Below are 57,671 nucleotides of genomic sequence, written 5' to 3'. Positions count from 1 at the left end.
TGTGCCGGCAGGCCCGGCGCTCGACGAGCTTTTCTGATACTCGACCGGCTCCGAAAACCGGTCTAAGGTCAGCCTCTGTCTGACGGAGCCAGGAGGCGGTCATGAACTGGGAGGAATTTCGGCGCTGGTCGGAAAAGGCGGCGGATTGGGGTGCGGACTATCGCGCATCGCTCCGCGACCGGCCTGTGCGGGCCCAGACGGCGCCGGGCGAAATCGCCGCGCATATCGCCGGCTCTCCACCCGAAACCGGCGAGGCGATGGAGGATATCTTCAAGGATTTTGAGGATATCCTCGTTCCCGGTATGACGCACTGGCAGCATCCGCGCTTCTTCGCCTATTTCCCCGCCAATGCCGCCCCGGTCTCGGTCATTGCCGAATATCTCGTCAGCGCGATCGCTGCCCAATGCATGCTCTGGCAGACCTCGCCATCCGCCACCGAGTTGGAAACCAAGGTGGTCGATTGGCTGCGCCAAGCCCTCGGCCTCCCCGACAGTTTCACAGGCGTCATCCAGGATTCCGCCTCCACGGCGACGCTGGCGGCCGTGTTGGTCATGCGCGAAAGGGCGCTTGGCTGGCAGGGCAACAGCCAAGGCCTCGCGGCGAACAAAGCGGTGCGGATCTATTGCACCGATCAGGTCCACACGTCGATCGATCGCGCCATCTGGATATCCGGCGTCGGGTCGGAGAACTTGGTCCGCATTCCCTCCGGCGGCCCGAACAGCGCGATGGACACGCAGGCATTGGCGGCGGCGATCGAGCGCGATCGCGCGGCGGGCCTGCTGCCGGCCGGCGTGATTCCCTGCGTCGGCGGCACCAGCATCGGCGGCTGCGACGATATCGCTGCGGTCGTCGACGTCGCTCACCGTTATGGGCTTTATGTGCATGTCGACGCTGCCTGGGCCGGTTCGGCGATGATCTGCCCGGAATTCCGGACGCTGTGGCAGGGTGTCGAGCAAGCCGATTCCGTCGTCTTCAATCCGCATAAGTGGCTTGGCGCCCAGTTCGATTGCTCAGTCCAGTTCATCCGCGAACCGGAATCCCTGGTGCGTACGCTGGCAATCCATCCGGAATTTCTGCGCACCCATGGCCATGATGGCATTACCAATTATTCGGAATGGTCGGTGCCGCTCGGTCGCCGCTTCCGTGCTCTGAAACTCTGGTTCCTGCTGCGCTATCATGGCCTCGAAGGGTTGCGGACGATGATCCGCAATCATGTCTCCTGGTCGCAGAATCTGGCTAAGCGTCTGGCCGCCGAGCTGGATTTCGAGATCGTCACCCAACCATTCCTGTCGCTGTTCTCCTTCGATCACAAGGCGCCTGCCGGCATGGATCAAGAAGAGCACACGCAACGCCTGATCGCGGCGATCAACAATGACGGCCGCATCTATCTGACGCAGACCCGTGTCGGCGGTCGATTGGTCATCCGTTTCCAGGCCGGCCAGTTCGAGGCGACGACGGAGGACATCGATACGGCCTTCGACGTCATCGTCGAAATCGCTAGATCGCTGCCTACAAGCTAGGGGCGCTGTTTTTCCAGCGGAGAGCCATACTAGGCTCTCCGAAATCGATGGGTGACACTGGTGAATAATTCGTTCATATACGGTGAAACCAATCTCGTCTTTGAAAATGCAGGGAAGGAAGACCCATGAAATTGTTGCGTGTTGGCGAAGCCGGCAAGGAAAAGCCGGCGCTTCTGGATAGCGACGGCAAGATCCGCGATCTCTCCGCTCATGTCGCCGATATCGGCGGCGAGGCGATTTCGCCCGCCGGTCTGGCGAAGATCGCCGCCCTCGATCCGAAGAGCCTGCCGGAACTGGCCGAAGGCCGTATCGGCGCCTGCGTCGCCGGCACCGGCAAGTTTATCTGCATCGGCCTGAACTTCTCCGACCATGCCGCCGAAACCGGCGCCACCGTACCGCCGGAGCCGATCATCTTCATGAAGGCCACCTCCGCCATCGTCGGCCCGAACGACAACGTGCTGATCCCGCGTGGCTCGGAAAAGACCGATTGGGAAGTCGAACTCGGCGTCGTCATCGGCAAGACGGCGAAATATGTCAACGAAGCCGATGCGCTGGATTATGTCGCCGGTTACTGCGTCTCCCACGATGTCTCCGAACGCGCCTTCCAGACCGAGCGTTCGGGACAGTGGACCAAGGGCAAGTCCTGCGACACCTTCGGCCCGATCGGCCCCTGGCTCGTCACCAAGGATGAAGTCGCCGATCCGCAGAAGCTCGGCATGTGGCTGAAGGTCAACGGCAAGACGATGCAGAACGGCTCGACCAAGACCATGGTCTATGGCGTTGCCTATCTCGTCTCCTATCTCAGCCAGTTCATGTCGCTGCATCCGGGCGACGTCATCTCCACCGGCACGCCTCCGGGCGTCGGCATGGGCATGAAGCCACCGCAATATCTGAAGCCCGGCGACGTCGTCGAACTCGGCATGGAAGGTCTCGGCGCGCAGCGCCAAACCTTCCTGGCCGACGCTTGATGAACGTGCACGATCAGGAACTTTAACGTTTTGAGACCATTATTGATGCCGGAGACGTAATTCTCCGGCATTTTTGCGTGCGCAAGATTCCGAAAGGGTTATGTTGCCCTGCAACAAAAGCTGCTAGTCTCGATAAAAGAGTTTTTCATGGATGAGGGTCGCGCTGGGGGAGCGTTCTTCGTCTGATCACCTCGAAAGGTAATGATTTTATGTTTTATCAGCTCTATGAACTCAATCATGCCGCCCTCGCACCTTTCCGCGCCGCTGCCGACATGATGCGCCTGGCCTATGCCAATCCCCTCAATCCGCTGTCCCATACGATGCTCGGCCGTACGGTGACCGCAAGTCTCGAAGTCTTCGAGCGCACCACCCGGCGCTATGGCAAGCCGGAATTCGGTCTGCATGAAACCTCGATCGGGGGTAAGCAGGTTTCGGTCCACGAAAAGATCGTCTGGAACAAGCCCTTCTGCAATCTGATCCATTTTGAGCGCAGCCTGCCGGCCGGCCATGGCAGCGATCCGCGTATCCTGATCGTCGCGCCGATGTCGGGTCACTATGCGACGCTGCTGCGCGGCACCGTGGAAGCGCTGCTGCCGAGCGCCGATATCTACATCACCGACTGGATCGATGCCCGTATGGTGCCGATGACCGAGGGCACCTTCGATCTGGAAGACTACATCGATTACGTCATCGAGATGCTGCATCATCTCGGGCCGGACACCCATGTCATTGCCGTCTGTCAGCCCTCCGTGCCGGTTCTGGCCGCAGCCGCGGTGATGGAAGCGGCCGGCGATCCGCTGTCGCCTTCGTCGATGACGCTGATGGGCGGCCCGATCGACACGCGCATCAATCCGACAGCCGTGAACCAGCTCGCCAAGGACAGGCCGCTCGAATGGTTCGCCGACAATGTCGTCATGAACGTGCCCTGGCCGCAGCCGGGCTTCATGCGCCCGGTCTATCCCGGCTTCCTGCAGCTCTCCGGCTTCATGTCAATGAACCTCGACCGGCACATGATTGCACATAAGGACTTCTTCATGCACCTCGTCAAGAACGACGGCGAGCCGGAGAAACACCGCGATTTCTACGACGAATATCTGGCAGTCATGGATTTGACGGCGGAATTCTACCTGCAAACCGTCGATCAGGTGTTCATAAAGCATGCGCTGCCGAAGGGCGAGCTGGCGCATCGCGGCCAGCGCGTCGATCCGACGGCGATCCGCAATGTGGCACTGCTGACGGTAGAAGGCGAAAACGACGACATTTCCGGCGTCGGCCAGACCAAGGCGGCGCAGACCATCTGCACCAATATCCCTGAGGATATGCGGATGCACTATCTGCAGCCGGATGTCGGACACTACGGCGTCTTCAACGGCTCGCGTTTCCGTCGCGAAATCGCGCCGCGCATCGTCGCTTTCACCCGGGAACACAGCCGCACCGGAAAGCCGGTCGTCAAACGTGTGATCAAGGGCGGAAAATCCGCCTGAAATTGCAAAGAATTAGCTTTTGTTGAATTATTGGGCCGGATTCAAAGGCTTGTCCGATTTTCCGGCTAAAAGGCATTGAAGGCTCACGAAGAGGTTACCATCTCGATTCCAGCGGTTCGGCATGTGGCCGGGCCGCTCTACTGCGAGGATACCTCACGATGAACCACCAGTCAGCATTGCTTCGCCCGGATTGGACTCCGGCTACCATTGCCCTGATGATACTTGGCTTCGTGGTCTTCTGGCCTCTGGGTCTCGCCATGCTTGCCTATATTCTCTTCGGCGAACGCCTGAGAGATTTCAAACGGGATGTGAACCAGAGGGCCGACGGCATGTTTGCCGGCTGCGGCCGCCACCGCGGTCGTTATCGCCAGCATTTCTCCACCGGCAATGTCGCCTTCGACGATTGGCGGCGGGCAGAGCTGGAGCGCCTCGAAGAGGAGCGCCGCAAACTCGATGAAATGCGCGCCGAGTTCGACACCTATGTCCGCGAACTCCGACGCGCCAAGGATCAGGAAGAGTTCGACCGTTTCATGCGCGACCGCAACAACGTCAAGCGCAATGATGAGAACGGCCCGGCTTCCGAATTTAAGACGCCGTAATTGCAACAGCTTTTCCAGTCAGAACCGGCATCCGGCGATGCCGGTTTTTCTTTGCCAGAAACCCACGCGAATCGTATAAAACTGCTTTCATGTTTCCGCTTTCGTCCAGATCCCGCCGACCTGTTCCCAAGCCGCCCGCGCCGGAAACGCGCACGTTGGACGTGGCCGGTAGGCTGATGCCACTGACGATCCGCCAGCATGAACGGGCGACGCGGATCACGCTTAGGATCGAGCCCGGTGGGCGGGCGCTGAAGATGACCATTCCGCGCGGCCTGGCGGCCCGTGAGGTCAATGCCTTCCTCGACCGGCATCAGGGCTGGTTGCTGACCAAGCTTGCGAAATTCTCCACACAGGGAAATCTTCAGAGCGGCAGCGAAATCCTCCTGCGCGGCATCCGTCATCGGATCGAGCACACCGGCAGCCTGCGCGGCCTGACCGAGGCGGTCATCGCCGACGGCGTGCCGGTGCTGCGCGTCAGCGGCCTGCCGGAACATGCCACCCGCCGCATCGCGACCTTCCTCAAGAAGGAGGCCCGTGCCGATCTGGAAAAGCTGGTGGCGGTGCATGCGAAAGCGATCCGCGCGACCGTCTCCTCCATCAGTATGAAGGATACCCGCAGCCGCTGGGGTTCCTGCTCCTCGGGGGGAAATCTGAGCTTCTCCTGGCGCATCGTCATGGCGCCGCCGCTGGTGATCGACTATCTCGCTGCACATGAAGTTGCGCACTTACGGGAAATGAACCACGGCCCGCGCTTCTGGGCGCTCTGCCGCAAGCTCTGCCCGGACATGGACGAAGCCAAGGCCTGGCTGAAGCGTCATGGCAGCCAGCTACACGCCATCGACTTCGATTGAGTAGCACGCCCGAACTTACCGAAGGCGCCTGAATTTCCGCACGCGACGACGTTGTCTCTCGCGCTAAGGTTCATTCAGGCATGGCAACGCGGATGGGACGTGTTCCGATCGGGGCGCCGGTCGCGCGGTCGATGGTGACGGGATCGATTTCGGTACCGGCCTCAGCGTCAAAGAAGCGTGTCACATCGCCACCAACAGACCGATGCTTCCGCCCCCATGCCCCAATCGCAAATAGCACCGGCAGGAAGTCTTGGCCCGCGACCGTCAGCACATACTCATCGCGCGGCGGTCGTTCCGAGTAGCGCCGTTTCTCCAATAGCCCGTGTTCCGTAAGCGCGGAGAGGCGAGCGGTCAGCATTGTCGGCGCAATACCCAGGCTCTTGCGGAATTCGTCGAAGCGAGTGAGCCCCGCATGGGCATCCCGCATGATCAGCATGGTCCACGCATCGCCCACCAATGCAAGGCTACGGGCGATCAGACATGGTTGGTTTGAAAGATTCTTCATGTCGATATCTTTTTGATAGTGACTAACTACTGATTTGATAGTAATCCAGCGTTCATCAATGTTCCACGATAAAATAAAGGCAGAGCTTGATGAGCAAGACAGAAAACGGCGTCGCCCTGGTCACGGGCGCTTCCTCCGGTATCGGGTTGGTGACTGCACGCGCGTTGCGACGCGCTGGATACCGGGTATTCGGAACCAGCCGTAAGCCCATGCCGGATACTCCGGACGGCGTTGCGATGCTGGTATGCGACGTTACCAACGATGGTTCGGTGCAAAGGACGGTCGATGAGATATTGGCCCGCGCCGGTCGGATCGATCTTCTTGTCAACAATGCCGGCATCGGATTGCTCGGCGCGGCAGAGGAATCCTCCGAGGCGCAGGCGAAGGCTCTGTTCGACGTGAACTTTTTCGGCGTCCTGCGGATGACCAATGCAATACTTCCGGTGATGAGACGTCAGCGAAAGGGCAGGATCATCAATATGAGTTCCATCCTTGGGCTGATCCCCGCTCCCTACAACGCACTCTATGCATCGACCAAGCACGCGGTCGAGGGCTATTCCGAATCCCTTGACCACGAAGTCCGCACGCAGGGAATCCGCGTCGTGCTCGTGGAGCCCGGCGTCACCCGCACGTCCTTCGAAGAGAACCTGACGCGACCGGATCATCCGCTTCCGGTATACGACACAGCGCGCACCAATGCGGAGGATCTGATGCGCAACGTTATTGGGACGGGCGATGCGCCGGAAGTGGTTGCCGATATGGTGCTCAAAGCCGCTAACGCCGCATCGCCGAAGAGGCGCTACACCGCAGGAAAGGCAGCGGGGCAGGTCCGCTTCATACGCCGCTTCCTGCCGGAGTCCTTCGTCGACAAGAACCTTCGCAAGTTCAGCAGGCTTCCCGACTGATAGCGCTGCACGGCAATTGGTGGGCCTGATTGAGCCCGGACCTTAGTCCGCAGGCCCTCCATGCCCGAGAAGATGCGCTGCCGACCGCCAGGCGTGATGTGCGATCCGGTCGAGCCGTCTGACGGTATCGATCCGCGTGAAGGCTTCGGTGGCGACCAGCTTTCCCGGTGCGACGGAGGCAAGCGTTGCGGCGCGATGGTCCCGTTTCAAAGCGTTGAGCTCTCTTGCGGCCTCCTCTGCTTCAGAGAGCGCCGTGATCACCTCGGGCGAAATGCTCCAGCCAATGGGCGCGGCTTGCGCGCTGAGGGCGGATTCGGCGGTGATCGAGTGCCCGACCGTCTGTGCCGCGCGCATGACCCGTGCGCACAGCACAGCGGCATGACGATCAAGGGTGGCTTCGGCCGGCAGATCGGGAAATTCGCCCTCTGCCAAAACGTCTACAAGGCGCGAGGCGTGATCGAGCGCGTGCAGCGTGCTCGTCATGCGCAGCCGTTCGGCCTCCGTCTCGGGCGGCTCCTTCAATTCGGAGAGGAAATCCCGCACTTCCCGAAGCGCGACACCTGCCGGAGTGCCCTGCGCCGCGGGGCCTGCTTTGGCACCCGAAAGTGCCGCGGAAACCGAAGCGGCGCTTGTTGCGAGCATATCCGCCAGGACACGCCGCACGGTCTCGACCGCGATCACCGGACTGGCGAGCACGCTCGGATCGAGCGCGCGCTGCAGCCCTGTCTGCTTTGTGGGTAGCAGGCGCTCGACGATGCGGGCGAACCATTGCGTAGCCGGCAGGAGCGCCGCGACGCCGACCACATTGTAGGCTGTATGATAGGCGGCAAGCAGCGTCATTCCGTCGACCGACGTGGAGAAGCCGTTCATCAGCGCGGCTGTGAACGGAAAGGCGACGATCGCGATCAACGCTGCGATGATCTTGAACAGCACATAGGCAAGGGCGAGACGCTTGGCTGTCGTACTGGCACCGAGCGCCGCCAATGCGGAACTCGTCGCCGTCCCGATATTTTGACCGATGATAAGCGCTGCGCCCTGCTCCAAGCTGACCGCTCCGGCGTAGAAAGCCGCAATGGTGACGGCGATTGCCGCCGTCGAGGATTGCATGACCGCAGTCATCGCCAAGCCGATGACGATGAGCGCCATCAGCCCGACGAACCCCGCGCCCCAGCCAACCCCCGGTGCGCCGAGCACTGCGGGCAGGTCGGAGGGATGCAGGCTCTCCGCAAGACCTCCCATGCCCTGCTGCAGCGTCGTCAGCCCATAAAGCACCAGCGCGAAACCCGCCAGCGCGCTGCCCGCCGCCGCGATCCGCCCGCCGCCCAGTAGCTTGGCAAGTGCGCCGATAAAGATCATCGGCAGCGCATAGGTCGAAAGCGAGACGCGCACGCCGATCAGCGCCACCAGCCAGCCCGTTCCCGTCGTGCCGACATTGGCGCCGAAAACGATCCCAAGCCCCTGCGGAAAGGTCAATAGGCCGGCATTGACGAGGCCGATCGTCGTCATCGTCACCGCACTCGACGACTGCACGAGAAGCGTGACGATCGCACCCCAGAAAGCACCCGAGAGTGGCGTGGCCGCCGCAGTGCCCAAGGCAACGCGCAAAGCGGAGCCTGCCAGCGCCTTTAGGCCGTCGGTCATGACGGTCATGCCGAGCAGAAACAGCCCGACCCCGCCGAGAATGGCGACTGCTGTCGACATGCACGTTCGTCCGCTGCGCTGTGGTCTTGCCTCATGGGAGTCATAGCACCAATCGCTCTGGTTGCCGATAGTCTCCCGCTGCATCGGCGCTCATCGTTCGAAATGGGCAGGCGCTGCCGTCGCCTCCGTGCAGCGTGGTACCAGTGGCGTTCGAACGGCTGGGAGCAGCTATATTGCTGGTCAAAGGCCCATTGATGAGCTTCGCTGCCGAGCTGCGTAAAATTCCGCGTTCGTTGCCTTTAGGCTCGACTCTTTTGCAATTTCATGTCACTCCGCTGCCATGAACCCCGATATCAAAATTTGTGGCCTGAAGACGCCGGAAGCGGTAGATCGCGCTCTTGAGCGCGGCGCCACCCATATCGGCTTCATCTTCTTTGAAAAGAGCCCGCGCTATGTGGAGCCGGATGTGGCCGGCCAGTTGGCGGAACGCGCGCGCGGCAAGGCAAAGATCGTCGCCGTGACGGTCAATCCCAGCAATGACGATTTGGATGAGATCATCTCGCTGGTGCGTCCGGATATGCTGCAGCTCCATGGCAATGAAAGCCCGGAGCGTGTGCTGACGATCAAAGCGGTCTATAATGTGCCGGTCATGAAGGCCATGGCGGTGCGCACCGCCGACGATCTGAAGCGGGTGGAATCCTATATCGGCATTGCCGACCGCTTCCTGTTCGATGCCAAGCCGCCCGCCGGCTCCGAGCTGCCGGGCGGAAACGGCATGTCCTTCGATTGGAGCCTGATGAGCTGGCTCGACGATCGGGTGGATTACATGCTGTCGGGCGGCGTCAACAAGGACAATGTCGCTCAGGCCTTAGCATCCACCAAGGCTACGGGCATCGATCTTTCCTCCGCCCTTGAAAGTGCGCCGGGCGTGAAGGATCTGAACAAGATCGACCAGTTTTTCGACGCTTTTGCAGAAGCATGTCTGCCGGAACCGGCAGCAGGGAGTAGAGAGTGAACCAGACGCCAAAACTGAATTCCTTCCGCGCCGGCCCCGATGAGGACGGCCGTTTCGGCATTTATGGCGGCCGTTTCGTGGCCGAAACGTTGATGCCGCTAATCCTGGATCTGCAGGAGGAATGGAACAAGGCGAAGAATGACCCTGCGTTCCAGGCGGAGCTGAAATCGCTCGGCGCCCATTATATTGGCCGCCCGAGCCCGCTCTATTTCGCTGAACGGCTGACGGCCGAGCTTGGCGGCGCCAAGATCTATTTCAAGCGCGAAGAGCTGAACCATACCGGCTCGCACAAGATCAACAATTGCATCGGCCAGATCCTGCTCGCCAAGCGCATGGGCAAGACCCGCATCATCGCCGAAACCGGTGCCGGCCAGCATGGCGTTGCGTCTGCGACAGTCGCCGCCCGCTTCGGTTTCCCCTGCGTTGTCTACATGGGCGCGACCGACGTCGAGCGTCAGGCGCCGAACGTTTTCCGCATGAAGCTGCTCGGCGCGGAGGTGATTCCGGTCACCGCCGGCAGCGGCACGCTGAAGGACGCCATGAACGAGGCCCTTCGCGACTGGGTCACCAATGTCGACGACACCTATTACCTGATCGGCACGGCCGCCGGCCCGCATCCCTATCCGGAAATGGTCCGCGACTTCCAGTCGGTGATCGGCACGGAAGCCAAGCAGCAAATGCTGGAGGCCGAGGGCCGCCTGCCGGATCTCGTCGTCGCTGCCGTTGGCGGCGGTTCGAACGCGATCGGCATCTTCCATCCCTTCCTCGATGACGAGGACGTCAAGATCGTCGGCGTCGAAGCCGGCGGCAAGGGCCTGCAAGGTGACGAGCATTGCGCTTCGATCACCGCCGGTTCGCCCGGCGTGCTGCATGGCAATCGCACCTATCTTCTGCAGGATGGCGACGGCCAGATCAAAGAGGGACATTCGATCTCGGCCGGCCTCGACTATCCCGGCATCGGCCCGGAGCATTCCTGGCTGAACGATATCGGCCGCGTCGAATATGTGCCGATCATGGACCACGAGGCGCTGGAAGCCTTCCAGACCCTGACGCGCCTCGAAGGCATCATCCCGGCGCTGGAGCCGAGCCACGCGCTCGCCGAAGTCATCAAGCGCGCGCCGAAGATGGGCAAGGACGAGATCATCCTGATGAATCTCTCCGGCCGCGGCGACAAGGACATCTTCACCGTCGGCAAGATTCTGGGAATGTGAGTTAGACACCATGACCGCACGTATGGACAAACGCTTTGCCGCTCTGAAGGCTGAAGGCCGCCCGGCACTCGTCACCTATTTCATGGGTGGCGATCCCGATTACGAGACCTCGCTCGGCATCATGAAGGCGCTGCCGAAAGCCGGTGCCGACGTCATCGAACTCGGCATGCCCTTCTCCGACCCCATGGCCGATGGCCCGGCGATCCAGCTTGCCGGCCAGCGCGCCCTCAAGGCCGGGCAGACGCTGAAGAAGACGCTGCAGCTCGCCGCCGATTTCCGCAAGACGGATGGCGATACGCCGATCGTGATGATGGGCTACTACAATCCGATCTATATCTACGGCGTCGAGACATTCCTCGACGACGCGCTAGCCGCCGGGATCGACGGCCTGATCGTCGTCGATCTGCCGCCGGAAATGGATGACGAGCTCTGCATCCCGGCGATCCGCAAGGGCATCAATTTCATTCGTCTCGCGACGCCGACCACCGACGACAAGCGCCTGCCGACCGTGCTGAACAATACGTCCGGCTTCGTCTACTACGTCTCGATGAACGGCATCACCGGCTCTGCTTTGCCGGACCCGTCGCTGGTCTCCGGCGCCGTCAAGCGCATCAAACAGCATACCGACCTGCCGGTCTGCGTCGGCTTCGGCGTCAAGACGGCCGAGCACGCCAAGCTGATCGGCGCTTCCGCCGATGGCGTTGTCGTGGGCACGGCCATCGTCAACCAGATCGCCACCAGCCTGACCAAGGATGGCAAGGCGACCGCTGACACCATCCAGGCCGTCGCGACGCTGGTGCGCGGTCTCTCGACGGGAACGCGTTCGGCGCGCCTTGTTGCTGCCGAATAGTTTTCCCACATAGGCGGAAGCTTCGACCGGAACAGGTTGAAGAAACGGCCTATGCCCATATCGGTTAATTCAGTCGATCAGGAGTTTTCGAATTGAACTGGATCACGAATTACGTCCGCCCGCGGATCAATTCCATGCTGGGCCGCCGCGAAGTGCCGGAAAATCTCTGGATCAAGTGCCCGGAGACCGGCGAGATGGTCTTCCACAAGGATCTGGAAGACAATAAGTGGGTCATTCCCGCTTCCGGTTTTCATATGAAGATGCCGGCCAAGGCTCGCCTTGCCGATCTCTTCGACAATGGTGAATATGAAGCGCTGTCGCAGCCGAAGGTCGCGCAGGACCCGCTGAAGTTCCGCGATTCCAAGAAATATACCGACCGCCTGAAGGACAGCCGCGTCAAGACCGAGCAGGAAGACACGATTCTTGCCGGCGTCGGCAAGGTTCAAGGCCTGAAGCTCGTCGCTGTCGTGCATGAGTTCAATTTCATGGGCGGTTCGCTCGGCATCGCTGCAGGCGAAGCGATCGTCAAGGCGTTCGAACGCGCCATTTCCGAAAAGTGCCCGCTGGTGATGTTCCCTGCATCGGGCGGTGCGCGCATGCAGGAAGGCATTTTGTCCCTGATGCAGTTGCCGCGCACGACGGTCGCCGTCGACATGCTGAAGGAAGCCGGTCAGCCCTATATCGTCGTGCTGACCAATCCGACGACCGGCGGCGTCACGGCCTCCTACGCCATGCTCGGCGATGTCCATCTTGCGGAACCGGGTGCGGAAATCTGCTTTGCCGGCAAGCGCGTCATCGAACAGACGATTCGCGAAAAGCTGCCAGAAGGCTTCCAGACCTCGGAATATCTGCTTGAGCACGGTATGGTCGACATGGTCGTCAAGCGCCATGATATCCCCGACACCCTGGCAACGCTGCTGAGGATACTGACCAAGAAGCCGGCGAATGACGTATCTGCCAAGGACCTGAACGGCGCAGCACTGCCGATGGTGGCGAGAGCCTGACCTAAAACGGAATGGCCGAAAGGCGGAGGGTGCGGGATGACGGCTATGGATCAATCCGCAATGAGCGAGGCGGCACGGGAAATCGACAAGCTGATGGGGCTGCATCCCAAAGGCTTCGATCTCTCGCTGGACAGAGTCACCCGGCTGCTCGACATTCTTGGCAATCCGCAAAAAAAGTTGCCGCCGGTGATCCATGTCGCCGGCACCAACGGTAAGGGTTCGGTGACGGCCTTCTGCCGCGCGCTTCTCGAGGCCGGCGGCCTGAGCGTGCATGTCCATACCTCGCCGCATCTCGTCAATTGGCATGAGCGTTATCGCATCGGCGTCAAGGGCGGCCGCGGCAAGCTCGTCGACGACGCGGTCTTCGCCGATGTGCTGCGGCGGATTGCCGACGCCAATGCCGGCGAGAAGATCACGGTCTTCGAAATCCTGACCGCGGCCACTTTCATGCTGTTTTCCGAGCATCCGGCAGATGTCGCGATTATCGAAGTCGGCCTCGGCGGCCGTTTCGACGCCACCAACGTTATTTCCGACCCGGCCGCTTCGGTCATCATGCCGATCTCGCTCGATCACCAGCCCTATCTTGGCGACCGCGTCGAGCTGATCGCCGCCGAGAAGGCGGGGATCATGAAACCTGGTCGTCCGGTCGTCATCGGCCATCAGGAGTATGATGCCGCCCTGGACGTGCTGATATCGACGGCCGAGCGGCTGCGCTGCCCGACCGCGGTTTTCGGCCAGGATTTTTCCGCCCATGAGGAATATGGCCGGCTGGTCTATCAGGACGAGTTCGGGCTCGCCGACCTGCCGCTGCCGCGCCTGCTGGGCCGGCATCAATATGCCAATGCCGCCGCCGCCATCCGCGCCGTCAAGGCCGCGGGCTTCATCGTTACCGAGGTGATGATGGAAAAGGCGATGATGTCGATCGAATGGTCGGGTCGTCTGCAGCGGTTGACGGAGGGCAATTTGCTGCCGCACGCGCCGCAAGGCGCGGAAATCTGGGTCGATGGCGGTCACAATCCCGGCGCCGGCGAGGTCATTGCCGAAGCCATGGCCAATTTCGAAGAGCGTCAGCCGCGGCCGCTATTCCTGATCACCGGCATGATCAACACCAAGGATCCCGTCGGTTATTTCAAGGCGTTCACCGGCTTGGCGGAAAAGGTCTATTGCGTACCGATCCGCGGCAGCGAGTCGATGATCGACCCGGTGGTTCTGGCGGGCTCGGCCTACGATGCCGGCTTGGTGGCCGAGCCGATGTCGAGCGTCGGTCAGGCGCTGGATGCAATCAGAGAGCTGGCCATGCCCGATTTGCCGGCGCCGCGCATTCTGATCGGCGGCTCGCTCTATCTCGTCGGCGATGTCCTTGCCGATAACGGCACACCGCCAAAATGATTCCGGTGAGGTGGTCATCAACCACCCGCCCTCGTGCTTCGAGACGAGCGCTGCGGGCCTCCTCGGCATGAGGGCTGACCTTTTCGCCCAGCCGCACTAGGGCTCATCATTCATCTCTGCGTTGCCGTTGCGACGAGCCCGCTCCATCCTCACCCTGAGGTGCGAAGCCTCGAAGGGCGAGGATGGTCTGTGTTCTCCGACCAACAAAAAGCCCGCACGAAGCGGGCTTTTTCATTCTCTCAGTCGATACCGATCAAGCGGCGCTGGAAATCCAGCTCTGCAGGGCGGTCTTGGGAGCGGCGCCAACCTTGATGTCGGCAACTTCGCCGGCCTTGAACATGGCAAGCGTCGGGATCGAGCGAACGCCGAACTGGGCAGCCAGTTCCGGGTTTTCATCGATGTTGAGCTTGGCGACCTTCACCTTGCCTTCGAACTGTACAGCGAGCTCTTCGAGAGCAGGCGCGATCATCTTGCACGGACCGCACCATTCGGCCCAGAAATCAACGACGACAGGCTCTGCGGACTGCAGGACTTCGGCAGCGAAGTTGGAGGTATCGACTTTAACGGTAGCCATAGGCTGCTCCTTACCAGGATTTGCGGGTTGCTAGATATGTGATGGTGCGGTGCCCAAATTTCAATATTTGGTATTTCACTTTGTTTTGAGCTCCGCAAGCGCCAATGCGAGCGCTTCTTGGGAGAGCGTATGGATCGAGGCGTTCTCGGTATAGACAAGCACGCAATCGATGCGTTTGCCGGGATAAAGCGGCGAAAGGATCTCGCGATAGATGGCAAGCTGTGCGCGGTGGGCGAAGGGAATCTCTTCGGCGACACGCGGCGGCACGCGATTCGTTTTGTAGTCGAGGATGACCACACGGTCGTCGAGTGCGGTCAGCCGGTCGATGCGGCCGGAGACGGCGTAGTTCTGATCGGCGAGCGTCAGCGTGCCCATGATCGAGACTTCGGCCTGGGCATGGGCGCTGAAAACGCCCTGCAGCTCTGGGTGCGACAGCAGCGCCATCACCGAGCCGATCAGCGCTTCGCGTTCGGCCTGCGGCCAGAAGCGCGCGGCTCGCTCGGCATAGCGCCGCGCGGCATCGGCGCGACCCGCCGGCGCGATCTCCGGCAAAGTCTGCAGCATGCGGTGAATGAAACGCCCCTTCTCCAAGGAGCGATCCGATTTGGCCTTCTCGGTGAACAAGGGTGAGGCGACAAGCAGATTGTCGGCCTCGTCGTCGATGATGGTGCCGGCACCGGAAGGGCTGAGCGGTCTGGGCAGGTTTCGCTGCGCCGGCAGCGGCCGGCACAGTCCCGCCGGCAACGCTCCTCGGTCCACAGCCGCTTCCACCTGTTCCATATGCTCGAAACTGCGCTCGACTTGGGTGACCCGCCAGCTCAATCCCTGCCATTCGCCGTCCGGTCCGGAGAAGGTGACAGGGGTGCAGCGCTCGCCATCCTGGCGCAGCGTCCGGGAAATCATAGCATGCCATGTATCGGCGTTTTCGCGGATGCCGCGATAACCGCAGACGATCAGCCGATCGGCAGCCCGGGTCATGCCGACATAGAGCAGGCGGCGATATTCCTCCTCCGCTAGCGCTTGCAGCCTCGTCGCATCGGCCTGTGTCAGCGAGTTGGCGAGCGCGCTGACCGGCACCCAGACGGGCAGCGGGATTTCGCCCTTGCCGGTCTCGATCAGCCGCAGCTTGGGCAGATGCGTATGGGTAAAGGCTTTGCCGCCGCCATCGACGAGGAAGACGATCGGCGCTTCCAGGCCTTTGGAGGCATGCACCGTCATGATGCGCACCTCGTTGCGGCCCTTATCCTGCTCACGCTTCACGGTCGGCGCTTCCAGCTCCAGCGTCGAGATGAAGGATTGCAAGCCCGGCAGGCCGGAGGTTTCGTGGTCCAGTGTGAAGGTCAGGAATTCATCGAGGATGTCGCTGACTTCGGTGCCGAGCCGCGCCAAGAACTGCCGCCGGCCACCGAAGCTGCCGAGAACGCGCGCGTAGAAGTCATGCACGGACAGGCTTTTAGACAGTGCCAAGAAGGTTTTCAGCCGGTCGACCGCATGGCGGAAGCGCTCATTGCCGTCGTCGGCGAATCTCTGCAGATGGCTCCAGACGCTTTCATCATCGCCACGATAGGCCGCGACCGCGAAAACATCGTCTTCGCCGAGATCGAACAGAGGGCTTTTCAAAAGTGCCGCCAGCGAAAGATCGTCTTCCGGCAGCAGCAGGAAACGGCCAAGCGCCAAAAGGTCCTGGATAGCAATGTGGCTGGTCAGCACCAGACGGTCGGCACCGGCGACGGGGATATTGTTGCGCCGCTTCAATGCTCGGGTCAGCGCGTTGACGAAGCTGTCGCGCTTGCGCACCAGCACAAGGATATCGCCGGCCTCGATGAAGCGGGCCTTTCCCTTCTCGATGATCGTCTCGCGGCCAATGATGTTGCCGATCGTCTGAGCCATTCGCCGCGCCAGGATCGCCGCCGGCGCACTTTCCGGCGCCGAATCGAAGGGAGCCGTCCAGTCTTCTTCCTTCGCCAGTGGCTCCGGCGCAATCATCTCCCAGAGATCGACGGCGCCAGGATGACCGATGCGGCTGGAGCGGTGCACGACCGGCTCGGCGGCGGCGCTGAGGCCGCGGGCGTTCTCGGGCGCCGTGAAGACATGGTCGACGGCAGCCAGCACATCGGCGGTCGAACGGAAGGAGAGCGGCAGGCGGATCGATGAAAACTGCTGGCCGCTGCTATCCACGCGCCTCCGCGTGCGATCGCTTTCCTCGGAGAACCGCTCGGGCCGCGCGCCCTGGAAGGAATAGATCGACTGCTTTTCGTCACCGACTGCGAAGATGGTCCTGAGGGTCGGGCGCGCGCTTTCGCCGGAGAAGAAGTCTTCTGCCAGCGATTGGATGACGCTCCACTGGATAGGACTAGTGTCCTGCGCCTCGTCGACGAGGATATGGTCTATGCCCTGGTCCAGCTTGTAGTGGATCCAGGGGCCGACATCTTTCTTGGTCAGGAGATCGGCGGTGCGGGTGATCAGGTCTTCGAAATCGAGCTGGCTGCGCCGCTTCTTCAATTCCTCATAGTCGCGGTTCAGCCGGTCGGCGAGTGTGAGCGCTGCCCGTGTGGCGCGATACATTCGCATCAGCTTCAGCCGGTCGCGACAGGCGACGACATGGGCGCGGGCGGCGGCAACGGCGTCGGCCAGCTCAGGCGCATCCGCCAGCATCGCCTTGACGAAAAACTGGCTATCCGACTTCGGTTCGCCCTTGGCGGTCAGCATGACCTTTTCGAGGATCTCCGCGCGGGCGATCGGGTTTGCCTCGCGTTTGGCAAGGCGTAGCCCGTAGGCGATATCCTGAGCTTTAGCCCCGCCCTTCAGATCGGCAAGGCTGAGATAAAGCTCCAGCGTCGAGCCGGAAAGGCCGGGCAGCGGCCAATATTGCTCCGCGATCCCGGCTTCCGTATCCTCAGGAGAAAGACCGAGCCGGGCGAGCAACGCAGCCTCGACGCCGCCCTTTCGTTCGGCTTCCGCCGTGAAGCGCCTGATAGCGTTGCGGTTGGCGACGATCTCGCCAAGCAATGTCTCCAAGCCTGATTCATCACCGAGATCAAGCACATAGGCGAAGGCCTCGGCAAGCTCGGCATTCGGATGTTGCGGCGTTGCCGTCAGCAGCGATCGACGGGCATCATCCAGCAGGGTTGCCGCGGCCCGATCGTCGAGAACGGAGAAATGGCCGGCGACATTGGCTTCCAGCGGGAATTGATGCAGCAGCGCCTCGCAGAAGGCGTGAATCGTCTGGATTTTCAGACCGCCCGGCGTCTCCAATGCCTTGGCAAAGAGGCGGCGTGCCTCGGCAAGCTTCAAGAGACCCGGTTCCGCACCTTCGATCTCGGCGATCCGCGCCTTCAGCTCTTCGTCCGGCAACGTTGCCCAGGCGGCCAGCCGATCGAAGACGCGGTTCGACATTTCGGAAGCGGCGGCCTTGGTGTAGGTGAGGCAGAGAATGGCCGACGGCCGCGCGCCGGCAAGCAACAGGCGGATGACGCGCTGCGTCAGGACATGCGTCTTGCCGGAACCGGCATTGGCCGAGACCCAGGCGGATCGTTCCGGATCGGAGGCAATGGATTGCTGCACCGTCGTCCAGCCGATCCAGACGCCGGGATCGTCGCTGTCGGGCAGGGCGGCCAGCTCGCCGTTGGAAAGCTCATTCATCGCCGCCTCCCTCCTGCTCGGTCTCCGCCGTCGACCATTCGGAGACGCGGGCGAGGTGATCGTAGTCGCCGCCATATTCGAATTGCTGGGCAGGGATCAGCCGTGACGAGAAGCCCTTTTCGCCGGATTGTAGCAGGGTGACGAATTTGACGAGCTGGTCCATCGACTCCTCGGCCAGATCCATAGCCGACTTTGTTTCCGTCTTGCCGCCGCGGCCGGAAAGTTCGTTGTTGACCTGATCGACCTTGAAGCGGTCGCCAGGCCTCAGCCGGACATAGAGCAGGTTTTCCGGAACGAGCGGGCCGACATTGCGGAAAGCGCCAGCCTTGAGGGCATAGGCTTCCAGCGCCAATTGCGGATCGAGCAGCGCGCGGGCCTGCGCCGGGGAGGGATTATAGCCGGTCTTGTAGTCGATGATATCGGCGGCTTTGCTGCCTTTGAAATCGATGCGGTCGGCAACGCCGGTCAGGCGAATGCCGATCGGCTCGATCTCGACGCCGGCCGGCACTTCCGTTGCCGTCGTGCGGATCTCCGGTCGCCGTTCCGTTTCCCAGGCGAGGAAGGCGCGGGCCACTTCGCGGAAACGCGGCCGCCAGACGCTGTCGATATGAACAGGCAGTTGTTCGGCATCGAAAAGCTCGGCGACGATACGATCCATAGCCAGCGAGGCATCCGGTGTTCCCGCGATATGACCCTCACGGATAAAGCGATCGATGATCTTGTGATAGAGCGTGCCGCGCTCCGCCGGGCCGGGATCGCGGTTGAAGGGAGCGATCGGGTCGAGCCGCAGGACGCGTCGGGCGTAGATCGCATAGGGATCGCGGCGAAGGCGGCCAACCTCGCTGAAGGAATAGCTTTTCGGCTGCAGCTCGGCCGGCGGTTTCGGAGAGGGCCTTGCCGCCGGGGCCTGGTTTTCGCCCTCGTCGATCATGCCGGCCCAGTGGCGGTATTGATCTCCGCGCGCCTTCAATTCTCCGGCAAATGTCTTGCCGCCCAGCGCCATCAGCCGCTGCAGCCATCGCGACGCCACCGTCGGGGTCGAGCCCTGTCGCAGTGCACGCGAATAGATCAGGTCGCGCGTCCCGTTCGCCATTTCAAAATCGTGGGCGAGCTGACCGATGCGGCGCTCCGGCGGCTCCAGGCCGATCTCGGTCTTCATCGTGCGGGAGATGAAGGGATTGTTGGCGGTCTGGCCCGGCCAGGAGCCCTCGTTGAGCCCGCCGAGAATCAGCGTATCGACGCTTTGCAGGCGCGCTTCCAGCGTACCGAAGATGAATAGGCGAGGATGGCTCAGCGCCCGCGGCTTGACTGCCTGACCGGCGGAGAGCGCAGCCATGATATCGATCCACTGCGGCCCATCCGCTTCGAGCTGGCCGTCGGTGTCCATGACCTCCTTCAGTAAGCTCGCCAGCGTATCGCCGGCCTCACCGGACCAGAGTCCGGCCAGATTGCCACGCTCATCAGCGGCAACGGCCTCAAGGGCGCGTCCCGTCCGGTCGGCCCATTCGGACAGCGTGGGAAGTCCGGCGGATGAGGGCGATAGCGCGGAAGCCAGCGGCTCGCATGCCATAGTGATCTTTCGAGCCAACGCGTGTGCGTGCCCTACGGCTTCCGAGGACAGGGATTTGCGCCACTGCGGCGGATGACGGTCCATCGCCTGTTCGGTGAGCTGCCGGTCGAGCAGGGACTCCAGCGTGCCGATATCGACATCGGCGATGCCGCCTCTCAAGGCGAGGATTTCCAGCGCATCGACGCCAAGCTGCAACGCATCCGGGCCAAGGCCGAAACGGGCGAGGGGATGCTTGATGAGCGAGACGATAGCAACGGGATCGCCCGGGCGAAGCGTCGCCTCCAGCAGCAATTGCAGCAGCGCCCCTTGCGGCGTGGCGGCAAGCGGCGTGCCGGCCGAATCGTCGGCGGTGATGCCGAAGCGGGCGAGCTCCGCCGTCACCCGCCGCGCGAGGTTGCGGTCCGGTGTGATCAATGCCGCTTGGCTCTCGCCGCCGTTGCGCCCCGGTTTCTCCAGCGCGAGCCGCAAGGCGATGGCGATTGCCGTGGCCTCCTCGCGCTCGTTCGTAGCCTCGATCAGCGCGACCTCGGCGAAGGCTCGTGCAATAGCGTCCGGCGCCAGTGTTTTTTGCCATGCACCCCAGCCGCTGGTCGCTTTCGCCGGCGCCAACGCGCGCGACAGGACCTCGGCGCGCATTTGCATGCTCTCCGGCGCTTCGGCGACGGTTTCCACGTCGCTTCGTTCCACGCGCAGCCGCTTCAACAGCAGCGACAGGCCATATTGCGAATGGCTGCGCGTTGTCGGATCGACCCTTCCGCTGGTGCTCGTCTCCGGGGCCACAAGCCGCCAATCCTCTTCCGGCATCGTGAGATCGAGGCCCGGCAGCACGATGACGCCCTGCGGCAGCGAGGCGACGGCGGCAATCAGCTCTGCCGTTGCCGGCACGGAACCGGTGGAACCGGCGATGATGATCGGTCCGGCATGCTGCACCGTGGCGAGCCGCTGCGCTTCGGCACGCAGGATGGCATTGCGGTGCCGGGCGGGCGAGGATTTGCCCAGTTCTTCCAGCCGTGCCGGCCAGAAGGCGCTGGCGATCTGCAGGAATTCGGCCGTCAGTTGCCACCAAAGCGCATGGTCTTCGGCGCTGAGATTGCCAAGATCGGCCCAGTCGCGATCCTCGGTCTCGATGGAATCGATAAGTTCGGCCAGATTGCGTGCCAACCAGATGGCATCCGCCGGGCTTGCCGGAGCGACGAGCGGCGAATCCGAATGAATGTCACGGACGATCTGCGGCAGCCTGTTACGCCAGGCAAGGATCAGCCGCGCCAGTTCCAGGAGCCGCGCGGTATTGGCGAGCGGCTGCGCCAGATCGGCGGTGGCGGGCAGTGCCTCTTCGAAATAGCCGCTATCGTCGTCGGTCTCGCCGAGCGGGCGGATCACCGGCAGGATCGCGGAGCGACCGCCGAGCAGATCGACGAATTCCGAACGCAGCACGCGCGCGGCACGCCTTGTCGGCAGGAAGATGGTGACCTTGGCAAGCGATAGCGGATCGCCGGGATCGTGGCGAAAGTGCTCGGTCAGCCGGCCGTCGCAGAGCGCGCTGGCAAGGGTCCTCAGAAAGGGCAGGCCTGCCGGGATCGTCAGAATACGTTGCCGGTGCCCGCCCGTCATCCGTCACGCAAACGCCCGGAAAGTCCGGATCGTTTCCTCCGCCTCGCCGATCGCCTCCGGCGTGCCGACGGTCAGCCAATGGCCGTCGAGCATCGTGCCGTAAAGCCGGCCCTTGGCGATCGCCTTGTCGAAATAGATGTTGATGTTGAAGGCATCATTGGGCGCATCATCAAGAAGGGATGGGTTCATGACAAAGGCACCGGCATAGACGACGCCGTTGTGCTGGGCGTCGCGATAGCGTGTGAGGCGACCGTCGTCAGCTATGCTGAAGTCATTCTTGCCGTTATGCCCTGTGGTTCTTTCCAGCTCGACGCACAGCATAGCCATGTCCATACGCTTCTCGTCGTAGAATCCGGCTAATTGTTCGAGGTTCGTTGGGTGACCGGGCTTCTCACCGATCCAGAACAAGTCGGCATTCATGACGAAAACCCGATCGCGGTCTAGCAGCTTCAGTCCTTTGACGATGCCGCCGCCATTGTTCATCAGAGCTTCCCGCTCGTCGGATATCAGGATTTCAAGGCCGCGATAGCTGCGCAGATGCGCCTCCATCTGGTCCGCATGGTGATGGACGTTCACGACGGCTCGCTCCACGCCGGCTTCGGCCAGCGCATCCAGCGCATAATCGATCATCGGCTTACCCGCGATCTTTACCAGCGGCTTCGGAATGGTGTCGGTCACTGGCCGCATGCGGGTTCCAAGCCCCGCCGCCAATACTATGGCTTGTCTGATAGTCATCTCGTCTCGAATTTGTGATTCGCTCAGCTTTCTTCCTTTAGCACATCGGAGGAAAACCGTCGCCGCTCTCGGGCAGCTAGACGCCGCCTATGCCAGTCCTTGCACACCATTCGCGCAAGGGAACGAGCGTTTCGTGTTCGAAAGCGATGGCGAGATAGGCGAGCGTGCGCGGCATATGCTTCATGTAGCCGGGCTTGCTGTCGCGCTGCAGCAGCCGCACCCAGAGGCCGGCGAGCTTGCAATTGCGCTGCGCCGACATGATCGCCCAGCTCTTCAAAAACTTCGCTTCGTCGAAACCGCCTTGGGCATGCCGGAGCGATAGATAATCCGCCATCAACTGATCGTGCAGATCGCGTTCGATGGTAACGCGCGCATCCTGAACGATGGAGGCGAGGTCGTAGGCGGTCGGCCCGATCATCGCGTCCTGGAAATCGATGAGGCCGATTCGCTGGATGTCTTTTTCCTTGGCTCGCCAGATGATGTTCGGCGAGTGGAAATCGCGCAGCAGCAGGTTCTTTTCCGTATCGTCCAGTTCATCGATCAGGCCGTTCCAGATCGCCAGGTAGTCCGCCCGTTCCTCATCGCTCGCCGGCGCGCCGCGTTTCCAGGGCAGATGCCAGTCGATGAGCAGCCGCGCTTCCATCGTCATGGCCGTCCGGTCGAAATCCGGAATATGATGGACATGATCCGGCGTGACCGGGATATCCTGCGGGATATCAAGGCTATGCAGATGCGCCAGGCAGGCGACGCTTGCCCGATAGCGTTCGGCAATCGGCTTGCCTTCTGCGTTAAGCACGCCATCGGTGCCGAGATCCTCGATCAACAGAATGCCCTGGTCGTAGTCGGCCGCGAAGATCTCCGGCGCTGCAAAGCCGTTTTCGCGCAGCACATTGGCGATCGCCACGAACGGATAGGCGTCCCAGGCGAGATGCGCGACCTTCGGATAGGACTTTCCGGCAAGCACGGGCGGTCCCTCTGGCAGTCGCGGCCAATCCATCAGGATCACGCGCTTGCCGCCGCCATGCGGATGGATGGACTCATAGGCGCGCAGCGAAGCGTCGCCCGTCAGGAAACGGCGCTCGGCGCCGGCATAGCCATGTGCATCGAGGAAAGCGCGGATCGCCAGAACGCGCTGGATGCGGGCGAATTGCTTGGCCGGCGCCGTGATCGTCGCTCGACGGCCTTCGCCCTCATGTTCGAGTCTGAGATCGATACGTTCTTTCGGCAGTTCGCCTTCGGCCATCTCCGGCCATTCCACCAGGCAGACGCCGGTCTGCAGCGCCTCGTCGAAGCCGAGTTCGTCGAGTTCGCTCGGGTCGCCTAAGCGATAGAGATCGAAATGCGAGACCGGGATGCGCAGCTCGTAGGATTGCACGAGCGTGAAGGTCGGGCTTGGCACGTCCAGCTCGGCATCGTCAGCCATGGCGCGCAGGAGGGCACGCGCCAGCGACGATTTGCCGGCGCCGAGATCACCCGACAGCGCCAGGCAATCGCCGGCCTTGAGCGCCAGCGCCAGATCCTCGCCCAAGCGAGTGGTTGCCGCGTCGTCTGCCAGGAAAAGGGAGATGCTGGTGTTCGCTGCTGTCATTCTGCTGCGACGGAGTGCGGCAATTCGGCGGAGGGAATCCGGCAGGTGACCGTGGTTCCCTTGCCCGGCTGGCTTTCGATCGAGACCTGGCCGTCATGCAGGCTGACGAAGCTTTCGACGATGGAGAGACCGAGGCCGGCGCCACTGCGCTTGCCGCCCTTGCCGCTGGAGGCAAAGCGGTTGAACACCGTGCGCATGATCTCTTCCGGAATGCCCGGACCCTTATCGGCGACCGAGAAGACGAAATCCGTGCCTTCGCGCGCGCATCTGAGCTCGATCGTCGAGCCTTCCGGCGCGAAATTGGCGGCATTGGTCAGCAGCTTGAGCAATATCTGCTTCAGCCGCTGCTGATCCGCCACAACGGAACCGAGGTGGGCGGGCACGGTGATTTCCAGCGTGACGCCGCTTTCCTGCAGCCGATCGGCGATCTGCATCGATACTTCGTCGAGCAGGTCGTCCAATCCAATCTCGGAATAGTTCAGCCGCATGATGCCGGCATCGACGGTCGCAAGATCGAGAATGTCGTTGACCAGCGTCAGCAGCACCGAGGACGAGGTGGAGATATGATCGATATACTCCGCCTGCCGGTCGTTCAGCGACCCGATGCCCGGCGTCTTCAACAGATCGGTAAAGCCGATGATGTTGGTCAGCGGCGAGCGCAGCTCGTAGGAAACATGCTGGACGAAATCGTTCTTCAGCTCGTCGGCCTTCAGCAGCGCCTCGTTCTTTTCCGTCAGTGCCCGCTCTGCCCGTACGCTGTCCGTCTTGTTGACGAAGGTCAGCATGGTCTGGGCGTTCGGCAGCGGAATGACCGCATAGTCGAGGACGAGGTTGGAATAGAGCTCCAGCGTGCCTTGCGACGACGGGCGTTCGTCGTCGAAGCTGGTGATTTGCTCCGCAAAGCGCTTCCAGCCGTCCGGCCGGTCGTAGGAGGGCGCGCAGGCCTCGGCCAGCGCCTGGATATGCGTGTCCGGCTTGGCCTGGGCCTCGGTGATGTTCCACAAGATGCGGAATGCCGGATTGGAGAGGCGGATGCGGCCATCGGGACCAAAGACGGCAACGCCTTCGGAGAGATGGTCGATGGTCTCGCCCTGCACCTTGACCAGCGTGTTGTAGCGCGTTTCGAGATCGACCTGTTCGGTCAGGTTCTCGAACACCCATGTAGCGCCGCCTTGGGGATGGGCGGTGGCGAAAACCCTGAGGATCTGACCATTCGGCAGGTGCCAGAGGTCGGATTGCGTGTCGAGCGCGCGATAGACGGACAAGACGCCGTCTTTCCAAGTCTTCCAGTTCAGCTGCTCGGGCAGCTTCTTGGCACCGCGCAGCCGATCCAACAGCTCGCTATTATCAGGCTTCTTCTCGAGGAAGGCGATGTCGAGTTCCCAGAGCTGGACGAAGGCCTGATTGTAGAATTGCAGCCGCCGGTCGCCATCGAAAATCGCGACCGGTGTCGCCAGGTGATCAAGCGTCTCGGCATGGCTCTTCAACGTGCGCTCCAGCTCGGCGCGGACCGCTTCCGCTTCAGAGACGTCGATAGCGATGCCTGCCGAACCGTCCGATGATTTGACGTCGATGACATCGAAGAAGGTGCGATTGCCATGGACGACGGTGGAAATCTTGTCGTGAAAGGGCGATTCCGGCGTGGTGGAGGCGCGGATGCGTTCGCGTGCGACGGTCGTCAGGAACTCACGGCCTTCGCGGATGGCTTCATCCGGCGACACGGCCTCGACTGCCTCGCCATAGGCTTGGTTGACCCAGGTCAGCTTGCCCTCGGTATCGCGCCGCCAGACGGGCAGGTCGATGGCATCGAGCAGGTTCTGGAACGCGGAGATCGAGGTCATCAGCCGGTCGCGCTCGATCTTCAGCTCGGCCAGTTCGGCGCGTAGATTGTTGAGTGCGATGAAGCGGACGAAGGCGCGGCCGCCGGATATGCGGCCCTGCGCTTCCAGGATCTCGTCACGGTTCGTCTCGACCACCATATCGAAGCTTTGGCCGCTGCCGCGCAGCTTATCGATCGCCTTGTCCAGCTCTCCGGCGGACCAGGATTTCAGCCAGCGGCCGAAAGCGAGGAATTCGTTGTCTTGCGGCGCACCGGTCTCGACGGGAAGCTGGCCAAGCAGCTCCGGCCGTGCGTTCTGCCCGTCCCAGATGACGATCCGGCGGTTCTTGTCGGCGATCAGCGCCTGATACTGCGAAATGCGCTGGTTAGCGTCCGAAAGCGCCGTGCGGATTTCGCGGCTCTCGCTTTCCATGTTGCCGCGCTGGCGGATCATCCATACCGTCGACAGGAGCGCCGCTGAAATCACGCCAAAGATGACGGAAAAAATGACCATTTCCGAGGAGGTAAAGAGACGGACTGCAGCCGGCGTGCCAGCGCTTGTCTGTGCCAGCACAGGACCCGCCAGGCCGCTGACGATGCCGCCGAAAACGCTGAAACGCAGCAGGCGGGCCAATGAGGCCAACCGGCCTGCATTCGTCCGCCGCTTTGCCCGCGGTAAAAGCATATATGCGCCGCCCTGCTGCCGCCGCGCGATCGCCGCTAGGGGTATCGCTGGCTCAGGCAGGTTGTCTTTCCCTTCAGACATAAGCGGTCTGTCTCCGTCCTTCAGAGCATGATGCCGAAAATGTAAGCGGTTTTCGGACGACATCATGCTCTACTTATTTGATTGTAGAGCGGATTCAGATTTTAGGTCGTGTCGACCTAAAATCATCCGACTCTGCTGTGCCGCATCTCGACAAGACATCCCATTTTCATGGCTCCGGGCATGCCCGGTTCGTCACGAATCAAGTCTAAAAACAATACTGCCTAAGGGAATCGTCGGGAAGGGAGCCGGCCAAAAAATAAGCCCCGGCATTTGTCAATGCCGGGGCCACAAGATATTGTGGATATCGATCGTAAGATCAGTATCTGTAGTGGTCAGACTTGAACGGGCCCTGCGGAGTGACGCCTATATAGGCAGCCTGTTCTCCAGAAAGCTCCGTCAATTTCACGCCAAGCTTGCTGAGGTGCAGGCGAGCAACCTTCTCGTCGAGGTGCTTCGGCAGCACGTAGACCTGGTTCTGGTACTGGCCGGGCTTAGTGAAGAGCTCGATCTGTGCCAGCGTCTGGTTGGTGAAAGAAGCCGACATGACGAAGGACGGATGGCCGGTGGCGTTGCCGAGGTTCAGCAGGCGACCTTCCGACAGCAGGATGATGCGGTTGCCCTTGGCGAACTCGATCATGTCGACCTGCGGCTTGATGTTCGTCCACTTGAGGTTACGCAGCGCCGCAACCTGGATCTCGTTGTCGAAGTGGCCGATGTTGCCGACGATAGCCATGTCCTTCATCGCGCGCATATGGTCGATGCGGATGACGTCCTTGTTGCCGGTGGTGGTGATGAAGATGTCGGCCGAGGAGACGACGTCTTCGAGCTGAACCACTTCATAGCCGTCCATGGCAGCCTGCAGAGCGCAGATCGGGTCGACTTCCGTGACCTTGACGCGCGCGCCAGCGCCCGAAAGCGAAGCAGCCGAACCCTTGCCGACGTCGCCATAGCCGCAGACGACGGCGACCTTGCCGGCCATCATCACGTCGGTAGCGCGGCGGATGCCGTCGACCAGCGATTCCTTGCAGCCGTACTTGTTGTCGAACTTCGACTTGGTGACGCTGTCGTTGACGTTGATCGCCGGGAAGGGCAGCAGGCCCTTCTGGCTGAGCTGGTACAGGCGGTTAACGCCGGTGGTCGTTTCTTCGGTGACGCCCTTGATGGCTTCGCGCTGCTTGGTGAACCAGCCCGGCGATGCCTGGAGGCGCTTCTTGATCTGCGCGAAAAGGATTTCCTCTTCTTCCGAATGCGGATTGGAGAGCACGTCCTCACCGGCTTCGGCGCGGGCGCCGAGCAGGATGTACATGGTGGCGTCGCCGCCATCGTCGAGGATCATGTTGGAAACGCCGCCATCGGTCCACTGGAAGATCTTGTCGGTGTAGGTCCAGTAGTCTTCGAGGCTTTCGCCCTTGATGGCGAAGACCGGAACGCCGGAGGCGGCGATTGCAGCAGCGGCATGGTCCTGGGTCGAGAAGATGTTGCAGGATGCCCAACGGACTTCTGCGCCGAGTGCGACCAGCGTTTCGATGAGAACGGCGGTCTGGATCGTCATGTGCAGCGAGCCGGTGATGCGCGCGCCCTTCAGCGGCTGTGCTTCGCCGAACTCGGCGCGGCAGGCCATCAGGCCCGGCATTTCGGTTTCAGCGATCGTGATTTCCTTGCGGCCGAAGTCGGCAAGACCGATATCCGCGACGATGTAGTCCTTTTCAGTGCTCATGAAGATCTCCAGCCTGAACGATGCAAACGGACCACAGGCGAACGCCTCGGCCGAATGCAACAAGAATTGCACGCTGACAGCGTGTGGGATGATGCCCTGTAGCAGGCTTCAAGCTGGAAATCAATGTTGATATAAAGAAGTCTTTATGTCTTTATATCCATCGATTTTTAGCGCTGCTGTCTCGGCCGTAAAATATCCAGGCCGTGCCAACCTGTCCGATTGGAGCGCAAGATTCGGATTGCGCAGTCGGCTGTAGCGAGCAAACTCGGCTTTTTCACAGCCGAGGGAACTGCCATGCTCACGCTTCATGATTACCTGCCATCGCAGAACGGCTGGAAAGCCAGGGTTCTGCTCGGGCTACTCGAAATCCCCTATACCAGCCATCTCGTGTCGATTTTCGAAGGCGAGAGCCATACCGACGCTTTCCTGGATCTCAATCCCGCGGGCGCGGTTCCCGTCCTCGAGCTGGAGGATGGACGGGCGATCGCGGAATCGAATGCGATCCTCACCTATCTTGCCGAGGGCACGCCCTTTCTGCCCGCAGACCGCTACCAGCGCGCCAAGGTCATGCAGTGGTTGTTCTTCGAGCAATACCATATCGAGCCGGTCATCGGCTCACTGCGCTTCTGGACGCTGACCGGGCGGATCGAGCGCAATCAGGGCATGGTTTCGGGGAAGCGCGAAGCTGCAGTCCGCGCTCTCACGGCAATGGAACGCAGCCTTGCCGGTCTTTCGTTTCTTGTCGGGAATGATCTTTCGATCGCGGATATCGCGGTCTATGCTTACAGCCACCGAGCCGCGGATTGCGGCTTTCCTCTGACGGATTATCCGGCGATCGCCGCCTGGGCTGGTCGTGTCCGAGATGCCATTGGTCCCGGCTACCCCGTGCACCCATACAGCATCGATCCGCATTCCGGCGCTTGAAGCCGCGGGGAGCGGGGAGGAGATTACATCTCTTCGCCGAACTTGTCGGCGACCAGACGATCCAGCGCATCGAGTGCCTCGGCGGCCTGGATGCCGCTGGCGGTGACGAGCACGCTGCAGCCGGGGCTTGCGGCAAGCATCATCAGGCCCATGATCGAGTTGCCGCCCACCGTGGTTCCGTCCCTCGAGACGGTGATGGTGGCGTCATAGGCTTCGACGGTCTGTACGAATTTGGCGGAAGCGCGGGCATGCAGGCCGCGTTTGTTGATGATCAGAAGTTCCCGGGAAAGTTCCGTCATAGGCGGGATGTTTGTCTCGTCATTTGCCGCTGAGTACACGGCTGGCCACGTTTATATATTTGCGTCCGGCCTCGGAAGCTTCAACCAGAGCCTTCTCCATGTTGTTGTCGCCCCGAACGCCCGCGAGCTTTATTAACATCGGCAGATTGACGCCGGCAATAACCTCTGTGTGGCCGCTATTCATGACCGAGATCGCGAGATTGGAAGGAGTGCCGCCGAACATATCGGTAAGAATGATGACCCCGTGCCCATCGTCGGCGCCGGCAACCGCCTGCAGGATGTCCTGCCGCCGCTTGTCCATGTCGTCTTCGGGACCAATGCATACCGTCTCTATGAACTTCTGCGGACCAACGACATGCTCTACCGCATGCCGAAACTCTTCAGCCAGCTTGCCATGAGTGACAAGCACAAGTCCGATCATGATATTACTGCTCCCATCGCACACAAACAGGTGGCACTTACCGCAATGCAGCAATGTCGTCCACCAGTGGGGGGACATCTTGGCTATGAAAAGACGAAGTGCAAGCTTAAAATATGATATTTGGGCGGCTGCGGGGGCCTAAATGGCCGATTAACCCAAACTGATGATGGTTTTCGCCATAATCACGGCGAGCGGATTCGCCGATGCTGCGGACAGGCGGATCAGCGGCAGGCGAATGGATTCTGTGACATCGGCCTTTTCGTCCTCTGGGGGAAGCCGCTCGGCCGTCGCCGGATCGACCGGGCGTATGGCGTAATGCATTTCAGCCTCGGAAACATGGGGAAGCCGAACGATGCCGGTATAGCGGATCTCCATCAGGCCGGCGATAGAAGGCGGGCATTCGGCGATGACGGCACCATCACGCTGGGTGATGAAAACCCGATCATCGGCGACCAATGCGGCGGGGAACCCAAGCGGCTTGGCAGCCGCAAGGCAGGCAAAGGCAAGCGAGGACTTGCCGCTGCCAGATGGCCCCAGAAACAGCAGGCCGGTCTTGCCGACGACAATCGCTGTCCCGTGGACATTGGTCGCTTTGCTGCTCATGCCGGTGTTTCGGCCGGCAACGACAAGATGAAGCGGGCGCCGAGCAGCGCCGCGCCATCACCATCGACAATGTTTTCAGCACGCAGGGATCCGCCATGCGCCTCGGCGATCTGCCGGCTGATCGACAGGCCCAAACCGGAATTCTGCCCGAAACCTTCCGCTTCCGGCCGGTCGGTATAGAAGCGCTCGAAAATGCGGTCGATATTTTCCGCCTGGATGCCAGGCCCGTTATCCTCGACATATATGACGCAACGCGTTCTCGTGCGCGTCAGCCTTACCGTGATTTTTCCGGTGTCCTTCGCGACGAAGGAGCGAGCATTTTCAATGAGGTTGGTGACGATCTGGCCGATACGCAGGTCGTGGCCGTCAATGGTGAACTTGGTTTTCGCACCCGGCTTGCGGTCGACGATATAGTCTATCTCGACCGCCTTCTTCGAATGCCCGACCTGTCGGGAAATATCGATCATGTCGCGCAGCAGCACTTCCAGATCGAGCGATCTCGCATCGGAGCGGGCAAGTTCGGCATCGAGGCGGGACGCATCGGAAATATCGCTGATCAGCCGGTCGAGGCGGCGCACGTCGTGCTGGATGACATCCATCAGCCGTTTCTTGGATTCGTCGCTCTTGGCAAGCGGCAACGTCTCGACGGCGCTGCGCAACGATGTCAGCGGGTTCTTAAGCTCGTGGCTGACATCGGCGGCGAAACTTTCGATCGCGTCGATACGGTCATAGAGCGCTGACGTCATGTCGCGCAGCGCGATCGACAGGTTGCCGATTTCGTCCTGGCGGGCGGAGAAATCGGGAATTTCCTCACGCTCCTTCGCCCCACCGCGGCGCACACGAATGGCGGCCGCCGAAAGCCGGCGCAGCGGATTGGCGATGGTCGAAGACAAAAGCAGCGACAGAACGACGTTGACCAGGGTTGCGACGCCGAAGACGCGCATGATCGCCAGGCGTTCGGCATGGACGATCTTGTCGATATCGCCGGCCTGCGTCGACAACAGCAACACGCCGAGCACGGCGCGGAAGCGCTGGATGGGCACAGCGACCGAGACGATCAGCTCGCCTTTTTCTGTGGTGCGCACCACGGCGCCGCGCACGCCGGTCAGCGCATTCATCACTTCCGGATAGATCGAACCGTCACCGCCGGGCGCTTCCTTGTAAACCGGCAGGTTGCCCGGCTGCAGCATCTTGTTGAGCAGGCCGCTGAACCAGTCCGACCAGCTCTGCGCCGCGTCGTCCACTGGCGGCAGATCGTAGCGCAGCACTTGACCGCGCGAATAGAGATGGCGGCTGTCGAGCAGCAAATTAGCGTCGGCGTCGAAGATGCGGGCGCGGGTGCGCGTCGGCGAAATCAGTCGCGTCAGCACCGGTGCCACCTTCTCCGGATCGATCGGGAATTCCAGGTCCTCATCGTTCGGGACGGGCGTGATGCTCTGCCCCGCCTGGAGTTCCAATAGCTTCTGCGGATCGATGGTGATGGAGTTGGTATCGACCGAAGCCGATGCCGAGACGGCGCCGGCGATGATTTCGCCCTGCGTCAGCAGGCTCTCGACGCGGGCGTCGATCAGGCCCTCGCGGAACTGATTGAGATAGAGGATGCCGCCGACGAGAACGACGAGGGCGGCGAGGTTGAAGAACAGGATGCGCCGCGTCAGGCTCGAGAAGACGGCATTGCCGAAGATGCGGCGGATCAGCGTGAAAGGGTGAGTCCACCGACGGCGGGCGATTCTGACGTCGCTCGGGCTTTCCGTGTCGTCGATATCCCTATCTTGCACCAGTTGTGCCAAGCCAGCGGCCCTTTCGAAGAACAGGATCGGCGATCCTGTCCGCATGCTCTTATTCCATTGTCCGCCGCACGGTCCAGTGAGCTATCCGAGCATGATGCCGAAAAGTCTAAGCGGTTTTCGGACGACATCACGCTCTATTCTTTGGTTCCAGAGCAGATTCAGATTTCAGGTCGATTCGACCTAAAATCATCCGGCTCTAGGCCGCTTCGCGGAAGCGGTAGCCGACTCCATACAGCGTTTCGATCATATCAAAATCGAGATCGACCATCTTGAATTTCTTGCGAAGCCGCTTGATGTGGCTATCGATGGTGCGGTCGTCGACATAGACCTGCTCGTCATAGGCGGCGTCCATCAAGGCATCGCGGCTTTTCACGACGCCAGGGCGCTGCGCCAGGGAATGCAGGATGAGGAACTCCGTGACGGTCAGCGTCACCGGTTCGCCCTTCCAGGTGCAAGTATGGCGTTCCTGGTCCATGACAAGCTGTCCACGCTCCAGCGAGCGGGCCTGCTGTGCGGCGCCCGGCTTCGCGGCAGTGCCGCTATTGGCCGCGTTCGCGGCTTCACGGGCGGAGGCGCGGCGGAGTACCGCCTTGACGCGCTCGACCAGCAGACGCTGCGAGAACGGCTTGGTGATGAAGTCGTCGGCGCCCATCTTCAGGCCGAAGAGCTCATCGATCTCTTCATCCTTCGAGGTCAGGAAGATCACCGGCAGATCGGACTTCTGCCGCAGGCGGCGCAAAAGCTCCATGCCATCCATGCGCGGCATCTTGATATCGAAGATCGCCAGTTGCGGCGGCCGGGCAAGCAAACCGTCGAGCGCCGAAGCGCCGTCCGTATAGGTCTCTACCTTATATCCCTCGGCCTCCAAGGCAATCGACACGGAAGTCAGGATATTGCGGTCGTCATCAACGAGCGCGATTGTCAACATGGTGTTCGTCTCCGTCATCAGTGCGCGTCTCTCCCGGATTTGGAATCCAGCCCAGGTGGCTTGCCAGCTCGTTGGCGGTAACCTGGCGCGCTTATGGGGATAAAGGTGGAACAAATTGTGGCAAAGATAAAGAGGCGGATTGCCGGACTCACAAACAGTTAACCAAGGGTTGTGTGACGAAACGTCTCGGCGACACCCATTCAAACGATTTAAAAATATCAAAAATTATTTAAATCGATTAAATACATGATATCATTCGATTTTTTTCGCTGTACTCTCTTGTGCTTTTAAAAAGACACCTCTACGCTTTATTTAGTTTTAACGGCTGAGGCCACGTAGAGGAATAGAACGATGGAGCAATTCGGCGTCCGTAATCCCGTAACCGAACTCGAATCGATCGGCCTGGGAGCCGCCGCCAGTGTTCGTTATAACCTTCTGGAGTCTCATCTTTACGAGGAAGCGATTCGTCGGCGGGAAGCCGATTTGACTGCTCATGGCGTGCTGAGAGCATTGACCGGACAACACACCGGCCGTTCGCCGAAGGACAAGTTCGTCGTCCGCAATGCGACCACCGAAGATCAGATCTGGTGGGACAACAATAAGCCGATGTCGCCGGAACATTTCGCGCTGCTGCATAAGGACATGCTGGCGCATGTACACGGCAAGGATCTGTTTGTTCAGGATCTCATCGGCGGCGCCGATCTGGATTACGCCCTGCCGACGCGCGTCGTCACCGAATTCGCCTGGCACTCGCTGTTCATCCGCAACCTACTCATTCGTCCGGAACGGTCGGCGCTGGAAAGCTTCATACCGAAGCTGACGATCATCGATCTGCCGAGCTTCCGTGCCGATCCGGAGCGCCATGGCTGCCGCACGGAAACGGTGATCGCCTGCGATCTCGTCAACGGCATCGTCCTGATCGGTGGCACCTCCTATGCCGGTGAAATGAAGAAATCGGTCTTCACCGTCCTGAATTACCTCTTGCCGGAACGCGGCGTCATGCCGATGCACTGCTCGGCCAATGTCGGCCCGGACGGCGATGCGGCGATCTTCTTCGGCCTGTCGGGCACCGGCAAGACGACGCTCTCGGCGGACCCGACGCGCACGCTGATCGGCGACGATGAGCATGGCTGGGGCGAAAACGGCATCTTCAATTTCGAAGGCGGCTGCTACGCCAAGACCATTCGCCTGTCGGCCGAAGCCGAGCCGGAAATCTACGCCACGACCCGCCGCTTCGGCACCGTGCTCGAAAATGTCGTGCTTGATGAACATGGCGTCCCGGATCTCGACGACGGTTCGCTGACGGAGAACACCCGTAGCGCCTATCCGCTACATTTCATCCCGAATGCTTCGGAGTCCGGCATGACCGGCCATCCGGAAACGATCATCATGTTGACGGCCGATGCTTTCGGCGTCATGCCGCCGATCGCCAAGCTGACGCCAGAACAGGCGATGTACCACTTCCTTTCCGGCTACACCGCCAAGGTCGCCGGCACGGAAAAGGGTGTCGTCGAGCCGGAGGCCACGTTCTCGACCTGTTTCGGCGCCCCCTTCATGCCGCGTCATCCGGCCGAATACGGCAATCTGCTCAAGGATCTGATCGCCCGCCACGGCGCGCGCTGCTGGCTCGTCAACACCGGCTGGACCGGTGGTGCCTACGGCACGGGCCGACGCATGCCGATCAAGGCGACGCGCGCCCTGCTGGCCGCCGCTTTGAAGGGTGATCTCGACAATGTCGAGTTCCGCATCGACCCGAATTTCGGTTTTGCGGTTCCGGTCGCCGTCGAAGGCGTCGACAGCGCTATCCTCGATCCGCGCTCCACCTGGGCCGACGGTCAGGCCTATGACGCCCAGGCGGCCAAGCTGGTGCAGATGTTCGTCTCCAACTTCGCCAAGTTCGAAAGCCATGTCGACGGCAACGTCCGCGATGCGGCCCCGGGCCTGCGTGTAGCCGCGGAATAATCCGCCGCCTGGAGGCAATGACTCACGTGAAACCCCGGCGGTCTATCTGCCGGGGTTTCATTTTGCCGTCGGCCTGTTTTCAACTGCGCGCCAATATGGGATAGACGCGCATGGCCAGCGACGCGCTTTATATCAACGACCGGATCACCATTGCCGGGTGGGAACTGACGGAACAATTCGTTCTGGCGGGCGGTCCTGGCGGGCAGAATGTCAACAAGGTCGCGACCGCCGTTCAGTTGTTCTTCAATATTCCGAATTCGCCGTCACTGAATGACCGCGTCAAGGCCAACGCCGTCCGGTTGGCCGGCCGGCGCGTCTCTAAGGACGGTGTATTGATGATCGAGGCCAGCCGCTTCCGCAGCCAGGACCGCAATCGCGAGGATGCGCGCGAGCGGCTGAAAGAGCTGATTCTCGAAGCCGCCGCCCCGCCGCCGCCACCACGCAAGAAGACCAAGCCGACCAAAGGCTCGATCGAACGGCGCCTGAAGGAAAAATCGGGCCGCTCAGAGGTCAAGAAGATGCGAGGCAAGCCCGGCGGCGAATAGGTTTCGGGCTGCCGTTTTGGTTTGATTGGGTAAAATGAGGCTTGTCAGGGGAGTCCGGCGTTGCCGTAGCTCTGTGCCTGGCCCCTCATCCTAACCTTCTCCCCGCATTGCGGGGAGAAGGGACGACAGTGTGAAACAGCGAAGCTCCCCACTCGTGACGGGTTCGGATTCGGTACGGTAAGCTCCCTCGCCCCGTAAGGCGGGGAGAGGGGCCATGCACAAGGCGCGGCGATGGTACATTCACCTGACTAGCACCACCGCAGGAAACAAAAATGCTCCTACCCAACGGAATTCGTCATCTCCCCGGCTATCTCGACCGCCCCACCCAGGAAGCGTTGGTCGAGACCATCCGCGCTGTCGTGGCGGAGGCGCCGCTCTACACACCCGCCATGCCCGGCACCGGCAAGGAAATGTCCGTGCGCATGACCAATTGCGGGCCGCTTGGCTGGGTGACGGATAAGCAGCGCGGCTATCGTTACCAGCAGACCCACCCGGTGACCGGCAGGCCCTGGCCGGCCATACCGCCGCAACTGTTCGACCTTTGGAGCAATATAGCTGGCTATGAAAAGCCGCCGGAAGCGTGTCTGGTCAATTTCTACGATGACGATGCCCGCATGGGCCTGCATCAGGATCGCGACGAACAGGATCTGGCGGCACCCGTGCTCTCGATCTCGCTCGGCAATACCTGCCTCTTCCGCGTCGGCGGCCTCAGCCGCAATGATCGTACGCTATCTTTCAAGCTTTCCAGCGGCGATATCGTCGTTCTCGGTGGGGAAGGCAGGCTTTGCTTCCACGGCGTCGACCGCATCTATCCGGCAACGTCGACATTGCTGAAGAATGGCGGACGGATAAACCTGACCTTGAGGCGGGTGAATCCGTAACTTCTAAAGCTTCCTCAACGCCACCTGTTCGATCAGATGGTTCTTGCCCTTCTGAAGGATGAGGTCGGCGCGAGGGCGGGTCGGCAGGATGTTTTGGCGCAGGTTTTTCAGGTTGATGTTCTTCCACAGCCCTTCGGCGGTCGCGATTGCCTCTTCCTCGGTGATCGAGGCGTAGCGATGGAAGAAGGAGTTGGGGTCGCGGAAGGCGGTTTCGCGCAGGTTCATGAAGCGGGCGACATACCAGTTGTGGATCAGATGCTCATCGGCATCGATATAGATCGAGAAATCGAAGAAATCCGACACCATCGGCACGATCTTGCCGTCCGCCGGCAGGTGCCGCGATTGCAGCACGTTGATGCCTTCGAAGATCAGGATATCCGGCCGGTCGACGGTCTTATATTCGTCCGGCAGCACGTCGTAGACGAGGTGCGAATAGCAGGGCGCCTTGACATCCGGCTGTCCGGCCTTGATCGCCGAAAGGAAGCGCAGGAGGGCGGCGGTATCGTAGCTTTCCGGAAAGCCCTTGCGCTGCATCAGGTTGCGGCGCTGCAATTCGGCATTCGGAAACAGGAAGCCGTCGGTGGTGATCAGATCCACTTTCGGGCTCGACGGCCAGCGGCGCAGCAATTCCTTCAGGATCCGGGCCGTGGTGGATTTGCCGACGGCGACGGAGCCGGCGATGCCGATGACAAAGGGCGTCTTGGCAACATCCGAGAGACTGAGGAACCGATTGCGCTGTTCGAACAGGATCTGCGAGGATTCCACATGCGAGGACAGCAGGCGCGATAGCGAGAGGTAGATGCGCCGGACTTCATCGAGATCGATCGGGTCGCCCATGGAGCGGAGCCGCGTCACCTCGTCGGCGGTCAACGTCAGCGGTGTATCGGCCCTGAATTTCGACCACTCGTCCGAAGAAAAGAAATAGTAGGGCGAATAGGCTTTCGCCTCAAATATATCGAGCGTCTCGTGCGGAGGCAGGGTGTGGGTCGCTATCGTCATCGCATTCTACCGGCTGGCCTTCTCCTGAAGGCCGGATTGAGCGGTGCGCCTTTCGAGCTCACCCATGACATTCTGCAACGGAATGCCTGCTATCTTCAATACGACCATAAGGTGATAAAGCAAATCGGCCGCCTCATAGGTGAGGTTGTCGCGATCGCCGGTCACCGCCGCCATGACGGCCTCGATTGCTTCTTCACCCAGCTTCTTTGCCGCTTTCGGCTGACCGGCGGCGAAAAGCTTCGCCGTCCAGGATTCCTCCGGCGACGCCTTGGAGCGCTCGGCGACGATTTTTTCGAGGTCGGAAAGGGTAAATCCGCTCATCCGTTCCATCCCTTCCTAATCGAGCCGCATGGCGATGCCATGCTGAGACATATAGTGTTTCGCTTCGCCGACCGAATAGGTGCCGAAGTGGAAAATCGAGGCGGCGAGCACGGCCGTCGCATGGCCTTCCTTGATGCCGGCAACGAGATCGTCGAGATCGCCGACGCCGCCCGAAGCGATGACAGGAACGCGCACGGCATCCGCGATCGCCCGCGTCAGCTCTAGGTCGTAACCGACTTTAGTGCCGTCGCGGTCCATGGAGGTGACGAGCAGTTCGCCGGCGCCGCGCTCGACCATCCTGCGGGCAAAATCGACGGCGTCGATACCGGTCGCGTTGCGGCCGCCATGTGTATAGATCTCCCAGGCGCTCATATTGTCGCCGCCGAGCGCCTCGGTGCGCCGCCGTTTGGCGTCGATCGAGACGACGATGCATTGATTGCCGAACTTGTCGGCGGCTTCAGCAACGAAATCCGGATTATTGACGGCGGCCGAGTTGATCGAGACCTTGTCAGCGCCGCAAAGCAGCAGCTTGCGGATATCGGCGATGGTGCGGACGCCGCCGCCGACCGTCACCGGCATGAAGCATTGTTCGGCGGTGCGCGCCACCACGTCGAAAATGGTTTCGCGATTGTCGGAAGAGGCGGTGATGTCGAGAAAGCAAAGTTCGTCGGCACCAGCGGCGTCGTAAGCCTTGGCTGCTTCGACGGGATCGCCGGCATCGACGAGATTGAGGAAATTGACGCCCTTGACGACGCGGCCGTCCTTGACGTCAAGGCAGGGGATGACGCGGGCTTTCAGGGTCATTGCGCTGCCTCCTTGGCCTGCTTGATCAGGGCCAGTGCTTCCCTCGGGTCGATCCGGCCATCATAAAGCGCGCGGCCGGAAATCGCACCTTCCAGTTTACGGGCGTCCGGTTCGAGCATGCGACGGATATCGTCCAGCGAAGCAAGGCCGCCGGAGGCGATGACGGGGATGGAAACAGCCTCGGCGAGGTCCAGTGTCGAGGCCCAGTTGATGCCGGTCAGAATGCCGTCGCGGTCGATGTCGGTGTAGATGATCGCCGCGACGCCGGCGCCTTCGAATTTCTTCGCCAATTCGATGATGCCGAGTTCGGAGGCTTCCGCCCAGCCCTCGACCGCCACCTTGCCGCCCTTGGCGTCGATGCCAACGGCGACGCGGCCCGGAAACTTTTTGCAAGCCTCGATCACCAGCGCCGGATCGCGCACGGCGACCGTGCCGAGGATGACGCGAGCAAGCCCGCGCGACAGCCAGTTCTCGATATGGTCGAGCGTGCGGATGCCGCCGCCGAGCTGCACCGGGTTCTTCGTCGCCTTGAGGATGGCGTCGACGGCCGCACCATTGACGGTCTCGCCGGCAAAGGCGCCGTTGAGGTCGACGACATGCAGCCACTCGAAGCCCTGATCCTCGAATGCCTTGGCTTGCGCGGCCGGATTGGGGTTGTAGACGGTCGCCTGTTGCATATCGCCGAGCTTGAGGCGCACGCACTGGCCGTCCTTGAGGTCGATGGCGGGGAAAAGGATCATGTTTTGGTCCTCAAAGCGCGAAGCGTCAGGGCTTCCAGCGCAGGAAATTGGCAATCAGGGCGAGGCCGAGCTTCTGGCTCTTTTCCGGATGGAACTGCGAGCCGGCCATGTTGTCGCGGCCGACGAAGGCGGTCATCGCACCGCCATAGCTGGTCGTGGCGATGACGTCGTCAGCATGATCGGCCGCCAGATGGTAGGAATGCACGAAATAGGCGTGCAGCCCGTCCGGTCCGGTCGGAATGCCGTCGAAGAGGGGATGCGGGTGCCGAAGATCCAGCGTGTTCCAACCGATCTGCGGGATTTTCAGCGTCGGATCATCCGGCGTCATCTCCTTGACGTCGCCCTTGATCCAGCCGAACCCCTGCGTGATCGTCTTTTCCAGCCCGCGCGACGACATGAGCTGCATGCCGACGCAGATGCCGAGGAAGGGGCGGCCCTTGTGTTCCACGACATCGATCACCGCATCGGCCATGCCGGAAACGGCGTCGAGCCCGCGGCGGCAGTCGGCATAGGCGCCGACGCCGGGAAGCACGATGCGATCGGCAGTGGCGACGCGCTCGGCATCGTCTGTCAGATCGATTTCGGTGTCGATACCGGCTTCGCGGGCCGCGCGTTCGAAGGCCTTGGTGGCCGAGCGCAGGTTGCCTGAGCCGTAGTCGATAATCGCGACGCGCATGGTCAGCGTCCTCCATCATAGCCGGGAAGACCGAAGCTCGGTCCGCCCTGGCTTGAGCCAGTATTCGGAGAGGAAGGAATATCCCAATTGTTCGAGCAAATATTCTCCTCGGCTTTCGGCTCGATTTCGGAGAAATGGATCTCCTCAGCCGTCGCCAGATTGGGAGCCGAAACCAGCCCTTCCGTTTTCCAGCCGCCCGCAATGAGGTTCCGGTAGGCGGCATGGCTGCCTTCGAGCGCAGCGAGGATGCGCAGGCCGAGTAGAATTGCGATGCCCGCGGCGAAAAATCCCGGCCGGCTGATCAATTCCCAGGCAATGCCCTCCAGCAGAAAGGCAGCGATCGCCAGCAGCCACAGCCGATGAAAAAGCATCCACAACGTCGGAAACAGAAACGCCGTCCAGGAAAAGCCGTCGCGGATGAAGCGCGTTCTCGCCTGGTTTTTGTCCGGTCCTCCGGGTGGCGTCAAAATCAAATAGCTTGCCATCTCTTCACTTTCCCCATGATGGGGCTCAGGCGAGGGTGCCCTTCGTCGAGGGCACGCGGCCTGCCTGCCGCGGATCAATCTCGGTTGCCGTGCGCAGCGCGCGGGCAACGGCCTTGAAGCATGTCTCGGCAATATGGTGATTGTTGGCGCCATAGTGGTTGAGGATATGCAGCGTGATGCCGGCATTCTGCGCGAGCGCCTGGAAGAATTCACGCACCAGTTCGGTATCGAATGCGCCGATCTTCGGGGTGCTGAAGGCGACGTTCCAGACGAGGAAGGGCCGGCCGGACAGATCGACGGCCGCCTTCGTCATTGTTTCGTCCATGGCGAGATCGATCGATGCATAGCGCGTAATGCCGCGCCGGTCGCCCAGCGCCTTGGCAATGGCCTGGCCGATGGCGATGCCGGTATCCTCGACCGCATGGTGGTCGTCGACATGCAGGTCACCCTTGGTGTCGATCTCCATGTCGATCAGCGAATGTCGCGAAAGCTGCTCCAGCATATGGTCGAAGAAACCGACGCCGGTCGAAATGGTCGACTTGCCGCTGCCGTCGATATTGACGGACACCGAGACCGAGGTCTCGTTGGTCTTGCGGGAAACGGTTGCCGTGCGGCTCGCTACGGTCTCTGCCATGGGCTGCTCCATCGGGATTGACGGCCGTTCCTTATCAGGCACATCCGCAAATATCCAGAAGTTAAGTCGGTATTGACTTATCTAGCCGGCTTACATGCATCATTCCGAAATAGCGGCCATTTGCAATCGCAAAAAGCCCTCTTACATAGGTGCTGACGGGGCTGAAACGCGGCCCGGCAGAAAGCCCGCCAAAATGGGGGCAAACAGGTGTTTAGATGACGACAATTGTGACTATTCGCAAGGGCGGCAAGGTAGTGATGGCCGGCGATGGCCAGGTGAGCCTTGGCCAGACCGTGATGAAGGGCAATGCCCGCAAGGTTCGCCGCATCGGCAAGGGTGATGTGATCGCCGGTTTCGCCGGCGCGACCGCCGATGCCTTTACGCTCCTCGAGCGGCTTGAAAAGAAGCTCGAACAATATCCCGGCCAGCTGATGCGCGCCGCCGTCGAACTCGCCAAGGACTGGCGCACGGACAAATATCTGCGCAATCTCGAAGCGATGATGCTGGTCGCCGACAAGCAAGTGACGCTCGCCGTCACCGGCAACGGCGATGTGCTCGAGCCGGAACACGGCGCCATGGCAATCGGCTCCGGTGGCAATTTTGCGCTCGCCGCCGCCCGCGCTCTGATGGATACGGACAAATCGGCCGAGGACGTCGCCCGCCGCGCGCTCGACATCGCCGCCGACATCTGCGTCTATACCAATCACAACGTGGTGGTCGAAACGCTCGACTCCGAGTCCTAATTCCTCTCTTGATTGTTCCTAGCCCTGACGGGAAGCACACGAAATGACCACTTTTTCCCCCCGCGAGATCGTTTCCGAACTCGACCGCTATATTGTCGGCCAGCATGAGGCCAAACGCGCCGTGGCGATTGCGCTGCGCAACCGCTGGCGCCGCCAGCAGCTCGAGCCCGATCTGCGCGACGAAGTCATGCCCAAGAACATCCTGATGATCGGCCCGACGGGCGTCGGCAAGACGGAAATCTCCCGCCGCCTCGCCAAGCTCGCCGGTGCCCCTTTCATCAAGGTGGAAGCGACGAAATTCACCGAGGTTGGCTATGTCGGCCGCGACGTTGAACAGATCGTTCGCGATCTTGTCGAAGTCGGCATCGGCCTGGCGCGCGAAAAGAAGCGCGCTGAAGTTCAGGCGAAGGCACATATGAGCGCGGAAGAGCGGGTGCTCGACGCCCTGGTCGGCGCAACCGCCTCGCCGGCAACGCGCGACAGCTTCCGCAAGAAGCTGCGCGAGGGCCAACTGGACGACAAGGAAATCGATATCGAAGTCGCCGACAGTGGCTCCGGCATGCCCGGCTTCGAAATTCCCGGCATGCCCGGCGCCAATATCGGCGTACTCAACCTGTCCGAAATGTTCGGAAAGGCCATGGGCGGCCGCACCAAGAAGGTGCGTACCACGGTGAAGGATTCCTACAAGGAGCTGATCCGCGATGAATCCGACAAGCTGATCGACAATGAGGCGATCCAGCGCGAAGCGGTGCAATCTGCCGAGAATGACGGCATCGTCTTCCTGGATGAGATCGACAAGATCGCCGCCCGCGATGGCGGGATGGGCGCCGGCGTTTCGCGCGAAGGCGTGCAGCGCGACCTGCTGCCGCTGGTCGAAGGCACCACGGTTGCGACCAAATACGGTCCGGTGAAGACCGATCACATCCTCTTCATCGCCTCTGGCGCCTTCCATGTGTCGAAGCCTTCGGATCTCCTGCCGGAATTGCAGGGTCGTCTGCCGATCCGTGTCGAACTGAAGCCGCTTAGCAAGGAAGATTTCCGCCGCATCCTGACGGAGCCGGAAGCCAGCCTCATCCGCCAGTACAAGGCGTTGATGGAGACGGAAAACCTGAAGCTCGACTTCACGGACGATGCGATCGACGCTTTGGCCGATGTCGCCGTGCACCTCAACTCCACCGTCGAGAATATCGGCGCCCGTCGCCTGCAGACGGTGATGGAGCGGGTGTTGGACGATATCTCCTACAATGCTTCGGATCGCGCTGGCGTGTCGGTGACCATCGATGCCGACTATGTGCGTGAACATGTTGGCGATCTCGCCACCAATACCGACCTGTCGCGCTTCATTCTCTAAGGGAGTTCGAGAGCATCCCGCTTTCCGGTGGAATACCCGAAGAGCGGATAAGATGCTCCAGTAGTTGCGTCTTGACATATTAATCACTCGACAGCGGGCCGTTAACTTTTTAGTTAGGGGCCCGTTTCTTTGTGTGCGATGGCTTTATTCGGCCAAGATTGTCCGTCAGGCAGCCGCATGGAAACATCGGATGAAACTTCGATAGGGCAGCCATCGTGCGACGCATTCTGATCACCCTTCTTCTGGCGGTTGTCAGCCTCTCCTGGATTCCGGCCTATGCGGACGCCGCGGCCATGGTGCCGCCGGGCAACCGCAACGCCGAGCAGCCCCCGATCCCCGGTGCCTCCGTGCGCCGCACCAAGGGCACGAATTCCACGTTCGAGCGCAAATACCAGAAGGTTCACGAACTGCTGGCGACCGATGCCCGGCTGATGTCGAAGATCAAGTCGACGGCGCGCGCCTACGGCATCGATCCGATCCACATCATCGGCGCGCTGGTCGGCGAACATACCTATAATGTCGACGCCTACGACGGCCTGCAGTCCTACTACGTCAAAGCCGCCTCCTATGCCGGCCAGAGCTTCCGCTTCGCCTATGACGGCGAAGACGTCGACGATTTCGTCGCCCGCCCGCAATTCGACGCCTGCAAGGCCAAAAGGGACTCCTATGGCCTCTGGACCTGCCGCGAAGATGTCTGGGAAAGCGATTTCCGGGGCAAGAAGGTCGGTGGCAAATCCTTCCCGGACAATCGTTTCAGCGCCGTATTCTTCCAGCCCTTTTATGCCGGCCAGACCTTCGGCCTCGGTCAGGTCAATCCGCTGACGGCGCTGGAGCTTTCCGATCTCGTTAGCAGCACGTCCGGCATTCCGAAGCTGGATGAAAAGGACGCGGGCAGCGTCTACAAGGCCATCATGGACCCGGATTTGTCGCTGGCCTTCGTTGCCGCCTCGATCCGCAAGTCGATCGATGACTACCGTTCGATCGCCGGCATGGATATCTCGGGTAATCCGGGCGTCACGGCGACGCTCTATAATGTCGGCAATTCCCGCCAGCGGGCTGCAGCACTTGCCGCCAAGAACAAGGGCGCGGCGCAGCCGGTTTGGCCGGAGGAAAATTACTATGGCTGGCTTATCAATGATAAGCTGGACGATCTGAAGTCGCTGCTCTAAACTCGGGACTTGTCTGGAAAATAAGGTTTTCGAGGAGATTGGATCTCATGGACATGATCCCGGAAGCCTTCTCTCCGCCAGCCCCGACGCCGCGCACCGTCCCGCCGTCGCGTCTGACGATCATCCGCACCATCCTGCGCAATCCGCTGGAACTATGGGGCGAACCTTCCTATACACTGCCGTGGATCATGACGCGCTTCTTTCGCGAGCACACGCTGATCGTCAATGATCCCGGCCTGATCAAGCATGTGCTGGTCGACAATGCCTCCAATTACCGCATGTCGGAGATCCGCCAGCTCATTCTCCGCCCCATCCTGCGCGATGGCCTGCTGACCGCGGAAGGCCAGGTCTGGAAGCGCTCGCGCAAGGCAGTCGCCCCCGTCTTCACGCCGCGCCATGCCCAGGGCTTTGCCGGCCAGATGCTAAGCCAGAGCGAAGCCTATGTTCGCAAATACGAGGAGGCCGGCAGCGACGGCAAGGTCTTCGATATCGCCATCGATATGACCGAGCTTACCTTCGCCATCCTCGCCGATACCCTGTTTTCCGGTGAGATCGTCACCGAAAGCGGCCACTTCGCCGATGACGTCAATCAGCTTCTGCATCGCATGGGCCGCGTCGATCCGATGGACCTTCTGCGCGCGCCTTCCTGGGTGCCGCGCCTGACCCGCATCGGCGGCCAGAAGGTGCTCGACAAGTTTCGTGGCATCGTTCGCAAGACGATGGATCTTCGGCTCGACAAGATGCGCAGGGATCGCGCCAGCGCTCCCGACGATTTCCTGACGTTGCTGCTGGAAAAGGCTGGCCCCGACGGCCTGACCATGGAGGAGATCGAGGACAATATCCTCACCTTCATCGGCGCCGGTCATGAGACGACCGCGAGAGCGCTGGCCTGGACGATCTACTGCGTCGCCAACACGCCGCATATCCGCGAAGCCATGGAGGCGGAAATCGATCAGGTGCTCGCGACCGGCGCAGAGCCCGTCGCCTGGCTCGACCTGATGCCGAATGTCCGTGCCGCCTTCGAGGAGGCAATGCGCCTCTATCCGCCGGCGCCGTCCATCAATCGCGCTTCGATTGCCGATGACGAATGGACAAGCCCAAGCGGGGAGCGCGTCGAGATCCCGGCCGATATCACCGTGCTGATCATGCCGTGGACGCTGCATCGTCACGCGCTCTATTGGGACAAGCCGCGCGCCTTCATGCCCGAACGCTTCCTTCCGGAAAATCGCGGCAAGATCAACCGCTTCCAGTACCTGCCCTTCGGCGCCGGCCCGCGTGTCTGCATCGGAGCCACCTTCGCCCTGCAGGAAGCGGTCATCGCCCTTGCCGTCATGATGCACCGGTTCCGGTTTGATCTCACCGACGAGACCAATCCCTGGCCGGTGCAGAAGCTGACGACGCAGCCGCAGGGCGGGCTGCCGATGCGGGTAACAAGGCGGTAGGGGGAAGCCTATCTCGCCCCTGGCGGCGAGAAAGCAATTTCACTGGTTTAGGAATTGCGGCGGAGAACGTGCCACATATTCAAAAGCTCAGCGCAATTTCTAAGCCATTGAAATTGCAAGAGAGGGGGTCCGTTTCTTGTTCAGGCAAATTTCTAGATTCCGTGCGTCCCTACCTACCCCCGCTCTTGCAAAAACTAAGAATTAGACGGGGACAAGCCCCCGCCTAATCCTAAGTTTTTGCTTTCTCGCCCGCCAAGGGCGAGATAGGCTCCGCGCTTACGCCTCACTCATCTCCTCAAGGGTAAACTTATCCGTGATATCTCATTTCCTGCTCGGCATCGATACCGGTGGAACCTATACCGATGCCGTCCTCTTCCACGAAGCCGATGGCGTGATCGCCAAGGCGAAATCGCTGACCACGCGGCATGATTTGGCCGTCGGTATCGCTGGTGCTGTCGATGCGGTCATCGCCAAGGCTGCCATCCCGGTTTCCGCTATCGGCCTCGTATCGCTGTCGACGACGCTCGCCACCAATGCGCTGGTCGAAGGGCAGGGCGGCCGCGCCGGGCTGGTAATGATCGGTTTCGGTCCCGACGATCTGAAGCGTGACGGCTTGGCCGAGGCGCTGGGGTCCGATCCGGTGCTGTTCCTGCCCGGTGGGCACAACGTCCATGGCAATGAGAACCCGCTCGATCTGACCGCTTTGGAAGAAGCGCTGCCGGAGCTTTCGAAGAGTGTCTCGTCCTTCGCGATCGCCGGCTATTTCGCTGTGCGGAATCCGGCTCATGAAATCCGGGTGCGGGATTGCATCCGCGAGATTTCCCATCTGCCGGTGACCTGCAGCCATGAACTCTCCTCCAAGCTCGGGGGCCCGCGCCGGGCGCTGACGACGCTTCTGAATGCCCGGCTGGTGTCGATGATCGACCGCCTGGTCGGCGCCTGCGAGGGATTTCTCGCCAAGCGTGGCATCGAAGCACCGATGATGGTTGTGCGCGGCGATGGCGCGCTGATCTCGGCCGCAGAAGCCAAGCTCCGTCCGATCGAGACGATCCTCTCCGGACCGGCGGCGAGCCTTGTCGGCGCGCGCTATCTCACCGGTCTCGACGATGCCGTGGTCTCCGACATCGGCGGCACCACCACCGATGTTGCCGTCATGGAGGCCGGCCGGCCGCGGCTCGATGCCGACGGTGCCGTGGTCGGCGGCTATCGCACCATGGTCGAAGCGGTCGCCATGCGCACCTATGGTCTTGGTGGCGATTCCGAGGTGAAGATCAACGATCGCGGCCTCGTCGCCGCCTTCGAACTCGGGCCGCGCCGCTTGCTGCCGCTCAGCCTTGTTGCGCATGTGCATGGCCAAGCGGTCCTTGGCGTGCTGGAGCAGCAATTGCGCGCTCCGCATCTTGGCCGCCACGTCGGCCGTTTTGCCGTGCGCACCGGCGTACCGGATCATTTGGCGAGCGGCCTGCAGCCGTTGGAACAGGCGCTGTTCGATAAAATCGGCTCGGTTCCCCTAGCGCTCGATCAGCTCCTGACGTCGACATCGCTGAAAGCGACCCTGGACCGTCTGGTGGCCCGCGGCCTCGTGCATCTCAGTGGTCTCACGCCCTCAGACGCCATGCATGTGCTCGGCCGGCAAAACCAATGGAACGCGGAAGCGGCTCGGCTGGGTCTGGCGCTGGCAATGCGGATGAAGGACGGCTCCGGCCGTCCGCTTGCCGCATCGGCGGAGGAACTGGCGCAAAAGATCGTCGATCGCCTGACCCGGCAATCCGCCGATGTCATCCTTGCCGCATGCCTCGCCGAGGATGGCGTTACCCATCTCGATCCGGCTAAATCGATCTCGATCGACCGCGCTCTTCGCCGCGCAACGGGCATCGCCCGGTTTGCCGTTTCGCTCGATCGTCCCCTGGTCGGTCTCGGCGCTTCCGCTCCCGTCTATTACCCCGCCATCGCCGCAATGCTGGCAAGCGAGAGCGCCATTCCCGCTGATTCGGATGTGGCCAACGCAATCGGTGCCGTCGTCGGTCAGGTTCGCGCCACCGCCACGGTGTTCGTCACCATGCCCGAGGATGGCATCTATGTGCTGAACGGGGCGGGCGAGACAATGCGTTTCACCGACGAACAGAAGACCTTTTCTGTGGCACGGGAACGGGCAATCGAGGTGGCGATGGCGCAGGCGCGGCTGAATGGTGCCGCCGATCCCGTCATCGTCATGGACGAACAGATCGATGCGCCGGAAATCGAGGGCAGTCGCAAGCTGGTGGAGGCCCGCTTCATCGCCACCGCCAGCGGCCGTCCGCGCATCGCTGCGGATTGATTATTTCTAAAAGAGCACAAATCTTTCGAACTATTGCCAAATTGACGGAGAGCGTAACCGCCCGCAAACTGGCAGCATGTTAAAATTGAGCCGTAGGACGGCCTTAGGAGTGATGGTATGAGCCGCATTGACAAGAACGGGCTTCAGATCGAACCGGTGCTTTATGATTTCCTGGTCAAGGAGGCTCTGCCGGGCTCCGGCGTCGATCCGGACACCTTCTTTGCCGGCTTCTCGGCGATCGTGCACGACCTTGCTCCGAAGAACCGTGATCTGCTCGCCAAGCGCGACCGTATGCAGGCTGCCCTGGACGATTGGTACCGCAAGAACGGCGCGCCCGTGGACATGGCCGCCTACGAAGCCTTTCTGCGTGAGATCGGCTATATCATTCCGGAAGGCCCGGCCTTCTCGGTCTCGACCGCCAATGTCGACCCTGAAATCGCCTCCGTCGCCGGCCCGCAGCTCGTCGTTCCCGTCATGAACGCCCGTTATGCGCTGAACGCCGCCAATGCGCGCTGGGGCTCGCTCTATGATGCGCTCTATGGCACCGACGCGATCCCCGAGGCGGATGGTGCCGAGAAGGGCAGAGGCTATAATCCGAAGCGCGGCGAGAAGGTCATCGCCTGGGTGCGGGATTTTCTCGATACCGCCGCACCGCTTTCCAGTGCGAGCTGGAAGGATGTCATCGGTTTTGCCGTCAAGGGCGGTGCATTGGTTATCGAAACGAAGAAAGGTGCCGTCGCTCTTGCCGATGCTGGGCATTTCGCCGGTTATCTCGGCGATGTCGGCGCTCCCTCGCATATTCTGCTCAAGAATAACGGCATTCACATCGAGATCGTCATCGATGCCGGTACCGATATCGGCAAGGCCGATCCGGCTGCTATTTCCGACGTCCGGCTGGAATCGGCGATCACTGCGATCATGGACTGCGAAGATTCGATCGCTGCCGTCGATGCCGAGGACAAGGCCGAGGTCTATCGCAATTGGCTCGGCCTGATGAAGGGTGACCTGACGGAAGAAGTCTCCAAAGGCGGCAAGACCTTTACCCGCCATCTCAATCCGGATGTGACCTACACCGCGCCCGACGGCTCGAACTTCGAGCTGCATTGCCGCTCGCTGATGCTGGTGCGCAATGTCGGCCACCTGATGACCAATCCGGCGATCCTCGACCGGGACGGCCATGAAGTGCCCGAGGGTATCATGGATGCCATGATCACCGGCCTGATCGCCTTCTACGATATCGGTCCGAATGGCCGCCGCAAGAATTCCCGCGCCGGCTCCATGTATGTCGTCAAGCCGAAGATGCATGGGCCGGAGGAAGTGGCTTTTGCCGTCGAGATCTTCTCGCGCGTCGAGGATGTGCTCGGCATGCCGCGCAACATCATCAAGATGGGTATCATGGACGAGGAGCGCCGCACCACGGTCAACCTCAAGGAGGCGATCCGCGCCGCTAGCGAACGAGTCGTCTTCATCAACACCGGCTTCCTCGATCGCACCGGCGATGAAATCCATACCTCGATGGAAGCCGGCCCGATGATCCGCAAGGGCGACATGAAGCAGGCCGCCTGGATCGCGGCTTACGAAAACTGGAATGTCGATATCGGCCTGGAATGCGGCCTCTCCGGTCACGCGCAGATCGGCAAGGGCATGTGGGCCATGCCCGATCTGATGGCGGCGATGCTGGAGCAGAAGATCGCGCATCCGAAGGCCGGCGCCAATACCGCCTGGGTGCCGTCACCGACGGCCGCCACGCTGCATGCGACTCACTATCATCGTGTCAACGTCGCCGAGGTCCAGCAGGGCCTGAAGAGCCGCGCCCGCGCCAAGCTTTCCGATATTCTCTCCGTGCCGGTCGCGCCTCGCCCGAACTGGACGCCGGAAGAAATCCAGCGCGAGATCGACAATAATTGCCAGGGGATCCTCGGCTACGTCGTTCGCTGGGTCGATCAGGGCGTCGGCTGCTCCAAGGTGCCCGATATCAATAATATCGGTCTGATGGAGGATCGCGCCACGCTGCGCATCTCCGCGCAACACATGGCCAACTGGCTGCATCACAAGGTCATTACCGAAGCGCAGATCGTCGAGACCATGAAGCGCATGGCCGCCGTCGTTGACCAGCAGAACGCCGGCGATCCGCTCTACATGCCAATGGCCGGCAATTTCGATGGCTCGGTCGCCTTCCAGGCGGCACTTGATCTCGTCCTCAAAGGCCGTGAGCAGCCCAACGGCTACACCGAACCGGTCCTCCACCGCCGCCGTATCGAACTGAAGGCGAAGCAGGCGGGGTGACCCTTCTCTCGACCAGAGGCCGCCCCGATCCTCCGAGGCCTTGTCGCTTGCGCTGACGCTCCAGTGTCAAGCCGCCTCAGGACGAGGTGGAGAGAGTCTTGCGGCTGGGGAAAGAGATCAGTCCTCATGGCGCGGAGGCCTGCAGGGCCGTCTCGAACCACGAGGGTGGGCGGGGCGGTTAGCATCGACCCCAAACAAAAAGGCCGCCGGACAACGATCCAGCGGCCTTTTGAATTCTAAATAATACCAGCGATTACTGGATCACGACGACCTTGGTGCTGTGACCCGGCAGAACGCGGTTGTAAAGGTCGATGACGTCCTGGTTCATCAGGCGGATGCAGCCCGAGGAAGCGGCAGTGCCGATCGAAGCCCATTCCGGCGTGCCGTGCAGGCGGAACAGCGTATCCTGGCCCTTCTCGTTGTAGAGATACATGGCGCGGGCGCCGAGCGGATTTTCGAGGCCCGGGTTCATGCCGTCATCGACGTACTTGGCGATTTCCGGACGGCGGACCGCCATTTCCTTCGGCGGATGCCAGCTCGGCCATTCCTGCTTCCAGGCAACATATGCCGTGCCCGACCATGCAAAGCCCTGCTTGCCGACGCCGATGCCGTAGCGCATGGCTTCGTTGTTGCCCAGGATGTAATAGAGATGGCGCTCGCGGGTGTTGACGATGATCGTGCCCGCAGCTTCGTCAGACTTGAAAGAGACGATCTGGCGGCGGAACTGCGGCTTCACCTTCTGGATCGGGATCGCCGGCAGTTGGAAGCCGTTGTCGCTCGTGACGCCGTAATCATTGTCGAACGTCTTCACGGTGTCGGAGGCGGAGTTGGCGGTAGCGGTCGGCGTGGCTGCGGCAGTGGTGGCATAACCAGCCGTGGCAAGCGTTGCGACAAGGCCGAGTGCGGTCATAGCATTGCGGATGCGCATGGAAGTCTCTTGGTGAGTTGTGACAGGGAATGGGATGGTATCAACCATCTTTGACTACGGTTTATTTTCTATTAAATTTAGCTTTGCAAGCTGGTGTGGGGCGACAAAAATAGCTCCGCTGCGCAAATTAAAGGGACATGGTTTTTTTGCAACAACGCTTGTTCGGTCCCCGAGGCAATTCATGACGATTTTGAGCGTTTACAATAACAATCCGTTAATAGATGGCCGCCAGTCAGAACGGGCGATGCTTGTACGCAGGGGCGTGCAACTATTACTGCACGAGATGCGCCATGCCGTCTTGCCGGAACTGCCGCTCGCCAGCGGCCGTCGCGCCGACCTCATCACGCTGTCCGAAAAAGGCGAGATCTGGATCATCGAGATCAAATCCTCGATCGAGGATTTTCGCGTCGACCGCAAATGGCCGGATTACCGCCTGCACTGCGATCGCCTGTTCTTCGCGACGCATAAGGACGTGCCGCTCGATATCTTTCCGGAAGACTGCGGGCTTTTCCTGTCGGATGGCTACGGCGCGCACATGATCCGCGAAGCGCCGGAACATCGCCTGCCGCCGGCCACGCGCAAGTCGGTGACGCTGAACTTCTCCCGCGCCGCCGCCCAGCGGCTGATGCTGGCCGAATGGGCGACGGGCAAGTCTTTTTCGTCTGAATGAAGGTTATTTCGGCGCGCGCTTGGCGAGAATGCGTTGCAGTGTGCGGCGATGCATATTGAGGCGGCGGGCCGTTTCGGAGACATTGCGTTCGCACATTTCATAGACGCGCTGGATATGCTCCCAGCGAACCCGATCGGCCGACATCGGATTTTCCGGCACTTCGGCCTTTTCGCCTGGCCGCTGCGTCAGTGCCGCATAGACGTCGTCGGCATCCGCGGGCTTGGCCAGATAATCGAGCGCACCGAGCTTCACCGCGGTGACTGCCGTTGCGATATTGCCGTAGCCGGTCAGCACCACGATATGCGTGTCGTCGCGCCGTTGCCGGATTGCCTCGATAACGTCCAGGCCGGTACCATCCCCCAGACGGAGATCGACTACGGCGTATTTCGGCGGATTGGTCTTGGATTTGGCAACGCCTTCCGCCACTGATTCCGCCGTATCGACCGCAAAGCCGCGTGTCTCCATGGCGCGCGCCAGCCGGCGCAGAAAGGGTCCGTCGTCGTCGACGATCAGCAATGTCGCGTCGGGGCCGATATGGTCCGCGATGTCCTTGGCCCCCGCATGAGGGTCGGTCAGCTCTTTATCCGTCATCATGTTCAATCCCGGCGACAAACCGCCTGCATAGTCCTACTGACTTTAACGACCGGTGTTTTAAGCCGTGAAATTCATTTTGTCGAATTACTGTCGATTAACATGCGCGGCCATTCGATGCGGATGCGCGCACCCGGCGTTTCCGGATCTCGATTGCCGAAGATAAGCACTGCACCCGAACGCTCCAGCAGGGTTTTGGCGATGAATAGGCCTAGTCCGAGGCCGCCGGCCGTATCGTCGCGCTGCCGTGTCGTGACATAGGGCTCGCCGATCCGCGTCAAGATATCGGCAGAATAACCGTTGCCGTCGTCCTCGATGACGATCGCCAGCGTATTGGGATCGTATTCTACCGTGACGGTCACTTTCTTTCGGGCGTAGTCGACGGCGTTTTCGATGAGATTGCCAAGCCCGTACATGATGCCGGCATTGCGGTTCAGCACGGGTTCGCCGACCCGTGGGCTTTTTTCGATCAGCTCCAGCTTGATGCCGAATTCGCGGTGCGGCGCGATGATCTCCTCCATCATCGATGACAGCGTCAGCCGTCGCATATGCGCCTCGTCCTCGGAGGAGAGTGTCGTCAGCCGTCGCAGGATGTCGCGGCACCGCTCGCTCTGGCTCCGCAGCAGCGCCACATCCTCGCGGAAGCGGTCGTCCTCCCTGAGTTCGCGTTCCATCTCCTTGGCGACGACGCTGATGGTTGCCAACGGTGTGCCGAGTTCGTGCGCCGCCGCGGCTGCCAGTCCGTCGAGCTGTGACAGATGCTTTTCCCGCTGCAGCACCAGTTCCGTCGCCGACAGCGCATCGGCAAGCTGCGTCGCCTCCATGGAGACGCGGTAGGCGTAGAAGGCGGCAAAGGCCATGGTCGAGGCGATCGAACACCAGACGCCGAGCTGCATCACGCTGTGAACATTGATCTCGACGCCGTCATACCAGGGCAGCGGAAAAGGCGAGAAGGCAAGGCCGGTGATGCAGATCATCGCCAGCACGATCAGCGTCATGCTGTAGCGGATCGGCTGTGAGGCAAAGGAAATGATGACAGGGACGCAGACCAGCGCAGAAAAGGGGTTGGCAAGCCCGCCGGTGATCAAGAGCAACCCGCAAAGCTGCAGAAGATCGAGGCCGAGCAGCGCAAAGGCGGCCGGCGGCTCCAGGCGGTGCGTCGGCGGATAGCGCAGCGTCAGGAAGAAGTTGATCCAGGCAAGGCAGGCGATCAAGACGCAGCAGGCGAGCAGCGGCAGCGGAAATTTCAGCCAGAAGGCGACGATCATCACCGTCACCGTCTGGCCGCCGACCGCAAGCCAGCGCAGCCGCACCAGCGTCTGCAGCCTGAGCCGCCGGCTGGTGTGGTGATCGTCCTGCGGCTTGGCGTCCGCATCCGCCATCTTGTCCAATCCTCTGAAGAAACGGGCCATTCTCAGGTACCACGCGGCTTGGCTCTTGTCGTCGGCAAAGCATCTGCCGGATCCTCCGGCCAGGGGTGCCGGGGGTAGCGTCCGCGCATGTCGGCGCGCACGTCTTTCCATGACCCGGCCCAGAAGCCGGGCAGATCGCGCGTCGTCTGGATCGGCCGGTGCGCCGGCGACGTCAGTTCCAGCACCAGCGGCAGCCGCCCACCGCCGACGGCCGGATGCTGCTTCAACCCGAAAAGCTCTTGAACGCGGATCGTCAGCAGCGGTTCCTCGCCTTCATATTGGATCGGATGGCGTTGGCCGGTCGGGGCTTCGAAATGCGTCGGCGCCATCCGACCAAGGTCGCGCTGCAGCTCATGCGGCACCAATGACATCAGCCCATTGGAAAGCCCGCCAGCCGAGATGTCGGAAAGGCCGCGTGCCTCGGTCTGGAACGGCGTGAACCATTCGTCCAACTGCGAAAGCAGGGCTTCGTCGCTCATGTTTGGCCACGGCTCCCCGATCGTCCGGTGCAGGAAGCCGATCCGCTCGCGCAATTGCGTCGCCTCCTTCGAAAAGGGCAGGACGCCGAGCCCAAGCTCGCGAATGCCGTCGGCCAGCGCCTTTGCGGCCTGCTCGCCGGTCGGTCTCGGCAAAGGCGTTTCCTCGAAGATGATGGCGCCGAGCCGCGTGACGCGGCGGGCGCGCACCTGCCGGCTGGCCTTGTCGAAGACGCTCTGGTCTTCCGTGCGGATTTCGCCCGGCAAATGCTCCTCGACGTCAGCTCGCGCAATTTCCGCTGCCGCCAGGATACGAGCCTGCGCCGCCCGGCCGGTCAGATCGGCAATCACCAGCATCGGCGAACCGGCCAGGCGTTCCGTCTCCGGCAATTCGGCGCCGCGCCCGTTCGCCATGACAAAGCGCCCGCGTCCGCCACGCTGCAGGGCGATACGGTCTGGGAAGGCATGCAGCAGCAATGCGCCGGCCAATATAGGTACTCCCGTAGCCGCAGCCTTGCCTTCGCCGGCTGCTGCAGCCAACCGCCCGGCCAGCCGGCGCGATGCCTCGGCCCTCTCGCCCTTTTCCGTCTTGAACCGCCGCAGGCGCTCTTCCAGATCGATGCTCTGTCCGCCCAGCCCCTGTTCCGTCAGCAGTACGGCGAGCATCGCTGCCTCTCGCGCCTGGCCGAATTCCGCTGCCGAGATCACCATGGCCGAAAGCCGCGGCGGCAAGGCTAGATCGCGCATCAGCCGCCCGCGCGTGGTCAGTCCGTTTTCGGCGTCCAGAGCCCCCAATTGCCGCAACATCGCGCGTGCCTCGGCAAGGGTCGTCGCCGGTGGTTGATCGACAAAGGCAAGTGTTGAAGGGTCCTGTACGCCCCAATGAGCAAGATCGAGCGCCAGCCCGGAAAGATCGCTGGAGAGGATCTGCGGCGGCGTGAAGGCCGGCAGCGCCGCCGTCTGGCCGGGATGCCACAATCGGATCGCAATACCGGGCTCGGTTCGTCCCGCGCGGCCGGCACGCTGATCGGCGGAAGCCCGCGATACCCGCACCGTCTCCAGCCGGGTGATGCCAGTCGACGCTTCGAAGACGGGCAGCCGCTGCAGGCCGCTATCGATGATGATGCGCACGCCGTCGATGGTGATCGACGTCTCGGCGATCGACGTCGCCAGCACGATCTTGCGCGTGCCTTTGGGCGCCGGACGGATCGCCGCGTCCTGTTCCTTCTGTCCGAGATTGCCATAAAGCGGCGCGATCACGGTCTCCGGCGCTATCAGGCCTTCAAGCCTTTCCACCGTGCGGGTGATTTCCGCCTGTCCGGGCAGGAAGGCGAGGATCGACCCCTGTTCCGTTGCATGCGCGTCGAGAATCGCCCGTGTTACCGTGTCCTCGATCCGCTCGCCGGCCGGCCGGTCTTGATGGCGGATGTCGATCGGGAAGCTGCGGCCCATGCTTTCGATGACGGGCGGACGCCCGAGCAGGGCAGCGACGCGTTCGACATCGAGGGTTGCCGACATCACGAGGATACGCAGATCCTCGCGGAGCGCCGATTGTACGTCCAGCGCCAGTGCCAGGCCGAAATCCGCATCCAGCGAGCGTTCATGGAATTCGTCGAAGATGACCGTGGAGACGCCGGATAGTTCGGGATCGTCGAGGATCATCCGCGCGAACACGCCTTCCGTCACCACCTCGATGCGCGTCTTTGCCGAAACCCGGTTGTCGAGCCGCATGCGGTAGCCGACAGTATCACCCACCTGCTCGCTGAGCAGCGAGGCCATGCGCGCCGCCGCGGCCCTTGCCGCGAGCCGTCGCGGCTCCAACAGGATGATTCTTCCGTCGCCGCGCCAGCCCTGACCCAGCAGATAAAGCGGCACCAGCGTCGTCTTGCCGGCGCCGGGAGGCGCTGACAAAACCGCGCGCCGCTCGTCCGCGAGCGCTGCGCCGATATCGGCGAGCACGTGCGAGACCGGCAGCTCGGGCAGCGAAGGTGTCATGCGCGTCACGCCCTGTCGCCTCGCATATGTTCATAGGCGAGGATCGCACCGGCGAGATCTTCGAGCGCCGCACCCACAGATTTGAACAGGGTTATATCGTCGTCATTGGTACGCCCCGGCCGCGTCCCGCGTACGAGCTCGCTGAGCTCCGCGTGGATCGCATCTTCCGTCAGCACGCCGCTTTTCAGCGGCTGCACGATATCACCAGCTTCCTTCATTGCGCCGGCGCGCGTATCGACGAAGACCTGCGCTCGCCGGATCGACGTATCGTCCGTCTCGCGCATATCCGGCTTGAAGCCGCCGACAAGATCGAGGTGCGCTCCCGGCTTCAGCCATTCCCCGAGGACGACCGGCGTGCTCGACAGCGTGCCGCAGGAGATGATGTCGGCGCTGCCAGCAGCCGCTTCCAGATCGGTGATCACCTGCACGGTCAAACCAAAGGCACGCGCCTGATCCGCCACCTGTTGTGCCTTACTGCGATCGCGGCCCCATATGCCGATCCGCTTCAGCTCCCGTCCCTCGGCATGCGCCTGGATCAGGTTGAGCGATAGCCGCCCCGTACCGCAGATCAGCAGTTCTTCCGCATCCGCGCGTGCGAGATAGCGGGCCGCCAGTGCCGAGGTGGCCGCTGTTCGCCGTGCCGTGAGTTCGCCGCCGTCGATCGCCGCCAGCATCTCGCCCGTCCTGCCGGAGGAAAGCAAATAGGTTCCGAAGATTGCCGGCAGTGTGCGCCCGGCATTGCCCGGGAAAACCGAAACCATCTTCACGCCCATATATTGCCCCGGCAGCCAGGCCGGCATCAGCAACAGCGTCGCATTGCTTTCGCCGGGCACCTCCATATCGTGGTGATGCCGTACCGGCATGACGCAGCCGCCGGCAAACATCGTGGCGATCGCCTCGATCAGCGCTGGCAAGGCTAGCGCCGAACGCGTCTGCTCTTCGTCGAGAACCAACATTATCAGCTCCTTCATTGCTCAGCTCTCTATTAGGTCCTGGGCGATAAACTGGCAATTAGCGGCACAGGCACCGGCCCGAAGCCGGGCTTGAAAGCTGGCTTGGCGCTCCATTTCCTCCGTGAAGACGGGAATCTGCGAGAACCCGTAAAATGAATCCGGAAAATGGCCCTCAAGCGGGCGATTTTCCCGCCAAGTTTTATACATTGAAAAATCCCCCAACAAAATCAGTCACTTACAAAAATGTCAGAATTTTTACAGAGAGGGTGTTGACTATGTTCGGGTGGGGGGTCTATAAGCCCGATCACTGACGAGGGCGGCGGCGCTGCTGGCGACGAAGTCTCTCGCTCTAGAGTTTCCTG

49 protein-coding genes (1 of these 49 running past the window's edge) are annotated in these 57,671 nt (G+C 61.5%); 23 read left to right on the top strand and 26 right to left on the bottom strand.

Translation table 11 applies throughout. From position 1 onward, the window contains the following. The 6 genes from GGD50_RS26860 to GGD50_RS26835 all read left to right on the top strand — a co-directional run. On the top strand, positions 1–37 hold the 3' portion of the coding sequence (locus tag GGD50_RS26860; protein WP_107106385.1) for a glutathione S-transferase family protein. 917 nt of this gene lie to the left of the window's left edge; 37 of the gene's 954 nt are visible here — the last part of the coding sequence; the start codon falls outside the window, past its left edge; the stop codon is at positions 35–37. Between the two features lie 64 nt (positions 38–101). Next, entirely contained in the window at positions 102–1,520 is a 1,419-nt protein-coding gene (locus GGD50_RS26855; protein ID WP_107106386.1) for a pyridoxal phosphate-dependent decarboxylase family protein, read from the top strand. 125 nt (positions 1,521–1,645) lie between these two features. Further along, positions 1,646–2,488, top strand: a complete 843-nt coding sequence (locus GGD50_RS26850; RefSeq protein ID WP_107106387.1) for a fumarylacetoacetate hydrolase family protein — start codon at positions 1,646–1,648, stop codon at positions 2,486–2,488. A 209-nt stretch (positions 2,489–2,697) separates the two neighbouring features. Continuing rightward, positions 2,698–3,972: a polyhydroxyalkanoate depolymerase gene (gene phaZ / locus GGD50_RS26845; RefSeq protein WP_107106388.1), complete on the top strand. Its 1,275-nt coding sequence runs from the start codon at positions 2,698–2,700 to the stop codon at positions 3,970–3,972. 158 nt (positions 3,973–4,130) lie between these two features. Beyond that, the gene (locus GGD50_RS26840) at positions 4,131–4,571 is read left to right on the top strand and encodes a DUF2852 domain-containing protein (RefSeq protein ID WP_107106389.1); all 441 of its coding nucleotides are present in this window, start codon (positions 4,131–4,133) and stop codon (positions 4,569–4,571) included. A gap of 89 nt (positions 4,572–4,660) precedes the next feature. After that, entirely contained in the window at positions 4,661–5,422 is a 762-nt protein-coding gene (locus GGD50_RS26835) for a M48 family metallopeptidase (RefSeq protein ID WP_107106390.1), read from the top strand. Between the two features lie 70 nt (positions 5,423–5,492). On the opposite strand, the gene GGD50_RS26830 is transcribed toward GGD50_RS26835, so the two are convergent. After that, positions 5,493–5,927, bottom strand: a complete 435-nt coding sequence (locus GGD50_RS26830; protein WP_107106391.1) for a winged helix-turn-helix transcriptional regulator — start codon at positions 5,925–5,927, stop codon at positions 5,493–5,495. A gap of 89 nt (positions 5,928–6,016) precedes the next feature. Here GGD50_RS26830 and GGD50_RS26825 point away from each other — a divergent pair, with 89 nt between their 5' ends. Beyond that, positions 6,017–6,832, top strand: a complete 816-nt coding sequence (locus tag GGD50_RS26825) for an oxidoreductase (protein WP_107106392.1) — start codon at positions 6,017–6,019, stop codon at positions 6,830–6,832. A 42-nt stretch (positions 6,833–6,874) separates the two neighbouring features. Here GGD50_RS26825 and GGD50_RS26820 read toward each other — a convergent pair whose 3' ends face one another. Continuing rightward, the gene (locus tag GGD50_RS26820; protein ID WP_107106393.1) at positions 6,875–8,533 is read right to left on the bottom strand and encodes a Na/Pi cotransporter family protein; all 1,659 of its coding nucleotides are present in this window, start codon (positions 8,531–8,533) and stop codon (positions 6,875–6,877) included. Between the two features lie 280 nt (positions 8,534–8,813). Here GGD50_RS26820 and GGD50_RS26815 point away from each other — a divergent pair, with 280 nt between their 5' ends. The 5 genes from GGD50_RS26815 (at position 8,814) to GGD50_RS26795 (ending at position 13,942) form a co-directional block, all read left to right on the top strand. After that, complete coding sequence (locus tag GGD50_RS26815) at positions 8,814–9,488, top strand: phosphoribosylanthranilate isomerase (RefSeq protein WP_107106394.1); 675 nt, start codon at positions 8,814–8,816, stop codon at positions 9,486–9,488. Then, a complete protein-coding gene (gene trpB / locus GGD50_RS26810) occupies positions 9,485–10,699 on the top strand; it encodes a tryptophan synthase subunit beta (protein WP_107106395.1) in 1,215 nt (404 codons plus the stop codon). The genes GGD50_RS26815 and trpB overlap by 4 nt, the downstream gene beginning before the upstream one ends. A gap of 10 nt (positions 10,700–10,709) precedes the next feature. Continuing rightward, positions 10,710–11,549: a tryptophan synthase subunit alpha gene (gene trpA / locus GGD50_RS26805; protein ID WP_107106396.1), complete on the top strand. Its 840-nt coding sequence runs from the start codon at positions 10,710–10,712 to the stop codon at positions 11,547–11,549. 92 nt (positions 11,550–11,641) lie between these two features. After that, positions 11,642–12,553, top strand: coding sequence for an acetyl-CoA carboxylase, carboxyltransferase subunit beta (gene accD / locus GGD50_RS26800; RefSeq protein ID WP_107106397.1), 912 nt, complete (start codon positions 11,642–11,644; stop codon positions 12,551–12,553). Between the two features lie 60 nt (positions 12,554–12,613). After that, positions 12,614–13,942 carry a bifunctional folylpolyglutamate synthase/dihydrofolate synthase gene (locus GGD50_RS26795; RefSeq protein ID WP_181315980.1) on the top strand — a complete coding sequence of 443 codons (1,329 nt, stop codon included), beginning with the start codon at positions 12,614–12,616 and terminating at the stop codon, positions 13,940–13,942. A 253-nt stretch (positions 13,943–14,195) separates the two neighbouring features. On the opposite strand, the gene trxA is transcribed toward GGD50_RS26795, so the two are convergent. The 7 genes from trxA to ahcY form a co-directional block, all read right to left on the bottom strand. After that, positions 14,196–14,516, bottom strand: a complete 321-nt coding sequence (trxA, locus tag GGD50_RS26790; protein WP_028753820.1) for a thioredoxin — start codon at positions 14,514–14,516, stop codon at positions 14,196–14,198. 75 nt (positions 14,517–14,591) lie between these two features. Continuing rightward, positions 14,592–18,158 carry a double-strand break repair helicase AddA gene (addA, locus tag GGD50_RS26785; protein ID WP_107106398.1) on the bottom strand — a complete coding sequence of 1,189 codons (3,567 nt, stop codon included), beginning with the start codon at positions 18,156–18,158 and terminating at the stop codon, positions 14,592–14,594. Continuing rightward, positions 18,151–21,339 carry a double-strand break repair protein AddB gene (gene addB / locus GGD50_RS26780; protein WP_107106399.1) on the bottom strand — a complete coding sequence of 1,063 codons (3,189 nt, stop codon included), beginning with the start codon at positions 21,337–21,339 and terminating at the stop codon, positions 18,151–18,153. The genes addA and addB overlap by 8 nt, the downstream gene beginning before the upstream one ends. 3 nt (positions 21,340–21,342) lie before the next feature. Further along, the gene (locus GGD50_RS26775) at positions 21,343–22,074 is read right to left on the bottom strand and encodes a nucleotidyltransferase family protein (protein ID WP_107106400.1); all 732 of its coding nucleotides are present in this window, start codon (positions 22,072–22,074) and stop codon (positions 21,343–21,345) included. Positions 22,075–22,150: 76 nt separating this feature from the next. Continuing rightward, the gene (gene tsaE, locus GGD50_RS26770; protein WP_107106401.1) at positions 22,151–23,662 is read right to left on the bottom strand and encodes a tRNA (adenosine(37)-N6)-threonylcarbamoyltransferase complex ATPase subunit type 1 TsaE; all 1,512 of its coding nucleotides are present in this window, start codon (positions 23,660–23,662) and stop codon (positions 22,151–22,153) included. Continuing rightward, the gene (locus tag GGD50_RS26765) at positions 23,659–26,247 is read right to left on the bottom strand and encodes a PAS domain-containing sensor histidine kinase (RefSeq protein WP_107106402.1); all 2,589 of its coding nucleotides are present in this window, start codon (positions 26,245–26,247) and stop codon (positions 23,659–23,661) included. Before GGD50_RS26765 ends, tsaE begins: the two co-directional genes overlap by 4 nt. A 316-nt stretch (positions 26,248–26,563) precedes the next feature. Then, positions 26,564–27,964, bottom strand: a complete 1,401-nt coding sequence (gene ahcY / locus GGD50_RS26760) for an adenosylhomocysteinase (protein ID WP_107106403.1) — start codon at positions 27,962–27,964, stop codon at positions 26,564–26,566. Positions 27,965–28,258: 294 nt separating this feature from the next. Between ahcY and GGD50_RS26755 the strand changes: the two genes are divergently transcribed. Further along, positions 28,259–28,888, top strand: coding sequence for a glutathione S-transferase family protein (locus tag GGD50_RS26755; protein ID WP_107106404.1), 630 nt, complete (start codon positions 28,259–28,261; stop codon positions 28,886–28,888). 23 nt (positions 28,889–28,911) lie between these two features. Here GGD50_RS26755 and GGD50_RS26750 read toward each other — a convergent pair whose 3' ends face one another. From GGD50_RS26750 to GGD50_RS26730, 5 genes are all read right to left on the bottom strand, one after another. Further along, on the bottom strand, positions 28,912–29,187 hold the full coding sequence (locus GGD50_RS26750) for an HPr family phosphocarrier protein (RefSeq protein ID WP_028753828.1): 276 nt from the start codon (positions 29,185–29,187) through the stop codon (positions 28,912–28,914). Positions 29,188–29,206: 19 nt separating this feature from the next. Then, positions 29,207–29,608, bottom strand: coding sequence for a PTS sugar transporter subunit IIA (locus GGD50_RS26745; RefSeq protein WP_004127534.1), 402 nt, complete (start codon positions 29,606–29,608; stop codon positions 29,207–29,209). 150 nt (positions 29,609–29,758) lie between these two features. Next, on the bottom strand, positions 29,759–30,211 hold the full coding sequence (locus tag GGD50_RS26740) for an HPr kinase/phosphorylase (RefSeq protein WP_107106405.1): 453 nt from the start codon (positions 30,209–30,211) through the stop codon (positions 29,759–29,761). Continuing rightward, positions 30,208–32,001: a sensor histidine kinase gene (locus tag GGD50_RS26735; protein ID WP_181315981.1), complete on the bottom strand. Its 1,794-nt coding sequence runs from the start codon at positions 31,999–32,001 to the stop codon at positions 30,208–30,210. Before GGD50_RS26735 ends, GGD50_RS26740 begins: the two co-directional genes overlap by 4 nt. Positions 32,002–32,197: 196 nt before the next feature. Next, positions 32,198–32,929: a response regulator transcription factor gene (locus GGD50_RS26730; RefSeq protein ID WP_210203675.1), complete on the bottom strand. Its 732-nt coding sequence runs from the start codon at positions 32,927–32,929 to the stop codon at positions 32,198–32,200. A gap of 351 nt (positions 32,930–33,280) precedes the next feature. Between GGD50_RS26730 and GGD50_RS26725 the strand changes: the two genes are divergently transcribed. From GGD50_RS26725 to GGD50_RS26715, 3 genes are all read left to right on the top strand, one after another. After that, complete coding sequence (locus GGD50_RS26725; protein ID WP_107106408.1) at positions 33,281–34,891, top strand: phosphoenolpyruvate carboxykinase; 1,611 nt, start codon at positions 33,281–33,283, stop codon at positions 34,889–34,891. 110 nt (positions 34,892–35,001) lie between these two features. Beyond that, positions 35,002–35,436: an alternative ribosome rescue aminoacyl-tRNA hydrolase ArfB gene (gene arfB, locus GGD50_RS26720; RefSeq protein WP_107106409.1), complete on the top strand. Its 435-nt coding sequence runs from the start codon at positions 35,002–35,004 to the stop codon at positions 35,434–35,436. A gap of 272 nt (positions 35,437–35,708) precedes the next feature. Continuing rightward, the gene (locus GGD50_RS26715; RefSeq protein ID WP_107106410.1) at positions 35,709–36,317 is read left to right on the top strand and encodes an alpha-ketoglutarate-dependent dioxygenase AlkB; all 609 of its coding nucleotides are present in this window, start codon (positions 35,709–35,711) and stop codon (positions 36,315–36,317) included. Positions 36,318–36,320: 3 nt separating this feature from the next. On the opposite strand, the gene coaA is transcribed toward GGD50_RS26715, so the two are convergent. From coaA to hisB, 7 genes are read right to left on the bottom strand one after another with little or no spacing between them, the layout of a single operon-like run. Next, positions 36,321–37,316, bottom strand: a complete 996-nt coding sequence (gene coaA / locus GGD50_RS26710) for a type I pantothenate kinase (protein WP_107106411.1) — start codon at positions 37,314–37,316, stop codon at positions 36,321–36,323. A 6-nt stretch (positions 37,317–37,322) separates the two neighbouring features. Further along, a complete protein-coding gene (locus GGD50_RS26705) occupies positions 37,323–37,637 on the bottom strand; it encodes a phosphoribosyl-ATP diphosphatase (protein WP_028753836.1) in 315 nt (104 codons plus the stop codon). A gap of 15 nt (positions 37,638–37,652) precedes the next feature. Then, positions 37,653–38,441, bottom strand: a complete 789-nt coding sequence (hisF, locus tag GGD50_RS26700; RefSeq protein WP_107106412.1) for an imidazole glycerol phosphate synthase subunit HisF — start codon at positions 38,439–38,441, stop codon at positions 37,653–37,655. Continuing rightward, the gene (hisA, locus tag GGD50_RS26695; protein WP_107106413.1) at positions 38,438–39,181 is read right to left on the bottom strand and encodes a 1-(5-phosphoribosyl)-5-[(5-phosphoribosylamino)methylideneamino]imidazole-4-carboxamide isomerase; all 744 of its coding nucleotides are present in this window, start codon (positions 39,179–39,181) and stop codon (positions 38,438–38,440) included. Before hisA ends, hisF begins: the two co-directional genes overlap by 4 nt. Positions 39,182–39,206: 25 nt before the next feature. Beyond that, positions 39,207–39,857 carry an imidazole glycerol phosphate synthase subunit HisH gene (gene hisH / locus GGD50_RS26690; protein WP_107106414.1) on the bottom strand — a complete coding sequence of 217 codons (651 nt, stop codon included), beginning with the start codon at positions 39,855–39,857 and terminating at the stop codon, positions 39,207–39,209. 2 nt (positions 39,858–39,859) lie between these two features. After that, positions 39,860–40,342 carry a DUF2628 domain-containing protein gene (locus GGD50_RS26685; protein ID WP_107106415.1) on the bottom strand — a complete coding sequence of 161 codons (483 nt, stop codon included), beginning with the start codon at positions 40,340–40,342 and terminating at the stop codon, positions 39,860–39,862. 25 nt (positions 40,343–40,367) lie between these two features. Continuing rightward, positions 40,368–40,976 (bottom strand): imidazoleglycerol-phosphate dehydratase HisB, encoded by a 609-nt coding sequence (hisB, locus tag GGD50_RS26680; protein ID WP_107106609.1) that lies wholly within the window; start codon positions 40,974–40,976, stop codon positions 40,368–40,370. A 215-nt stretch (positions 40,977–41,191) separates the two neighbouring features. Between hisB and hslV the strand changes: the two genes are divergently transcribed. The 6 genes from hslV to GGD50_RS26650 all read left to right on the top strand — a co-directional run bounded on the left by hslV (position 41,192) and on the right by GGD50_RS26650 (position 50,284). Next, the gene (gene hslV / locus GGD50_RS26675) at positions 41,192–41,719 is read left to right on the top strand and encodes an ATP-dependent protease subunit HslV (RefSeq protein WP_107106416.1); all 528 of its coding nucleotides are present in this window, start codon (positions 41,192–41,194) and stop codon (positions 41,717–41,719) included. A 43-nt stretch (positions 41,720–41,762) separates the two neighbouring features. After that, the gene (gene hslU / locus GGD50_RS26670; RefSeq protein ID WP_107106417.1) at positions 41,763–43,070 is read left to right on the top strand and encodes an ATP-dependent protease ATPase subunit HslU; all 1,308 of its coding nucleotides are present in this window, start codon (positions 41,763–41,765) and stop codon (positions 43,068–43,070) included. 215 nt (positions 43,071–43,285) lie between these two features. Next, positions 43,286–44,239 (top strand): DUF1402 family protein, encoded by a 954-nt coding sequence (locus GGD50_RS26665; RefSeq protein WP_107106418.1) that lies wholly within the window; start codon positions 43,286–43,288, stop codon positions 44,237–44,239. Positions 44,240–44,286: 47 nt separating this feature from the next. Further along, positions 44,287–45,681: a cytochrome P450 gene (locus GGD50_RS26660; protein WP_107106419.1), complete on the top strand. Its 1,395-nt coding sequence runs from the start codon at positions 44,287–44,289 to the stop codon at positions 45,679–45,681. A gap of 313 nt (positions 45,682–45,994) precedes the next feature. Next, on the top strand, positions 45,995–47,998 hold the full coding sequence (locus GGD50_RS26655; protein WP_107106420.1) for a hydantoinase/oxoprolinase N-terminal domain-containing protein: 2,004 nt from the start codon (positions 45,995–45,997) through the stop codon (positions 47,996–47,998). Between the two features lie 117 nt (positions 47,999–48,115). Then, positions 48,116–50,284, top strand: coding sequence for a malate synthase G (locus tag GGD50_RS26650; protein WP_107106421.1), 2,169 nt, complete (start codon positions 48,116–48,118; stop codon positions 50,282–50,284). 253 nt (positions 50,285–50,537) lie between these two features. On the opposite strand, the gene GGD50_RS26645 is transcribed toward GGD50_RS26650, so the two are convergent. Beyond that, positions 50,538–51,212: a L,D-transpeptidase gene (locus GGD50_RS26645; RefSeq protein WP_107106422.1), complete on the bottom strand. Its 675-nt coding sequence runs from the start codon at positions 51,210–51,212 to the stop codon at positions 50,538–50,540. 181 nt (positions 51,213–51,393) lie between these two features. On the opposite strand from GGD50_RS26645, the gene GGD50_RS26640 reads away from it, so the two are divergent. Next, positions 51,394–51,882: an MmcB family DNA repair protein gene (locus tag GGD50_RS26640; RefSeq protein ID WP_107106423.1), complete on the top strand. Its 489-nt coding sequence runs from the start codon at positions 51,394–51,396 to the stop codon at positions 51,880–51,882. Between the two features lie 3 nt (positions 51,883–51,885). Here GGD50_RS26640 and GGD50_RS26635 read toward each other — a convergent pair whose 3' ends face one another. The 4 genes from GGD50_RS26635 to lhpI all read right to left on the bottom strand — a co-directional run bounded on the left by GGD50_RS26635 (position 51,886) and on the right by lhpI (position 57,312). After that, entirely contained in the window at positions 51,886–52,473 is a 588-nt protein-coding gene (locus GGD50_RS26635; protein ID WP_107106610.1) for an ActR/PrrA/RegA family redox response regulator transcription factor, read from the bottom strand. Positions 52,474–52,547: 74 nt separating this feature from the next. Then, positions 52,548–53,885: an ActS/PrrB/RegB family redox-sensitive histidine kinase gene (locus GGD50_RS26630; RefSeq protein WP_107106424.1), complete on the bottom strand. Its 1,338-nt coding sequence runs from the start codon at positions 53,883–53,885 to the stop codon at positions 52,548–52,550. 2 nt (positions 53,886–53,887) lie between these two features. Beyond that, positions 53,888–56,356, bottom strand: a complete 2,469-nt coding sequence (gene hrpB / locus GGD50_RS26625; RefSeq protein WP_107106611.1) for an ATP-dependent helicase HrpB — start codon at positions 56,354–56,356, stop codon at positions 53,888–53,890. A gap of 5 nt (positions 56,357–56,361) precedes the next feature. Then, the gene (gene lhpI / locus GGD50_RS26620; RefSeq protein ID WP_107106425.1) at positions 56,362–57,312 is read right to left on the bottom strand and encodes a bifunctional Delta(1)-pyrroline-2-carboxylate/Delta(1)-piperideine-2-carboxylate reductase; all 951 of its coding nucleotides are present in this window, start codon (positions 57,310–57,312) and stop codon (positions 56,362–56,364) included. Positions 57,313–57,671 lie beyond the last annotated feature (359 nt).

Origin of the sequence: Martinezella paranaensis, assembly GCF_014200235.1 — a bacterium.
Lineage (GTDB): Bacteria > Pseudomonadota > Alphaproteobacteria > Rhizobiales > Rhizobiaceae > Rhizobium > Rhizobium paranaense.
This window is presented reverse-complemented; position numbering and strand designations above follow the sequence as displayed.

Excerpts from the sequence above, each read along its gene's own strand:
- GGD50_RS26755 (WP_107106404.1), top strand. The coding sequence starts at position 28,259 with ATGCTCACGCTTCATGATTACCTGCCATCGCAGAACGGCTGGAAAGCC.
- GGD50_RS26740 (WP_107106405.1), bottom strand. The coding sequence starts at position 30,211 with ATGAGCAGCAAAGCGACCAATGTCCACGGGACAGCGATTGTCGTCGGC.
- GGD50_RS26685 (WP_107106415.1), bottom strand. The coding sequence starts at position 40,342 with ATGGCAAGCTATTTGATTTTGACGCCACCCGGAGGACCGGACAAAAAC.
- GGD50_RS26765 (WP_107106402.1), bottom strand. The coding sequence starts at position 26,247 with ATGTCTGAAGGGAAAGACAACCTGCCTGAGCCAGCGATACCCCTAGCG.
- hisB (WP_107106609.1), bottom strand. The coding sequence starts at position 40,976 with ATGGCAGAGACCGTAGCGAGCCGCACGGCAACCGTTTCCCGCAAGACC.
- GGD50_RS26750 (WP_028753828.1), bottom strand. The coding sequence starts at position 29,187 with ATGACGGAACTTTCCCGGGAACTTCTGATCATCAACAAACGCGGCCTG.
- GGD50_RS26645 (WP_107106422.1), bottom strand. The coding sequence starts at position 51,212 with ATGCGCATCCGCAATGCTATGACCGCACTCGGCCTTGTCGCAACGCTT.
- GGD50_RS26705 (WP_028753836.1), bottom strand. The coding sequence starts at position 37,637 with ATGAGCGGATTTACCCTTTCCGACCTCGAAAAAATCGTCGCCGAGCGC.
- GGD50_RS26745 (WP_004127534.1), bottom strand. The coding sequence starts at position 29,608 with ATGATCGGACTTGTGCTTGTCACTCATGGCAAGCTGGCTGAAGAGTTT.
- addB (WP_107106399.1), bottom strand. The coding sequence starts at position 21,339 with ATGACGGGCGGGCACCGGCAACGTATTCTGACGATCCCGGCAGGCCTG.
- hslV (WP_107106416.1), top strand. The coding sequence starts at position 41,192 with ATGACGACAATTGTGACTATTCGCAAGGGCGGCAAGGTAGTGATGGCC.
- phaZ (WP_107106388.1), top strand. The coding sequence starts at position 2,698 with ATGTTTTATCAGCTCTATGAACTCAATCATGCCGCCCTCGCACCTTTC.
- GGD50_RS26835 (WP_107106390.1), top strand. The coding sequence starts at position 4,661 with ATGTTTCCGCTTTCGTCCAGATCCCGCCGACCTGTTCCCAAGCCGCCC.
- trpA (WP_107106396.1), top strand. The coding sequence starts at position 10,710 with ATGACCGCACGTATGGACAAACGCTTTGCCGCTCTGAAGGCTGAAGGC.
- tsaE (WP_107106401.1), bottom strand. The coding sequence starts at position 23,662 with ATGACAGCAGCGAACACCAGCATCTCCCTTTTCCTGGCAGACGACGCG.
- arfB (WP_107106409.1), top strand. The coding sequence starts at position 35,002 with ATGGCCAGCGACGCGCTTTATATCAACGACCGGATCACCATTGCCGGG.
- GGD50_RS26820 (WP_107106393.1), bottom strand. The coding sequence starts at position 8,533 with ATGTCGACAGCAGTCGCCATTCTCGGCGGGGTCGGGCTGTTTCTGCTC.
- lhpI (WP_107106425.1), bottom strand. The coding sequence starts at position 57,312 with ATGTTGGTTCTCGACGAAGAGCAGACGCGTTCGGCGCTAGCCTTGCCA.
- GGD50_RS26630 (WP_107106424.1), bottom strand. The coding sequence starts at position 53,885 with ATGGCCCGTTTCTTCAGAGGATTGGACAAGATGGCGGATGCGGACGCC.
- GGD50_RS26825 (WP_107106392.1), top strand. The coding sequence starts at position 6,017 with ATGAGCAAGACAGAAAACGGCGTCGCCCTGGTCACGGGCGCTTCCTCC.
- GGD50_RS26660 (WP_107106419.1), top strand. The coding sequence starts at position 44,287 with ATGGACATGATCCCGGAAGCCTTCTCTCCGCCAGCCCCGACGCCGCGC.
- GGD50_RS26775 (WP_107106400.1), bottom strand. The coding sequence starts at position 22,074 with ATGACTATCAGACAAGCCATAGTATTGGCGGCGGGGCTTGGAACCCGC.
- trxA (WP_028753820.1), bottom strand. The coding sequence starts at position 14,516 with ATGGCTACCGTTAAAGTCGATACCTCCAACTTCGCTGCCGAAGTCCTG.
- hisF (WP_107106412.1), bottom strand. The coding sequence starts at position 38,441 with ATGACCCTGAAAGCCCGCGTCATCCCCTGCCTTGACGTCAAGGACGGC.
- GGD50_RS26830 (WP_107106391.1), bottom strand. The coding sequence starts at position 5,927 with ATGAAGAATCTTTCAAACCAACCATGTCTGATCGCCCGTAGCCTTGCA.
- coaA (WP_107106411.1), bottom strand. The coding sequence starts at position 37,316 with ATGACGATAGCGACCCACACCCTGCCTCCGCACGAGACGCTCGATATA.
- GGD50_RS26725 (WP_107106408.1), top strand. The coding sequence starts at position 33,281 with ATGGAGCAATTCGGCGTCCGTAATCCCGTAACCGAACTCGAATCGATC.
- addA (WP_107106398.1), bottom strand. The coding sequence starts at position 18,158 with ATGAATGAGCTTTCCAACGGCGAGCTGGCCGCCCTGCCCGACAGCGAC.
- GGD50_RS26855 (WP_107106386.1), top strand. The coding sequence starts at position 102 with ATGAACTGGGAGGAATTTCGGCGCTGGTCGGAAAAGGCGGCGGATTGG.
- hisH (WP_107106414.1), bottom strand. The coding sequence starts at position 39,857 with ATGCGCGTCGCGATTATCGACTACGGCTCAGGCAACCTGCGCTCGGCC.
- GGD50_RS26850 (WP_107106387.1), top strand. The coding sequence starts at position 1,646 with ATGAAATTGTTGCGTGTTGGCGAAGCCGGCAAGGAAAAGCCGGCGCTT.
- hrpB (WP_107106611.1), bottom strand. The coding sequence starts at position 56,356 with ATGACACCTTCGCTGCCCGAGCTGCCGGTCTCGCACGTGCTCGCCGAT.
- GGD50_RS26715 (WP_107106410.1), top strand. The coding sequence starts at position 35,709 with ATGCTCCTACCCAACGGAATTCGTCATCTCCCCGGCTATCTCGACCGC.
- hisA (WP_107106413.1), bottom strand. The coding sequence starts at position 39,181 with ATGATCCTTTTCCCCGCCATCGACCTCAAGGACGGCCAGTGCGTGCGC.
- GGD50_RS26650 (WP_107106421.1), top strand. The coding sequence starts at position 48,116 with ATGAGCCGCATTGACAAGAACGGGCTTCAGATCGAACCGGTGCTTTAT.
- GGD50_RS26795 (WP_181315980.1), top strand. The coding sequence starts at position 12,614 with ATGAGCGAGGCGGCACGGGAAATCGACAAGCTGATGGGGCTGCATCCC.
- GGD50_RS26635 (WP_107106610.1), bottom strand. The coding sequence starts at position 52,473 with ATGACGGATAAAGAGCTGACCGACCCTCATGCGGGGGCCAAGGACATC.
- GGD50_RS26840 (WP_107106389.1), top strand. The coding sequence starts at position 4,131 with ATGAACCACCAGTCAGCATTGCTTCGCCCGGATTGGACTCCGGCTACC.
- ahcY (WP_107106403.1), bottom strand. The coding sequence starts at position 27,964 with ATGAGCACTGAAAAGGACTACATCGTCGCGGATATCGGTCTTGCCGAC.
- GGD50_RS26640 (WP_107106423.1), top strand. The coding sequence starts at position 51,394 with ATGACGATTTTGAGCGTTTACAATAACAATCCGTTAATAGATGGCCGC.
- GGD50_RS26730 (WP_210203675.1), bottom strand. The coding sequence starts at position 32,929 with ATGTTGACAATCGCGCTCGTTGATGACGACCGCAATATCCTGACTTCC.
- hslU (WP_107106417.1), top strand. The coding sequence starts at position 41,763 with ATGACCACTTTTTCCCCCCGCGAGATCGTTTCCGAACTCGACCGCTAT.
- GGD50_RS26815 (WP_107106394.1), top strand. The coding sequence starts at position 8,814 with ATGAACCCCGATATCAAAATTTGTGGCCTGAAGACGCCGGAAGCGGTA.